Raw genomic sequence first — 54975 nt, forward strand, 5'->3', positions numbered from 1 at the left:
TTGCGCCAGGTGGTGCGGGCCTCGGTGCGCTCGCCCGGCTCGGCGCCGATCCGGGCGGTCGCTTCGGCCTCGATCAGCTCCTGCAGCATCCGCTGCGCGAGGACCCTGATCAACTCGATTCCGTCCGCCGAACGCAGTGACTCCATGAGGCGGAGTAGGTCAGACTGGGACAAGGCCATCGCGCACCTCTCACTCAACGAGCCTTCCTACTCGGAGAGTTACGCGATGGATCCTTCATGACCAGGGGTTACGCCAAGATCCCTGCTACACCACTCCACGGGACGCCATCGGTTCCCACCCGGGGCCTTCGTCGTTCCCGCGGCCCGGTCAGCCGAGTTCGGTGCGGTTGATCCAGGGCACGTCGCGTTCGTCGAGGAACCACTCGGCGGGGGTGAGCGGGCGGCTCCGGTTGAAGCTGCCGGTCGCCGGATCGTGCTTGATGAGGGCGGGATCGGCGCGCTGGTCGAGGAGTTGGGCGGTCACGGCGGCGGCCAGGTCGGGCGGCGACGAAGACGGTGGCGGGCCGGCCGCCGGACGTGCTCGCCGGGCACCACGTCGTTGACCAGCGCGCCGGAGAGCGGCCCGCCGGGGATCCGGCGGACGTGCAGCTCCAGGGTGTGGTCGGGGCGCGGCGCGCAGGCGATCGAGTACGGCCGCCAGACCTGGGCGTGCCGGTCGGAGCAGGCGGTCAGGTACTGGCCGGCGGTGAACGGGTACGGCCGGTCGGGCCGCAGGGTGAGCACCGCGAGGTCGGGGGCGGCCCGGCGGCGCTCCAGCACCTCGGCGTTCCACCAGCGCGGGGTGTCGGCGGGGACGGCCGCGGCGGCGTCGATCATCGCCTGGGAGATGACGGTGTACGCCTCCACCCAGGCCTTCTCGATCTCGGGTGACCAGTGGTGGCCGGAGAAGTGCTTGAGTGCGGCGATCAGGCTGGCGCCCACGGCGGGGTAGTGCTCGGGGTGAACAGGTGGGCGTAGAAGAACCTGGTCAGTTGATCGGCGGGGCGCTCGACGACGGCGAAGCTGTCGCGGACGACCGCGGGGTCGAAGGCCACCAGGGCAGCTCAGCCCGCGGCGGCTTCGGTCAGCGACCCGCTCATGACCTCGGTGATGACGCCGTAGAGGGCGGTCCAGGCGGCTTCGACCTCCGGGGTCCAGCTGTCGCCCGCGTAGTGCGCCAGGGTGGCGAGCAGGCTGCCGCCGACGGCCGGGAAGTGGTCGGGCAGTGCGCCGTACCCGGCGTGCCGGCGGCCCAGGCCCTGCAGCACGGCGACCACGGCGTCGGTGTCGTCGAGCGTGGTGACCAGGGTGCGGAGGGCGGCCCACAGCCGGTCCTGCTGCTCGTCGAGGTGGTCGGCGAAGAGCGGCCGGACAGCCGGATGGTGTTCGAACAGATGCCGGTAGAAGTAGGCGGTGACCTCGGTGCCGTGGGGCTCAACGGCGGCGAAGCCGGCCTTGACGAGAGCGGAATCAATCGTCACGCCCGCCGACTCTACTGATAAACGCACTAATTCGAACATGGCAGTCTGATGAACGGTCAAGAACCGTCAGGAGCTGCCCGGTTGATGCGTGTTTGAGTGAGTTGGCGGTGCATCGGGAGGGTATCCGGATACTGCCGGCGGAGTGGCCACCAATCGGGTGGTTCGGACGGAATGGCCAGGTGTCGCGGTATGACCGAAACCCGATCGTGATTCCCTTTTGTCGGATCGTCATGAATGCCAGGAATGACATCCCGACCGCGACGTGGCGGACGACACCGAGAGGAGAGCCGGATGTGCCGACAGTTCCCCCGCGGCAGCGCCGTACTGATCGCCACCGGCCTGCTGGTGGGCCTGAACACCCCGCTCGCGGGCGGGCAGCAGACCCCGGACGGCTGGTCCGCCGAGCGGCGCGCCGTGCTGCCCTCCGGGCTGGGCATCCAGCTGGACTTCGCCGCCGCACCCGGGGTCACCGCCACGACCGCGCCCGGGAAGCTCGCCGAACGCGCGGGCGGGGGCAGCGCCTACACGGACGGCATCCGCCCCGGCGACCCGGCGGAGACCTTCCTGGTCGCCGAGCGCCGCCCCGGCACCGACGGCTCCTGGCACACCCTCGGCACCCTCCAGCTCACCTTCACCCGCCCGGTGCGCAACCCCCGACTGCACGTCAGCGGCCTGGCGGGGCTGGCCACCGGCAAGGACGGCAGCACCGGCACCGCGACCCGACTGACCGTCACCGGCGGCAGCCCGTCCGCCCCCACCCTGGTCGGCCGCACCGGCTGGAACGGCTGGACGGTCGGCGCCGGCGAGCTCGCCCCCGTCGGCGACGGCACCCAGGACGGCTCCGCCGACGGCACCGGCACGCTGGAACTGGCCGGTACCTTCACCACCGTCTCCTTCCGGGTCGAGCAGCGCTCCACCGCCCGGAGCGGCTCGACCACCGCCCCCGCCGCACTGCGCCAGGCGTACACCGTCACCCTCGACGAGGGCCTGGGCACCGCACCGCAGGGCTACGGCAACGCCTCCCACCTGGTCTCCGACCTGTTCCTCGGCCAGGACGCCGTGCCCGCCGCCACCCGCAACCGGCCCGGCCTGACCCAGAGCGTCAGCCGGCCGCTGCTGCCCGGACCGCCCCCCGCCCCGGCGCCGCCCCCGCCGGACGCCGGACCGGTCGGCCCCAGCGTGGAACTCGACGGCGGGCAGAGCCGGCGCAGCCCCTGGTCCAACCCCGCCCCACCGCAGCTCCAGCCCGGCCGCACCGAGTACCAGGGCGCCGACCCCTCGCTGCGCTTCCCGACCGAAGCCGCCGTCGGCCGCTACTACCACCTGGACGTGCCGGTCAGCCCCGGCTCCGGTGCGGCCGTGCTGGCCGGCTGGATCGACTTCGACCACAACGGCCGCTTCGACGCGGCGGAACGGGTGCAGACCGACGTGCCCGCCGGCGCGAGCACCGCCGCGTTGGAGTGGCAGGTGCCGTCCGGCGCGGCCGGCGGCGAGACCTGGGCCCGGCTGCGGCTCGCCCGCGGCGGCGCCCAACTCGTCGGCTCCGGCGGCTTCGCCGACTCCGGACAGGTCGTCGACCAGAAGGTCTCCTTCTCGGTCGGCGCCGCCCAGCCGGAGATCTCGCTGCCGGTCCCCGGCACCGTCACCGCCGACAACCGGCCCGAGTTCCGGGGCGAGGGCGCCGTCCCCGGGGCGAGCGTCGCCGTCCGGGAGGGCGACGCCACCCTGTGCACCGCCCGGGCCGGCAACGACGGCACCTGGGCCTGCCGCCCCGACCACCCGCTCGGCGAGGGCGCGCACACCCTGGTCCCGGTGGAGACCACCCGCAGCGGCATGGTGCTGCGCGGCGATCCGATCCGACTGACCGTCAAGACCGCGCCGCCCACCGCCCCGCAGCTCACCCTGCCCGCGTACACCAACGACCCCGGGCTCCTGGTCACCGGCCTCGGCGAGCCCGGCTCCACCGTCACGGTCACCGTCACCTCGAGCACCCCCGGACGCGCTCCCGGCGAACTCTGCTCCACCGCGGTGGCCGCCGACGGCAGCTGGTCCTGCCTCCCCGTCGAGAACCTCCCCGACGGCCGCTACCAGCTCACCCCGATCGCGGTCGACGGCGCCGGCAACCGGGTGGACGGCAAGCCCGCCGGCCTCACCATCGACACCACCGCGCCCGACAAACCCACCCTCACCGCCCCCGCATCGGGCGAACTCCTGCACTCCGCGCGTCCCCGGCTCGCCGGCCGCGCCGAACCCGGCTCCACCGTCACCGTCACCGTCACCGCCGCCGCCAAGAACGACGCCGCCCGGTTCACGCTGTGCAGCGCGCTCACCGCCGCCGACGGCACCTGGAGCTGCACCGCCACCCGCGACCTCCCGCCCGGCGACCTCACGCTCCTCCCCACCGCCACCGACCCCGCCGGCAACGGCACCCCGGGCGACCCCGTCCCCGTCCGCGTCGCGGCTGCGCCGGGCACCCCGGCACCGACCGCGTCGCCGTCGCCGTCTGCGTCGGCGTCTGGGTCTGCGTCGGGGTCGAGTTCGGCTGCTGCCTCGCCGAGTGCGGTCGGGACGCCGAGCGGGTCGGCCTCGGCGAGCGCCGGTGGGGCGCTTCCGGGTACGCCGTCGGCTTCAGCTTCGGCCTCGGCCTCGGCTGCCGACGTGGCGTCAAGTAGCCCGTCCGCCACAGCGGTCTCGCCCATGCCCTCGGACTCGGCCCTGCCGTCCGGCTCGCCGTCGGGTGCTCCGGCGCCGTCGCCGTCCGGCTCGACGCTGCCGGTGTTCGACCCGCCGGTGCCGCTGCCACCGGGGCTCTTCCCGATCGTGGTGCCGCCGGTGTTCGGCCCGACTCCGGGTCAGAGCAGTGCTGCCGCAAGCCCGTCGGGCTCCGCCGCACCGTCGGCCCAGACCGCCCCGAGTGCCTCGGCCGCCGCACCGGCGGTACCGATCGCACCTCCGGGCGGGCCGGGTGCCAGCGCTCCGGCAGACGGTTCGCCGACCGGGAGCCCGAGCACGGCCGGTCAGGGCACCGGCGGGTCGGCGGGCGGCGCCGGTGTGGGTAGCTCCGGCGCGGGTGCCTCGCCGTCCGGAGGCCCGAGCACGGCCGGTCCGGGTGTCGGAGTGTCGGCAGGCGGCTCGGCCACGGGTGCTTCGCCATCCGGGAGTTCGAGCGCGGGCGCTGCCGCGTCGGGGGCCCCCGTGCCCGGCTCCTCGGCATCGGAGGCGTCCACGATGGCGGCTGCCTCCGCGCTCGCCGCCGGCAGGGCTCCGTCCGCTGGCGCTCCCTCCGCCGCCGGTCAGGTGCCGGTCGTGGGTGCGGCCTCGGCGTCGCCCGGTGCGCCCCGCTCCGCGCTCCCGTCAACGTCACCGTCAACGTCGCTGTCACCGGTCGCCGCCGGGTCTGTGGCCGCCTCTGCCTCGGCTTCTGTCGTTCCGTCAGGCCCGGGATCGCCGGTCGCCGCCGGGAAGATGCCGTCCGAGCCGAAGACCACCGCGACGGCGATGCCCGCCGATCCGGACCGGCAGTACCGGGATGCGGAGGCGGCGGACGAGGCGCGGTCGCGCACCCCGGCAGCGCCGCCGCCGGACACGGCGGTGGCGGCCCACCGGGAGGCGGCCACCGGCTGGCGGGGGGTGGCCTGCGGGGTGCTGCTGATGCTGGCGGCGATGGGGCTGTTGACCCGCCGGGTGTTCGGCCGGGGGAGTGGTACCCGGCGTCGCTGACGGGGCGTCGGATGAGCTCCGCGGCACCCTCGGCCCGCTCGTTCCCGCAGGTGGGAGTGGGCGGGCCGCGCCGTCGAGGTGGTAGTCGACGCATCGACACATCGCTGACCAAATGTCGCATTTGATGACTTATCAACCTAACCTGAGCGTGGCACTGCCCGTCAGATCCGGGCCGCCCGTTGCGCGCCACTCTGACCCTTAGGACCCGTGCATGGACGTCACCCGCGACTCGTCGTCGCGACCCAACTCCTGGCCTCCCGCCGCACCCGAGCTCCCCGCCGGTGCGACCCAACTGACCAAGGCGGTGGCGAAGGCGGTCACCAAGCCGCTGATCAGGACCGCCGCCCAGGCCGAGGACGAACTGGAAGCCGCCACGCAGCAGCTCCCCGTCACCTCGGCCGACAACGCCGTCCCCGACCTGGCACGCGCCGACCTGGCCCTCCCCGAGGCGGCCGTCCCCGCGAAGGCCTTCGCCGAGAAGCCGATCCCCGAGCCGGGGGTGAGCGGCGGCCTGCGCGCGGTCGGCCGGCGGGCGGAGCGCGGCGCCGGGGAGTCGGCGCATCCGACGGCGGGCGAGGCCGCCGCGCACCGGCGCCCGCCGCGGGCCGACCAGTCGCTGCGCGAGCGGCGCGCGTTCGCCCTACCCGGGTGGCTGCCGCTGCTGGTGCTGCTGCTCGGCGCGACCGGCGTGGTGCTGGTGCTGACCCGCGCGGGCGTCATCCCGAACCTGGCCGCCCTGCCGGACGTGCGCAGCGACACCGTCCGGGCGAGCGGGCAGATGGAGGTCACCGACCGGGTGATCACGGCGGTCAGCGCGATCGGCGCGGTGATGCTGGTGGCGCTGGCGGGCCTGCTGACCAACCCCGGCGGCGAGACCCGGGTGCTGACCCGCTGGGGCCGCTACCGGGGCACCGTCCGGCGGACCGGCCTGCTGTGGGTGAACCCGCTGCTGCGCCGTCGCCGGGTGGACGTGCGGCTGCGGCACTGGCGCAGCGAGCCGGTGCACGTCACCGACCGGGCCGGCACCCCGCTGGTGGTGCGGCTGCTGATCGTGTGGCGGGTGAAGGACACCGCGCGGGCCACCCTGGGGATCGCCGAGCACGAAACGTATCTGCGCGAGCAGGTGCAGGCCGTTCTCACCCGGACCGCCTCCGTTCTGCCCTGCGACTCCGACTCCGCGCCCGGCCCGGCCCTGCGCGACGGCCAGTGGTTCGCCGAGGAGCTGACCCGGGCGCTGGCCGCGGAGACCGCGCCGACCGGTATCGAGGTGTACTCGGTGCAGCCGCTGGCGCTGGACTACGCGCCGGAGGTCTCCGAGTCGATGCGCCGCCGCCGGCTCGCCGACCTGGACGCCGGTCTGCGGACCGTGCTGGTGGACGACGCGGTGGAGGCCGCCGCGCTCGCGGTGCGCCGCCTGGAGCGGGCCACCGCCCACGAGTTGGACGACAGCGCGCGCAGCGCCCTGATGGAGCAGCTGCTGGTCGCGTTCGTCGCCCCGGCCGGGGTCACCGCCTCGGTGCCCGCCCCGGCCGCCCGGCCGCACCGCAAGGAAGGGAAACCCGCGTGACGACCGCGCTCGCCTCGATATCCACCGACCCCGCCGACCTGCCGGACTGGTCCGACGCCCCGCTGCCGGCCTTCGCCGAGTCCGACGGCGCGTCAGCCTGCCGGTGCGCGTACTGCGCCCGTCCGGTGCGCCGGACCGCCGGGTCCGGCGCGACCGAACGGGCGGGCCGAATAGACCGCCTCGTCCGGTCGACCTGCCTGGCCACGACGGTGCTGGCGGGTGCGGGCATCGCCGGGCTCGGCCTCGGGGCGGGCACCGCGCACGCGATGCCCGCGCCGAGCGGCCCCGGCTGGGACGGCTCGGTGTACTGGTTCAAGAACGCCGCCGGGGAATGGCGCTACACCAAGTGGTACGACGTCTACCTCTCCCGCACCGGCCAGTCCGCCGCCCAGTCGAAGTCCGCGCCGCAGCCCGCCGCGCCGTCCTCCTCGTCCGGCGGGATCCGCCAGGGCTGGGACGGTTCGGTGTACTGGTTCAAGAACGCGGCCGGCGAGTGGCGCTACACCAGCCACTACGACGTCTACCTCCAGCGCACCGGCGACACGGGCGGCCGGACCCGGGCCCCCGCGGCGTCCAGCGGGTACGAGGCCGCGGTCTCCTACGCGCTGGCGCAGGTCGGCAAGCCGTACGTGTGGGGCGGCAACGGCCCGGACGGCTTCGACTGCTCGGGCCTGGTCCAGCAGGCGTACCGCCGGGCCGGGATCTCCACCCCGCGGGTCGCCGACGACCAGTACCGGGCCACCACCCCGATCAGCTCGGGGCAGCTCCAGCGCGGTGACCTGGTCTTCTGGTCGAACAACGGCCGGGCTTCCGGCATCCACCACGTCGCGATCTACCTCGGCGACGGGACGTACGTGGAGGCCCCGCGCCCCGGCAAGAACGTCCGGATCTCCCGCCTGAACAGCGGCTACTACCCGGACTTCTTCGGCCGCCCCTGACGGGCGGAGCCGACGGCGCCCTCCCGCTCGTGCGGGAGGGCGCCGTTTTGCGTTCCCGACGGAGCGTCAGGCGGACGCCTCGCTGAGCAGCTTCAGCTCCGACTCGGTCAGCACCAGACCGGCCGCGGCCAGCAGCGGCGGCAGCTGCTCGACGGTGCGGGCGCTGGCCAGCGGCGCGGCGACGGTCGGCTGCGCGGCCAGCCAGGCCAGCGCCACGGTGGCCACCTCGACGCCGTGCGCCAGCGCCACGGTGTCCAGCGCGGCGAGCACCCGCAGGCCGCGCGGATCGTCCAGGTGGCGGCCCGCGCCCTGCGCCCGGACGCTGTCCACCACCGCGCCCGGCCGGTACTTGCCGGTCAGGAAGCCGGAGGCGAGCGCGAAGTACGGGACGGCGGACAGCCCGTGCTCGGCCGCCACGTCCGCGAGCGCGCCCTCGTAGGTGTCGCGGGAGACCAGGTTGTAGTGCGGCTGCACCGCCACGTACCGGGCCAGGCCCTCGCGGGCGGCGAAGGCGAGCGAGGCGGCGAGCCGCTCCGGGCCGATGTTGGAGGCGGCGACCTCCCGCACCTTGCCCTCGCGGACCAGCTCGTCCAGCGCCGTGACGATCTCCTCGACGGGCGTGTCGAGGTCGTCCCGGTGGGTGTAGAAGAGGTCGATCCGCTCCACGCCGAGGCGGCGCAGCGACTGCTCGGCGCCGCGCTTGAGGGTCGCGGCCTTCAGGTCGTCCAGGCCGGCCAGCATGCCGACCTTGGTGGCGATCACCACCTGCTCGCGGTTGCCGCGGCTGCGCAGCCACTCGCCGATCACCGTCTCCGACTCGCCGCCGGAGTTGCCCGGCGCCCACGCGGAGTAGACGTCGGCGGTGTCGATGAAGTTGCCGCCGGCCGCGGTGTACGCGTCCAGCACGGCGAAGGACCGGTCCCGGTCGGCCGTCCAGCCGAACACGTTGCCGCCGAGGGCGAGCGGGGAGACCGCGAGGTCGGAGGGGCCGAGGGTCACCCGTGGGGCGTCACTGGTCGTCATGAGACGCCACAACCCGTTCGGGTCCGGCTTGATTCCGCCCGGGCGTGGCGTTCATCCCGCCGTCACCCGAGGTGAGGGCTCGGTGCAGACCCGGACGCGGACCGGGTCCGGGGTGTCGGCGGGCACCCCGGGTTGGCTAGAGTCCCGTCCATGGCTGACAACGACTACGACCCCGCCGGCTCGACCCAGATGTTCCGGGCGTTCGTCGACGAGGCCCCGGCCGCGCAGGCCCCGGGCACCGTCACCACCTACGGCAACTCGTCCCCGAACCGCACCCCGGTGATCGTCATCGGCGCCCTGGTCGCCCTGGCGGTCGTGGCCGCCGTGATCTGGCTGGCCGTCAAGTAACACCCGGCCCGCGCGGGACCGCCGGCCCACCCGGGCGGTCCCGCACCGTGGCGTGCCTACACTGGCCGGGACCGACCGCTCCCCGCGAGGAGGCCCCGTGACCGCGCCCTCCACCGAGACCGCCCGCAGTCTCGGCCTGGCCGCCGCCGCCAACGCCCGCGACCTCGGCGGCTACCGCACCGCCGACGGCCGCACCGTCCGCCCCGGCGCGCTGCTGCGCACCGAGGCGCTCAGCCGGCTCGGCGACCGCGACCGGGAGCTGCTCGGCGGCCTCGGCCTGCGGCACGTGGTCGACCTGCGCAGCCTCGACGAGGTCCGCCACCACGGCCCCGACCTGATACCCGGCCTCCCGGTCGCCGTGCTGCCCGTCGACGCCAACGCCGCCCTCACCGTCCCGGCCCTGGACGGGTTCGGGCCGACGCTGCATCACCTGCCGGTGTTCGCGGCGGACTTCGATCTGTACGTCACCCTGCGACGTGCCCTGGCGGGCGGCGACGAGCGGGCCAAGCAGGAGGCGCTCGGGGGTGGCCGGGCCACCGCGATGATGACCGCGATGTACCGCTGGTTCGTCACCGACGCCGGCGCCCGCAGCCGGTTCGCCGCGGTCCTGCGGCTGATCGCCGACGCGGACGGCGGCCCCGTCCTGTTCCACTGCACCGCCGGCAAGGACCGCACCGGCTGGACCGCCGCGCTCCTGCTCACCGCCCTCGGCGTCCCCCGCGAGGCCGTCCTGGCGGACTACCTCCTCACCAACGACCGCGCCGCGCACCTGATCGCCCGCACGGAGGCGGTCCTGCGACCGCTGGCCCGCGCGGAGGCCGCCTACCTCGACGCCGCCTTCGAGGAGCTCACGGCCGGTTGGCCCACCTTCGAGCACTTCTGGCACGACGGCCTGGGGCTCGACGAAGGCACCCTGTCCAAGCTCAGGGCCACTTGCACCATCTAGGGGCCCGGGGAACGGCGGGGGTTCGCGGCGGTCGGGTTCCGGGGCGCGGCGAGGCCCGGGCGCATGGAGGCCTCCCGGACGGACAGCCGTTCTAGCCCTCCGCGGTCAGGCCCTCCCTCAGTTGGGCCAGGGTCTTGGTCAGGAGCCGGGAGACGTGCATCTGGGAGATGCCGATCTCCTCGCCGATCTGGGACTGGGTCAGGTTGCCGAAGAAGCGGAGCATGATGATCCGGCGCTCGCGGGGCGGGAGCTTGGCGAGCAGGGGCTTGAGGGACTCGCGGTACTCGACGCCTTCGAGGGCGAGGTCCTCGTAGCCGAGGCGTTCGGCGAGCGGGCCGTCGCCGCCGTCGTCCTCGCTGGGGGTGGAGTCGAGGGAGCTCGCGGTGTAGGCGTTGCCGACCGCGAGGCCCTCGACCACGTCGTCCTCGGAGACGCCGAGGTAGACGGCGAGTTCGGGGACGGTGGGGGAGCGGTCGAGCCGCTGGGAGAGCTCGTCGCCGGCCTTGGTGAGGGCGAGGCGGAGTTCCTGCAGGCGGCGCGGGACCCGGACCGACCAGCTGGTGTCGCGGAAGAAGCGCTTGATCTCGCCGACCACGGTGGGCATGGCGAAGGTCGGGAACTCGACGCCGCGCTCGGGGTCGAAGCGGTCGATCGCCTTGATCAGGCCGATCGTGCCGACCTGGACGATGTCCTCCATCGGCTCGTTGCGGCTGCGGAAGCGCGCGGAGGCGTACCGGACCAGCGGCAGGTTGAGCTCGATCAGGGTGTCGCGGACGTAGGCGTGCTCCGCGCTGCCGGCGTCGAGCGCGGCGAGTCTGCGGAACAGGGCGCGGGAGAGCGTCCGTGTGTCCAGGGCCCGGTCCGGGACCTCGACGGGTCCGGCCTGGGCCGGGATTTGTACGACGACGGCCTCGACGACCGCACTGCCCGGTTCTGCGGACACGCGCCCACCCCCTCGTGACTGTCCGTCCAACGGTCACCACCGCACGGTGGTTCCCGACTGGCGCTGTCTGAAAGGTCAATACCGGCACACCGGCCCCGGCAAACCCGAACGTCGCGAGTCGTCACGAGGCGGTAACGCGCCGCGACGCGGGCCGGGGTCACTCCTCCCAGGAGTTGCCGGTGCGCAGCCGGGTGAGGATGCGGGAGAGCAGCCGGGAGACGTGCATCTGGGACATGCCGAGCTCGGTGGAGATCTGCGACTGCGTCAGGTTGGCGAAGAACCGGAGCATGATGATCCGCCGCTCCCGCTCGGGGAGCTGGACCAGCAGGTGGCGGACCATGTCGCGGTGCTCGACGTCGGTGAGGGCGGAGTCCTCGTAGCCGAGCCGGTCGAGCAGGGCGAGGCCGCCCTCGTGCTCCTGGGCGGCCTCCAGGGAGGCGGCGTTGTAGGCGCGGCCGGCGTCCAGGCAGGCCCGGACGTCCTCCTCGGGGATGCGCAGGTTGGCGGCGATCTCGGGGACCTTGGGGACCCGGCCGTGAGTGACCGTCAGCTCCTCCATGGCGCCGCTGACCTGGACCCAGAGCTCCTGCAGGCGGCGCGGGACGTGCATGGTGCGGACGTTGTCGCGGAAGTAGCGCTTGATCTCGCCGAGGATGGTGGGCAGCGCGTAGGTGGGGAACTGGACGCCGCGGGTGGGGTCGAAGCGGTCGATGGCGTTGATCAGGCCGATGGTGCCGACCTGGACGATGTCCTCCATCGGTTCGCTGCGGCTGCGGAAGCGGGTCGCGGCGTAGCGCACCAGCGGGATGTTGATCTCGATCAGCGCGGAGCGGACCCGGGCCCGTTCCGGGGCGTCGGGCGGGAGTTCGGCGAGCCGCTCGAAGAGCACCCGGGTCAGGGTGCGGACGTCCATCGCGCCCCGCCCGCCGGAGCGGCGCGCGGCCAGCTCGGCGGGGTCCGGCACGTCCTCGAGCCGGTCCTCCGGCGCACTGTCCTGCGTCCGCACGGACACGTCACCCCTCCCTCGTCGAATCACCTCGCCAAAATTTCCGGCAAAACCGGTCATAGCATCACAAGTCGCTCCACTACCGGGCAAGCACCGGGCGGAGGCGTGTTGACGGGGCGTCCAGCATTCGGCGCAGTGCGTGACGACCCCCGGCCTCGCGCGGAGGCCGGGGGTCGTCGGGGTCGTGCGTGTGCGATGTGTGCTCAGACCTCGATGTCCGCGATCACCCAGGTGGCGAACTCGCGCCACTGCCCGGCGGCGGCCTGGTGCGCCGGGTGGCCCAGGTACGCGGCCAGCGCGTCGCGGTCCTCGACCAGGCTGTTGATCGCGAAGTCGTAGGCGATGTCACGGTCGGTGGTGTTCCAGCCGCACTCCCACTCGCGCAGCTCGGGGATCAGCGCGCCGAGCCCGGCGAACGCCTCCGCGCCGGCGACCGCCCGCGGGTCGTCCTGGGCGACGCCGGAGTTGAGCTTGAACAGGACCAGGTGCCGGATCACGATGCCGCTCCTCGCGGGTGAGGGAGGCACGTCCCGTCGGGAGGGCGCCCCCGAAGGACGAACCCCGCCACGGTACTAGCGGACCAGTCCGGTCATGAAAGCGCCGACCGCCTTCGCCGCGTCCGAGATCCCGATGAAGCCCTGCTGCACCAGCTCGGCCGCGCGGACCGGCGAGGTGATGATCGTGTAGATGACGAAGATGACCAGGACCCACATGGCCACCTTCTTCGCCTGAGCCATCGAACGGGCCGCCTCCCTGATGTGGGCCGCCGCCTTCTCCCCGAGCGGCCCTGCCACCCGGCAGCTTATCCACCGGACGGCGCAAGGGGTGAGGGCCTTGTTCACCCGGCGGGACGAAGGTCCCCCGCCCACAGGGCTTTCTCCGGATGTGGCCACCCCCCTGGCGCGGCAGGATGGTTGATGTACCGAGGATCTGGCAGGAATCTCCGGTACGGCGATCCGGAGGTCCCCGCTGTGGGACCGGGCGCCGCGGCTTCCCCCCGAACGCGGCACCGGTTGTGGGACCTCCGATCGGGGCAGCAGCTCGTCCCCCGGAGCTGCTGCCCCCACCACGGACCGCGAGGTTCGAGACGGCCCCGCACTCCCCGGCGACGGTGGTAACCGCCCGGGAGTGCGGGGCCGTTCGCCGTTCCCCGGCCGCCCGACCGCTCAGTGCGGCAGCGCCGGCGGCTCCCCGGCGGGCCGGACCAGGTCCAGCAGCCGCTCCGCCTCGGCCGCCGCGAGCGGGACCCGCTCCGCCCCGGCCCGCGCCGCCAGCAGCACCGCCGTCGCCGCGTCCGGCCGCCCGAACGCCAGCCCGCGCAGCGCCGCCACCCGCACCTCCGGACTCTCGTCCTCCACCGACCGCCAGCGCAGCAGCTCCACCACCGCGTCCCGCTCCGGCGCCCCGACCAGCCCGCGCAGCGCCACCCGGCGCGGCAGCGGGTCCGGATCGGCGGTGGCCCGCTCGCGCAGCAGCGCCCAGGCACCGGGACCGGCACCCCGCCGGCGCGACAGCGCGTGCAGCGCGATCGCCCGGATCGGCGCCGAACGGTCGCCCACCGCGCGCTCCCGCAGCAGCTCCCACACCGCCGGATCCTCCGACCGGTGCGCCAGCAGCGCCCGCAGCACCGCCAACCGCACGTCCGCCTCGCGCAGCCCCGCCGCCCGCTCCAGCAGCAGCGCGGCGGCCCGCGGCTCCCCGTCGAAGCACCGCACCACCGCGCTGAGCGCGAGGTCGCGGGTGTACGCGTCGGGGTCGGCGACGGCCCGGTCCAGGAACAGCGAACGGGCCGCCGCGCCCGGGTCCTGACGGTTCGACAGGGCGGTGAGCACCGCGCCGCGCACCACCGGGTCGGGGGAGTGCTCGGCCTGCTCGCGGACGAACGCGTCCAGCTCCGGATCGGCGCCGAAGTGCGCCGCCAGCTCGCGGGTGGCCAGCGCCCGGCCGGGCCCGTCCCCGGCGGCCCGCTCGAACAGGAACAGCGCCACCCGCGGATCGCCCGCCCAGCCCTGGCTGAGCAGCGCCAGCGCGAACGCCCGCACGTCCGGCACCCGGTCCGCCGCGGCGAAGCCCTGCAGGTGCTCGGCGACCTGCGGGTCGCCCGCCCAGCGCCGGGCCAGCACCGACAGCGTCCGGCGGCGCACGATCGGGTCGGGGTCCGCGGCGACCTGGCGGCACAGGTACGCCGCCACCTGCGCGTCGCCCGCCCAGCCGTGGGCCAGCCCGCCGAGCGCCGCCGCCCGCACCTGCGGGTCCTTGTCCGACTCGGCCAGCTCGCGCAGGAACGGCGCGTTGCGCGGGTCCTCGGCGGGCTGCAGGCAGATCGCCCCCAGCGCCATCACCCGCACCGTGTGGTCCGGGTCGGCGCGCACCCGCTCGCGCAGGAACTCCGCCAACTCGGTGCCGATCCGGCCGTTCACGGTGAGCGCCAACACCGCCAACCCGCGGATCTCCGCCTGCGGCTCGGCCGCCGCGATCTCCCGCAACAGCTCCTGGGCCGGCGCCTCGTCCGTCCAGCCCTTGCCGAGCGCCAGCATCTCGCTCAGCCGGTTCCGGCCGCGCACCGCGGCGACCCGCTCGTGCAGGAACGCCGCGCTCTCCGCGTCGCCCGCCCAGCCCTCGGCGAGCGCGTCGATCGCGGCCTCCCGGGTCAGCTGGTCCGGGTCCTGCTCGATCCGCAGCCGGACGAACGCCGCGGTGTCCGGGTCGCCCGCCCAGCCCTCCGCCAGCGCGCCGAACGCGGCCGCCCGCAGCGCCACCGACCAGCCGTGCTCGGCCCAGGCACGCAGCACCAGCGGGCCGCGCGGATCGTTCAGCTGCAGCGCGCAGGCCAGCCGCGCAGCGAGCGAGCCGACCTCCGCCAGGGTCGGCGACTCCAACTGCGCGTGGTGCCCGTACACCAGGTACCAGCGCAGGAACCGCTCCCGGCCCACCCAGTGCGGGCCGAGTCCCGCCAGCACCGGCCGCAGCCCGTCCAGCGCCTCCACCGTGTCGCCCAGCAGGTAGGTCGAGCCCTCCGCCGCGTACGACTCGAACAGTGCCACCAGGGCGTCCACCACCGCGATGCTCTGCGCCGCCACCAGGCCGAGCTTGCGCACCTCGCCGAGGCAGCGCACCGCCAGCACCAGCCAGTCCGGCGCCTCGCCGAGCGCGCTGGGCAGCGCCGGGGCGGCGGCCAGCAGCCGGGAGACCGCCTCGCCGACGAAGCGCTCGTCCAGCTCCCCGGCCAGCAGGAGCAGCACCTCGCGCCAGGCCGGGTCCCGCCAGCGCCGGGCGAACACCCCGTCCAGCAGCTGGGCCTCCGTCAGCGAGCGCTCCCGGTTGAACCGGTAGGCGATGTCCGCGGCCGCCAGGTACTCCAGGAACGCCCGGTGCACGAAGCCGTACACCTCGCCGCCGAACCGGCTGAGGATGAAGTTGCGCTCCCGGAACTGCTGCAGCATCGCCCGGGCCACCGGCGCGGCCCGGTCCGCGGGCAGCTCGTAGCGCTCGCGCAGGTACTGCTCGAAGGAGGCCAGCAGCTCCGCGCCCGGGATGTGGTTGGCCGCGATGCCGTCACCGCCCTCCTGCATCCGCCGGGCCACCAGCCGCAGCAGCTCCAGCCGGTCCTCCGAGGCGAGGTACGGCATCCCGCCGTCCACCCGGCGGTCCTGCAGGTACTTCGACGGGTCCCAGTGCTCCACCAGCACCGCCACCGCGTGCTCGTACACGGTGCGCCGGTCCCGCGGCAGCTCCCGGCGGCGGCCGATGATCGCCAGGATGGTCAGGATCAGCGGGTTGCCCGCCAGCTCCCGCACCGGCGCCGACGCCTGGATCGCCGCCATCGCCCGGCGGCGCAGCCGGGCCGCCTCCGCGGGGTCGTTCGGGCAGGCGTTGCCGTACCAGCGGGCCGCGAACTCCTCGATCTGGCCGAGGTCCAGGTCCTCCAGCATGTAGTGGCCGAAGCCCGCCCCGTCCAGCGGCTCCCGCCGGTAGCCGATCACCCGCGAGGTCACCACCACCCGCAGCTGCGGGTAGCGGGCCGCGAACGCGGCGATCCGGCGGCTCGCGGTCTCCCGTACCTGCGGGTCGAACAGCTCGTCCAGGCCGTCGAAGAGCACCAGGGTGCGGGCCGCGTCCTCCTCCAGCTGACGGTGCAGCAGCTCCGCGGGCAGGCCCAGGCCCTCGGTGTCGTACAGGTGGACCAGGAAGTCCTCGAAGGTGCGACCGCGCCACTCCGCGTCCGCGTACCGGCGCAGCTCCACGATCAGCGGCAGCCGCCCGGCCAGCGCCGCGACCTCCTCCGGGACGGGCGCCCCCGGGCGGATCAGCGGCTCGGTGAGCGCCAGGCACAGGAACCGCGCCAGCGTCGACTTCCCCGAACCCGGGTCGCCCAGCAGCACCGCCCGGTGCCCGTCCGGGCCGGCCAGCAGCGGCAGCACCGGCACCGCGGGCCGCCGCCGGTACGCCTCCTGCACCCGGCGCACCGTCTCCCGCTCCACGCCGGGCGGCAGCTCCTGGCGGTCCAGCTCGCCCTCCGCGGCGAGCCGCCGCAGCAGCTCCCGGGGCAGCTCCACCGGCGGCGGGTCGGCCCGCACCAGCTGCGGCACGAACACCTCGCGCAGGTGCACCGCCGGGTGCTCGTCCTGCTCCGACAGCGGGGTCAGCACCTCCAGGTCGAGCCGCTGGTAGCGCTCGCGCAGGCGCAGCGCGTAGCCGCGGCGGGCCTGCTCCGGGTCGCCGGGCGGCGCCGCGGGCGGGCCGACGGTGATCTGCACGCGCTCCGCGTGCGCGATCTGCGTGACGTCGCCGCCGACCTGCGCGTGGTCCGCCGACTGCGTGGTCCGGCCGGCCTCCTCGGCGCCGAACAGCCGCCGCCACAGGCCCCCGCTCACGGCTGCTCGCCGAAGCGCACCGAGCCGTCCACGCCGTCCACCAGGTCGACGTCCCCGCCCGCGCGCACCCCGCGCACCGACTGCCCGTCACCACCGCCCTCGGCGGGCGGTACCGCCGCCTCCGGGACCGGGCCGCCCGCCGAGGGGCGGACGATCACCACGTCGCCCTTCACGTCCCGCACCAGGCGCACCGAGCCGCCCGCCGCCGTCCCGTCCGCGGACTGGCCGCCGCCGCGACCGCGCACGCCGCCGGTGACCGTCAGCGCCAGTCCCGCGACCCCCGCGAACAGCCCGAGCACGCCCGCCCACTGGTTGGCCCGCTCCAGCCCCTCGCTCCACAGGAACACCGCCAGCCCCGCCATCGAGACCACGGCCCCGCCCCACACCGCCACCCGCCAGCGCACACTCCCCATGCCCGCATCATCCCTCAACTGCCGCCCCGGCAATCCAGTTTGACGCCCCGTAGACCCCCACCCGCCGACCCCGTCGCCCGGAAACGCCGAAGGGCCCCGACTGATGCTCAGTCAGGGCCCTTCGATCGAGAGCGGTAGCGGTGGGATTCGAACCCACGGTGGAGTTGCCCCCACACACGCTTTCGAGGCGTGCTCCTTTGGCCGCTCGGACACGCTACCGAGGGGAACTCTACCGGATGGGCCTGGGCGGGACGAAATCCGTATCGGGGGGAGTTCGGGGCGCGGGGGTCAGCGCTGGGTGTCGAAGAAGGCGCGCAGCTGGGCGGTGCAGTCGTCGGCGAGTACGCCGGGGACCACCTCGGGGCGGTGGTTGAGGCGGTTGTCGCGGATGACGTCGAACAGCGACCCGGCCGCGCCGGCCTTCGGGTCGAGGGCGCCGTAGACGACGCGGTCCAGCCGGGAGAGGACGATCGCGCCGGCGCACATCGTGCACGGCTCCAGGGTGACCACCAGCGTGCAGCCGCTGAGGCGCCACTCCCCGACGGCGCGGGCGGCCTCGCGGATCGCCACCACCTCGGCGTGCCCGGTGGGGTCGCCCACCGCCTCGCGGACGTTGCGGCCCCGGCCGAGCAGCTCGCCGTCGGGACCCAGGACGAGCGCCCCGACCGGGACGTCACCGGTGGCGGTGGCCAGCGCGGCCTCCTCGATGGCGAGGCGCATCTGGCGGGTCCACCGGTCGCGGACCGGATCGGGGCGCTCGGGGGCGGGCAGCGGGGCGATCCGCGGCCGTTCGTCGACGATGAGGGGCGAGCTGGGGACGGGCTGCATGGACCCAGTGTCGGACACCGGGCCCGCCGCTACCGAACGGCCTCCAGGACTTCGCTGCAGCCCAGCGCCTCGGCGATCTCGCCCAGCGCGTCGCCCGGCGCCGCGCCCTCGCCGGCCAGGTCCAGCAGGTCCGCGGCGGCCATGCCGAACTCGGTCAGCAGCTCGGAGTCCCCGATCGGCCCGACCGGGGCGCCGCCCCGACCGCCCGCGGGCTCGTCGTCGTCCTCGTCCTCGGCCTCGGCGGCCGCCTCGTCGTCCTCGTCGAGCTCGGCGACCAGCCCGTCCAGGTCGTCGAAGTCGGCCTCCCCGTCCTGTTCGATCAGCTCGTCGGTGAGCACCGAGCCGTACGAACTGCGCGCCGCCGCCGCCGCGTCGGAGACGAAGATCCGCGGGTCGTCCTCACCGTCGATGCGCAGGACGGCGAACCAGGCGTCCTCCTGCTCGATGAAGACCAGCACGGTGTCGTCGTCGTCCGCCGCCTCGCGGGCCAGGTCGGTCAGGTCGGCCAGGGTCTCTACGTCGTCGAGTTCGGTCTCGCTCACGTTCCACCCGGCACCGGTGCGAGCAAGCACTGCAGCGAAGTACGCCACCAGGGACACTCCCAAGATTGGTCTCGGCTGTCGGCGATCTCGGGCGGGTGCGGTCCGGCCGCCCCCGCGCCAGCAGGCGGTCCGCTGTTCGGACCGCCCCCACGGCATCGTGACAGAAAGCCCGCCGCTGCGGGGGGTGTTCGGCAGCGCGTCTTCGCAGGTCGTGTCGGAATGGCCGGGTTGCGGCCGCCGCGCGCGTCGATCACGGCGCTCAAACCCGTTCGGGTGGGGGCGTTCGGGGGCTCACGGGGCGCAACTGCGGTGGGGGCGCGGGGCGTCCGGAGGCCGCGGCGCGCGGTCGGGGACGGCCCGCGGCGCGCGGTCGGGGACGGCGGCCGGGAGCGGGAGGATCAGATCCGGAAGGTGCGCATCCGCAGGGCCTCGCGCAGCCGGCGCTCCTTGGTCCGTCGTGGCTGCACCCGGGCGCGCAGCTCTCTGGCCTCGGCGAGCTCCCGCAGGAAGACGGCCCGGCGCTTGCGCCGTTCCGCGGCAGTCTCGGCGGCTGTCTGGGGCGTCGGACGGGCCTCGTCTGTCGAGCCGGACCCGCCCGCGCCGGCGGTGGTCGCCCGCGTCGGGTTGCTCTTCATAGGTTCCGACTTTCCCAGATGCGTCCGTCCAATACCACAGGAAAGCGCGCTCTTCGGTCATTCCTCCCGCCCGCCGAGCTGGCCGCGGCGGGTCGCGGCGCGACCGTGCGGAGTCGTACGCACGTGCCGACGGCCGTTATCGTCGTTCCCATGCGTCTCCACGTCGTCGACCACCCGCTGGTCGCCCACAAGCTGTCCACCCTGCGCGACGAGCGCACGGACTCGCCGACCTTCCGTCGGCTCACCGACGAGCTGGTCACCCTGCTCGCGTACGAGGCGACCAGGGACGTCCGCACCGAGACCGTCGAGATCACCACCCCGGTCGCCGTCACCATGGGCACCCGGCTCTCCTACCCGCGCCCGCTGGTCGTCCCGATCCTGCGGGCCGGCCTCGGCATGCTCGACGGCATGACCCGGCTGCTGCCCACCGCCGAGGTCGGCTTCCTCGGCATGGTCCGCAACGAGGAGACCCTCGAGGCCTCCACGTACGCGACCCGGATGCCGGACGACCTGTCCGGCCGGCAGGTCTACGTGCTCGACCCGATGCTCGCCACCGGCGGCACCCTGGTCGCCGCGATCCGGATGCTGCTGGAGCGCGGTGCCACCGACGTCACGGCGGTCGTGCTGCTGGCCGCGCCGGAGGGCGTCGCGCTGATGGAGCGCGAGCTCGCCGGCCAGCCGGTGACCGTGGTGACGGCGGCCCTCGACCAGCGCCTCAACGAGCACGGCTACATCGTCCCGGGCCTCGGCGACGCGGGCGACCGGCTGTACGGCACGGCCGGCTGACCGCGGGTGAACGAAGAACCGCCCGCGGAGAGGATTCCTCTCCGCGGGCGGTTCCTGCTGTCCGCGCCGGGACACCAGGGTCGGACGGGCCGGACGGCTCAGCAGTGGCCGGGCTCCGGGGTGGGCGACGGCTTGGTGAGTTCGGCGAGGGCGGCGGCGGCCTGGGTGGGGTCGGCGAGCGCGCTGAAGGTGTCGCCGATCACCAGGTCGACGCTGGCGTCGGCGCGGGTGTCCTCGGTGGAGGTGGCCGTGGCGACCTGGGAGACCAGCAGGGTGGCGGCGCCGAGTCCGCCGGGACCGCTGATCACCTGGGCGGTACCGGGGACCTTCTTGTCCAGCGCGGTGGGCGCGTTGCCGACCTTGCCGACGGTGAAGCCGCGCTTCTTGAGCTCGTCGGCGGTGTGGGCGGCCAGGCCCGCCTTGCCGGTGGCGTTGTAGACGTTCACGGTGACCGCCTGCGGCTGCGGGACGGCCGTGTTGCTGGCGGCCGGCGCCGGGGCGCCGGGCGAGGCCGGGGCGCTCGCGGCGGGCGAACCTGAGCCCGCCGGCGTCGGCGCGGCGAGCGGCTTGCCGGAGTTGCTGGGAGTGGCGCAGGCCTGCGCGGAGGCGTGCCTGCCGTGACCGGTGAAGACGTCGTACAGCTGGACGCCGCCGACCGAGACCAGGGCGAGGGTCAGGACGCCGCCGAGGCCGAGGGCGACCTTCCGGCCGCGGCGCGGCGGGCGCCCCAGCCGGGGATAGGCGTTTCCGGTGACCCGGTACTGCTTCCCCTTCAATCCCCGGGGAGTCAACATGCTCATGGTCTGTCTCCCCCTAGGTGCCAGGGTGGGGTGCCGGTGACCGCGGTGCGGCGCGAGCTGCGTGAACCGTCGTAGTCAGCAGATTAATCCGACAACGGCCCCGAAGGTACTGGATGATCATCATCCGGAGTACGACGGCACTCGAAAGGACGTACCGACACGGTCCGCCGGTTGCCGCCGGGCGGGTGACGGACCCTCAGTCCATCTCCAGCACGCGGGCGTGCAGCACCTGCCGTTGCTGGAGCGCGGCCCGCACCGCGCGGTGCAGTCCGTCCTCCAGGTACAGGTCGCCGTGCCACTTCACCACGTGGGCGAAGAGGTCGCCGTAGAACGTGGAGTCCTCGGCGAGGAGGGTCTCCAGGTCCAACTGGCCCTTGGTGGTCACCAACTGGTCGAGCCGCACCGGACGCGGCGCGACGTCCGCCCACTGGCGGGTGCTGGTCCGTCCGTGGTCGGGGTACGGCCGCCCGTTGCCGATGCGCTTGAAGATCACACGGAAAGCCTACCGTTTGGGGCGCGGCGGGCGCAGCAAGCCGGACAAGCGGTGCGTTGACCGGGCAAGCCGGGAGCTGGGCGTTTTGATGGGAAGAGCAGCCTTTTCCACCGATCCGTCCGGGGAGATCCGAGGACATGACCGCCGACACCAACTCCGCCGGGGCCGAATCCGCGACCGCCGCCGCCCCCGCCGGGGCCGCCGCCGAACTGCCCGCGCCGGTCGCCGAGATCGCCGCGGGCTACGCCTTCGACGGACCGGCACTGCGGCTCGGCGCGGTGCTGCAGGGCGCGACCGCCTACCGCGACGCCCAGGTGCGCATCCCGCTCGGGGTGCTCAACCGGCACGGGCTGGTCGCCGGGGCGACCGGCACCGGCAAGACCAAGACGCTGCAGCTGATCGCCGAACAACTCTCCGCGGCGGGCGTCCCGGTCTTCCTCGCCGACGTCAAGGGCGACGTCTCCGGGATCTCCGCCCCCGGTGAGGGCGGTGCGAAGCTCACCGCGCGGGCCGCCGAGGTCGGGCAGGAGTGGACCGCCGCGGGCTGCCCGGCCGAGTTCTACGCACTCGGCGGCCTCGGCACCGGCACCCCGATCCGAGCCACCGTCACCAGCTTCGGACCGCTGCTGCTGGCCAAGGTGCTGGAGCTGAACGAGACCCAGGAGGCCTCGCTCTCGCTGGTCTTCTCCTACGCCGACCGCAACGGCCTGGAGCTCTACGACCTCAAGGACCTCGGCGCGGTGATCGGCTTCCTCACCTCGCCCGAGGGCAAGGACGAGCTGAAGGGCATCGGCGGACTCTCCGCCGCCACCGCCGGGGTGATCCTGCGTTCCCTGACGGTGCTGGAGAACCAGGGCGCGGGCGCGTTCTTCGGCGAGCCGGAGTTCGACACCGCCGACCTGCTGCGCACCGCCGACGACGGGCGCGGGGTGGTGTCGGTGCTGGAGCTGCCCGCCGTGCAGGACCGGCCGCGGCTGTTCTCCACCTTCCTGATGTGGCTGCTGGCCGACCTCTACCAGCAGCTGCCGGAGGTCGGGGACCTCGACCGGCCGAAGCTGGTGTTCTTCTTCGACGAGGCGCACCTGCTGTTCAAGGGCGCCTCGAAGGCCTTCCTGGAGGCGATCACCCAGACCGTGCGGCTGATCCGCTCCAAGGGCGTCGGCATCTTCTTCGTCACCCAGACCCCGAAGGACGTCCCCGCCGACGTGCTGGCCCAGCTCGGCAACCGGGTGCAGCACGCGCTGCGGGCGTTCACCCCGGACGACGCGAAGGCGCTGAAGGCGACGGTGTCGACCTTCCCGAAGTCCTCGTACGACCTGGCCGAGGTGCTCACCGGGCTGGGGACCGGCGAGGCGGTGGTGACGGTGCTCTCCGAGAAGGGGGCGCCGACCCCGGTCGCGGCCACCCGGCTGCGGGCGCCGCAGTCGCTGATGGGTCCGGTGCCGGAGGGGGAGCTGGCGGCGGCGGTGGCCCGGTCGCCGCTGAACGGGAAGTACCGGGACGCGGTCGACCGGGAGTCGGCGTACGAGAAGCTCGCCGCGCGGGAGGCGCCCGCGGCGGAGCAGCCGGCCGGGCGGGAGCCGGAGCCGGTGCGGCGGGAGGAGGCGGAGCGGGACGAGGACGGGCTGCTGGGGTCGCTGCTGAACAGCTCCGCGCTGAAGTCCTTCGCCCGCTCGGCGGGGACGCAGCTGGGACGGGAGATCAGCCGGAGCCTGTTCGGGACGGCGAAGCGGCGGCGGTAGCCGGCGGTCAGCCCAGCGCCTTGCCGATGCGGTCCAGCGAGCTGAGGCGCATCAGGCCGTAGTTGTAGAACTCGACCTCGGGGACGCCGAGTTCGCGCAGGGTGGCGATCTTGGCGGCGAGGTTGGCGGGGCCGTCGCAGTCGGAGGCCATCGGGCGGAGGATGACGGCCATCGACTCGGGGCGGACGCCGTGCAGGGCGAACGCGGCGACCTTCTCGCGGACCGCTTCGGGGGTCTTCGCGTAGCCGAGGGTCTCGATCTGGTGGGCGGCGCCGGCCAGGGCGGGGAGGTCGATGCCGGAGAGCCAGCCGGTGCCGGGGCCGCCGCCGTCCATGAAGGTCAGGCGCATGCCGTGGGCGGCGGCGGTGGCGGCGAGTTCGGCGGTGAGGGTGGTGACGGTGCGGGCGGAGACGTCGACGTAGGCGGCGAGGGCGCCGTTGGCGATCCGGTCGAGCGGGGTGGCGGCGAGCGCGGCGTCCTCGTCGGCGAGACGCGCGCGCAGTTCGGTGCGGACGGCGTGGCGGACGTCCTCGGCGGGGACGCCGGCGGCGGTGGCGGCGGCCGTGCAGTGCGGGCAGAAGCAGAGCGAGAGGAGGGCCTCGGTGACCGGGCCGAGCTCCTCGAAGTAGCGCTCGTGGTGGTAGCCGTGGCGCAGGCCGTGGAAGTGCAGGGACTCGGCCCGGATCGCGTCGACGCCGTAGCGGGCGAGTTCCTCGACCAGGCCGTGGCAGTACTCCCGGACCTCGGGGTTGGCGGGGCACAGCTCGGTGAGGTGGCGGTCGCCGAAGGCGTTGGCCGGGGCGCAGTCGGGGTGGGCGAAGCCGAGCCGGTCGTTGTGGCAGAAGACCGTCCAGGCGTGCAGCTTGAGGCCGCGTCGGCGGGTCTCCTCGGCGGCCTCGGCGAACGGGTCGTGGCGGCCGATCGCGCTGGAGGGCAGCGGGGCGAGCCGGCGGCCGGCCCAGCGGGCCGGGTCGGGCCGGAAGTAGGCGGCGCCGGGTTCGAGGTAGCGGATCACCCGGTGCGGGTTGTGCGGGAAGACGTCCCTGGCCTCGTGGTAGACCGAGGCCAGCGTGACGCCGCCGACGCCGGCCCGGTCGGTAAGGTTGCCGAAGAAGGTGTCGGCCCCTTCGTCGAGCAGGTCGGTGGCGAAGGCGAGGACGGACGACTCCACGGGGCGACTCCGGAGCAGGAAGTACGGGGAGTGACCACGCTAACCGCGGCCTCCTGTATTGGTCTATACCTGGTTGGGTGAGGGGAGCGGGCGCGATGGCGGTCTACCGGGGGTTCGACCAGCGGGAACTGGACCGCGAGTACTCGCCGAGCAGCCGGGTGGACGACTTCGGCGCCGAGCTGGCCGCGTACGCGCGGGGCAGCGAGCGGGCGTACGCGGAGCTGGCCGGGCGCCGCGAGCTGCGGTACGGGACGGCCGAGCCGGAGCTGATCGACTTCTTCCCGGCCGGGCCGGGCGCGCCGCTGCACGTGTTCGTGCACGGCGGCTACTGGCAGGAGCTGGGCAAGGAGGACTCGGTCTTCCCGGCGCCGGACTTCGTCCGACGGGGCATCGCGTACGCGGCGGTCGGGTACGGGCTGGCGCCGCGCTGGTCGCTGGAGGAGATCGTCGGGCAGGTGGTCGCGGCGGTGCGCTGGCTGGTGGAGCACGCCGGGGAGCTCGGGGTGGACGCCTCGCGGATCGTGCTGAGCGGCAGCTCGGCGGGCGCGCACCTGGCGGCGTGGGCGCTGCTGGACGAGCGGCTGCGCGGCCGGATCGCCGGGGCGGCGCTGCTCAGCGGCGTGTACGACCTGGAGCCGATCGCGCTGACCTACGTCAACGACCCGCTCGGGCTGGACGCGGAACGGGCGCGGGCGCTCAGCCCGCTGCACGCCGAACTGGCCGGGCTGCCCCCGCTGGTGGTCGCGCTCGGGGAGTTCGAGACCGGCGAGTTCGGCCGGCAGCAGGGCGAGTTCGCGGCGGCGGCGCGGGCCGCCGGAGTGCCGGTGCGCCAGTTGCTGGTCGGCGGGCGCAACCACTTCGACGTGGTCTTCGACCTGGGCCGCACCGACACCGCGCTCGGCGCGGCGGTGGCGTCCCTGGACGGGAGCTGACGCTCCGTAGACTGCCGCGGGTACCCCCGTTTCACCTTTGACGAGGACGGTGTCCGATGACCGCGCGCATCCCGCTGCCATACGACTTCCTGCCGCCGGTGCCGGCGTTCGAGCTGACCAGCACCGACCTGGTGGACGGCGCGACCATGCCGGACGCACACGTGCACAGCGGCGGGAACCTCTCGCCGCAGCTCGCCTGGTCCGGCTTCCCCGCGGGGACCCGGAGCTTCGCGGTGACCTGCTACGACCCGGACGCGCCGACCGCGGCCGGCTGGTGGCACTGGCTGGCCGTCGACCTGCCCGCCGACACCGTGGAACTGCCGCGCGGCGCGGGCTCCGCCGACGACGCGCTGCCCGGCGGCGCGTTCCACGTCCGCAACGACTTCCCCGGCCACCGCTACGACGGCGCGGCCCCGCCGCCCGGGCCGGCCCACCGCTACGTCTTCGTGGTGCACGCGCTGGACGTGCCGAGCCTGGGCGTGGTGCGCGACACCCCCGCCGCGCAGGTCGGCTTCCACCTCACCGCGCACGCGCTCGGGCGGGCGCTGCTGACCGTGGAGTACCGGTCCGCCCCGTGACGGAGTGTCAGGGCCGCCGGGGGCGTCAGCCCTTGGCGGCCTTCGCGGCGGCCTTGGCCTCCTGCTTGGTGGCGCGCACCTTCAGCAGCGACTCCGGGCCGGTGATGTCGGCGACCGAGCGGTAGCAGCCCTCCTCGCCGTACGCGCCGGCCGCCTCCCGCCAGCCCTCCGGCCGCACCCCGTACTGCTTGCCGAGCAGGGCCAGGAAGATCTGCGCCTTCTGCACGCCGTAGCCGGGCAGTGCCTTGAGCCGGCTCAGCAGCTCCTTCCCGGTGGCGGCGTCGCGCCAGACCGCCTCGGCGTCGCCGTCGTAGCGCTCGACCAGGTAGGCGCAGAGCTGCTGGACCCGCTTGGCCATCGAGCCGGGGTAGCGGTGCACGGCGGGCTTCTCGGCGAACAGCGCGGCGAAGGCCTCCGGGTCCTGCGCGGCGATGGCGTGCGCGTCGAGGTCGTCGGCGCCCATCCGCTGGGCGATCACCAGCGGTCCGGCGAACGCCTTCTCCATGGGCACCTGCTGGTCCAGCAGCATCCCGGTGAGCGCGGCCAGCGGGCTGCGGCCGAGCAGTTCGTCGGCGTCGTCCTGCTGGGCGAGGTGGACGGTGACAGCCATGGCGGCCTCCGGAACGGGGTCGGGGCTTCCATCCTGTCAGCCGCGCGGCGGCCGTGCGGACGCAACACGCGCGCGCCGGGGGCGGGGCGGCGGGGGGGTGGACGGGCCACACTGGGGGGATGACCGAACACCGGCGGTTGATCGTGCTGCGGCACGCCAAGTCCGATTGGCCGGACGTCCCCGACGAACTGCGCCCGCTCGCCGAACGCGGCCGGGCCGACGCGGCGGCGGCCGGACGCTGGCTGCACGCGCACGGCTTGGCGCCGGACCGGGTGCTGTGCTCGACGGCGGTCCGCACCCGGCAGACCTGGGAGCTGGCCGAACCCGAGCTCGACGGCGCCCCCGACCTGGTCCTGGAGCCCCGGGCGTACCGCGCCGACGCCGATGAACTCGTGCAGCTGCTAAGGGAGTTGCCGTCGCCGGTGCGGACCGTGCTGCTGGTCGGGCACCGTCCGGAGGTGCAGGAGCTGGTGCTGCTGCTGGCCCGGGACGAGGGGAGCGAGCCGCTGGAGCGGGTCCGGGAGAAGTTCTCCACCGCCGCCGTCGCGGTCCTGGAGGTGCCCGGCGAGTGGCGACAACTCGCACCCGGAAGTGCCGAGTTGACCGCCTACGCGGTACCGCGCGGGTGACCTGCCGGGAGCGGACGGGCACGTGATAGGGATGGGGCATGCGCTTCGACTCCGTCCCCATGCCGCCGACCGTGGACGCCCGCCCGCGTGACGAGCGCGGCTACCCGGTGCCCGCGATCACCCCGTGGGAGGACGGCCGGCCGCAGTTCGCGCTCACCGACTACGAGCGCAGCGCGACCTGCGCCCGGGAGCGGCTCTGCTCGGTCTGCAACACCCTGATGCCGCGCGGCCCGGTGTGGCGGGTGGTCGGCGCCACCGAGAGCGCGGCGATCGCCGAGGCGCTGGCCTCCGGCCGCCCGTACCGCAACATGGCGCCGACCCTCGAGGGCCCCGGCCACCGGGCGTGCATGCTGTACGCCTCGATGGTCTGCCCGTACCTGGCCCGGCCGAACGCCCGCCGCCGGGTGACGGCCGATCAGAGCGAAGCCCCGGACGACCTCACCGGACACGTGGTCCGGGGGGTCGCCCGGGGCGAGCTGGGCGCCGTGGTCGGCTTCGCCGACTACGAGTTCGGGATCACGCCCGACCGGGTGCTGTTCCGATTCGTCGACCTGGTGGAGTACCTGCCGCACGACACGGCGGACAGTCAGCTGCCGGAGCTGCAGGCCGAGTTGGCGCGGCTGTCGGAGCGGTGACGGTTCAGCGGTAGGCGGGCAGGCCGGCGGTGTCCGAGACCTTGACGATCTTGCCGCCCGCGAGCGGGACGGTGTAGACGCCGTCCTGGCCGCGGAAGGCGACGGTCTTGCCGTCCTTGGAGACGGCCGGCTCGGTGTAGTCGGTGGCCGCGTCCGGGGTGAGGTCGCGCTCGACCTTCTTCTGCTCGCGCAGCGAGGACTCGAAGATGTGGTCGTGGCCGCCGACGGATCGGACGAAGACCACGTCCTGCTCGTCGGGGCCGAGGGCCGGCTGGGAGCCCTTGGTCACCGCGCCGCCCTGCTGGCGCAGGTAGTCGTCGCGGATGTACACCTGGCCGTCGGCCTGGTTGGCGTACACCGCGGTGCCGGCGTGGCCGCCCACGTTCGGCCACAGGTTGCCGGTCTGCGGGAGCGGCTTGGTGTTCTCGTCGTCGAAGTACGGGTTCAGCGAGAGGACCGCCGGGACGCCGCCGGCCTGCGCCGGGGCGCTGAGCAGGGTCAGGGTGCCGTGGTCGTCCGCGGTGAAGAGCAGGTTGTTGCGGGCCTTGATGTAGCCGTTCTCGCCGGCACCGTTGACCTGCCAGGTCGGGTGCGACCAGGTGACGCCGGACGGGGCCTTGGCGACCATCACCCGGTTGCTGCCGTCGGGGGCGGACATCTCCAGGTTGCCCTCGCCGTCGACGAAGGCGGCGTGCTTGCCGTCCGGGGACCAGGCCAGGTCACGCACCACGGTGCCGAAGTCCACGACGGTGCCGTTCATCACGACGTAGCGGGTCCCGTTGCTGATCGTCAGGCCGTTGCCCGCGGTGCCGTTCAGCGCCGCCTTGGTAGGGGTCGCGCTCGGCATGGCCGGGGCGGAGGTGGCCGGGGCGGCGGAGGACGGGGCCGCGGTGGAGGCGGTGGCGCTCGGGGCGGTCGAGGCGCTCGCGGAGGCGGAGGCCGAGGCGGCGGGGGAGCCGCTCTTCGAGGCCGTGGCGCTGGGCTTGGCCGGGGCGCCGGTCTGGGTCTCGGGGTCGCAGGCGGTCAGCGCGAGGGCGGAGCCGGCGGTGACGGCGGCGACGAAGGCAACGGCGGCGGAACGGCGGAGGCGGGCGCGCGCGGACATGGATGGTTCCCCCCAGGGACGTGGTCGGTGGTGCTTCTCGGTGTTCTTCGCCCTGCGGCTTCCCGGCCGTTCTTCCGGCCGTCCGTTCGGGCGATGTCTAAAGATTGACAGTCCAAGGTCCGTGCTCTGTGCGCTGACTGTCACCGCTGGGCAACAGCGGTTCGTACAGGTGCTGGCGTGCCGCCGGGCGGGTGTCGGCAGCAGCCGATAGCGTGTCAGAAACCGGCTGTATCAACCGTTTTCGGTTTCCTGTCGAACGGCGGAGGGAGTCACAGATGGCTGCGCGACCCGAGGGCACCCCGTGTTGGGCGGACGCGATGTTCGCCGACCTGGAGGGCGCCAAGAGCTTCTACGGTGAGGTGCTCGGTTGGACCTTCGGCGAGGCCTCGTCGGAGTTCGGGGACTACACGCAGGCCTACAAGGACGGCAAGGCGGTGGCCGCCGTCGTCCCGCCGATGCCCGGGCAGGAGGGCCACTCCGCGTGGGTGCTCTACCTGGCCTCGCCGGACGCCGCGGCCACCGCGGAGAAGGTCCGCGCGGCCGGCGGCAAGGTGCTGATGGAGCCGATGCAGGTCGGTAGCTTCGGCACCATGGCGATCGCCGGCGACCCGGCCGGCGTGGTCTTCGGCATCTGGCAGGGCGGCGACCACGAGGGCTTCGAGCTGCGCGACGTGCCCGGCAGCTACGGCTGGGCCGAGGTCTTCACCCGGGACACCGCCGCGGCCAACGCCTTCTTCCCGAAGGTGTTCCCGTACGTCGTCCAGCGGATGCAGGACGACAACGTCGACTACAGCGTCTACAGCCTCGGCGGCGAGCCGGTGCTCGGCTCGATGGGCATGGGGCCGGAGGTGCCCGCCCAGGTGCCGTCCTTCGTCAGCGTCTACTTCATCGTCGAGGACACCGACGCCGCCCTCGCCCGGGTCGCCAAGGCCGGCGGGGAGCTGGTGTTCGGCCCGATGACCACGCCGTTCGGGCGGTTCGCCTCCTTCGTCGACCCGCAGGGCGCCGCGTTCTCGGTGATCGACCCGGCCGCCGCGGAGGGCGAGCCGCCCAGCCTGGTCCAGGCGGGCTGATCCGGTGGCCGCCACCGACGCCGCCGCGCCGACCGGCGAACGGGCCGACCTGCTCGCCGCGCTGGACAAGCACCGCGGCTTCCTGCGGTACACCGTGCGGGACCTGACGGACGACCAGGCCCGGGAGCGCACCACCGCCAGCGAACTGTGCCTCGGCGGGCTGATCAAGCACGTCGCCGGCGTCGAGCAGCGCTGGCTGAGGTTCGCGGTCGGTGGGGCCGAGGCGATGCGCGCCGACGGCAGCCCGCAGGACTCCGCCTGGGGCGACCAGTTCCGGATGCTGGAGGACGAGACGCTGCCCGGCCTGCTCGAGCGCTACCGGCAGGTCTCCGACCACACCGACCAGCTGGTCGCCACCACGCTCGACCTCGACCAGCTGCAGGAGCTGCCCCGCTCGCCCTGGTTCGAACCCGGCGCCACCTGGAGCGTGCGCCGCGTCCTGCTGCACGTCATCGCCGAGACCGCCCAGCACGCGGGCCACGCCGACATCATCCGCGAGTCGCTGGACGGCCAGAAGACCATGGGCTGACGGTCCGTCACCACGGGCCCGTTCCGCCGAACCCGGCGGAACGGGCCCCGCGCGTTCAGGCGGGGGTGCCGAACCAGCGGGTGAGGTGGGCGGCGAGCTCGGCCTGCTCGTGGCCGGCCCAGGCGATGTGGCCGTCCGGGCGGAGCAGGACCGCGGGGGCCGGCAACTCCGGGCCGGTGCCGGTGAGGTGGTCGACCCGGTCGGCCCAGCCGGCCGCCGAGAGCTTGCCGGTGCCGTCGAGGAGCAGCCCCCGGGCGGTGTGCATCCGCTCGTACAGCCGGCCGCGCTCCAGCGGGATGTCGGGCATCCGGCTGCCGAGCAGCTCGTGGCCCGGACCGAAGTCGTAGCGGACGTCCAGGCCGGTGATCATCGCGGTGAGGTGGCGGTTGACGTCCGGGTAGTCCAGCAGCCGGGTGAACAGGGCGCGCAGCGCGGTCGGTCCGGGGTCGGTGCCGGTCAGGGTGATCTGGGCGCGGGTGTTCTCCAGCACCCGGGCGCCCACCGGGTGGCGCTCGGCGTGGTAGCTGTCCAGCAGCTCGTCCGGGGCCCAGCCGTCGACGGCGGCGGCGAGCTTCCAGCCCAGGTTGAAGGCGTCCTGCAGGCCGAGGCCCAGGCCCTGGCCGCCGATCGGCGGGTGGATGTGCGCCGCGTCGCCGGCCAGCAGCACCCGGCCCACCCGGTAGCGCTCGGCCTGCCGGGTGGCGTCGCCGAACCGGGACAGCGAGCGCGGCGCGTGCGCCCCGAAGTCGGTGCCGGCCACCGCCCGCAGCTGCTCCCGGAACTCCTCCAGCGTCGGCTCGACCCTGCCCTCCGTGACCCCCGCCGCCGGGACCACCACCCGGAACAGCCCGTCCCCGAGCGGGCCGATCCCGAACCGCAGCTGGGTCTTGCGCACCTCGGTCATCACGGCGTCGATCTCCGCCTGATCCGCCGTCAGCGCCAGTTCCCCGATCAGCGTCTCCACCGTGGCCGGCTCGCCCGGGAAGTCCACGCCCAGCAGCTTGCGCACCGTGCTCCGGCCGCCGTCGCACCCCGCGAGGTAGCGGCCGCGCAGGCGTCCGCCGTCCGCCAGCTCGACGCTCACCCCGTCCGCGTCCTGCACCAGCCCGACCAGTTCGGTGCCGCGCCGGATCTCCGTCCCGAGCTCCAGCGCCCGCTCGTGCAGCAGCCGCTCGGTCACCGGCTGCGGGGTCGCCAGCCCGTACGGGTGCGCGGTGTCCAGTCCCTCGGGCCACGTGGTCCGGATCCCGCCGAACATCCCGCCCGCCTGGAAGGTCTCACTGACCGCCAGGAACCGCTCCAGCAGCCCGCGTTGGTCCAGCACCTCCACGCTGCGCGCGTGCATCCCGAGCCCCCGGGTCTGCCCGGTCGGCTCCGCCAGCCGCTCCAGCACCACCACCCGCACCCCGTGCAGCCGCAACTCGCACGCCAACATCAGCCCGGTCGGGCCGCCACCGGCCACGACGACGTCGAACTCCTCGGTCACTGGGGAACTCCCTCGTGCGCATCGGACGGAGTGGGCGAGACCTCGTCGAGGACGCTGCGGTAGTAGTCGAGCTTGGCGCGCAGGTGGTCGCGTTGGCGTTGCAGCAGGGCGATCTGGGTGGCGACGGCGGTGTCGTGCTGTTCGAGCAGGGCGATGCGGCGGGCGAGGCTCTCGGGGCCCTCGGTGCGGGCGAGTTCGGCGTAGCGGCGCATCTCGGCGATGGGCATGCCGGTGTCGCGCAGGCAGCGCAGGATGGTGAGCCAGGCGAGGTCGTCGGGGGCGAAGCGGCGGTGGCCGCTGGTGGCGCGGGTGATGGCGGTGAGCAGGCCGATGCGCTCGTAGTAGCGCAGGGTGTCGAGGCTGAAGCCGGATCGTTCGGCGGCCTCGGCGGGGGTGAGCAGCGTCTGGGGGGTCACTCGTCCGATTGTGCCGGGGAGTGGGGGCCGCGGTCGGAGAGCCGGTCGAGGGAGTCGACGTACTTGAGCATCAGCCGGGCGAACTCGACGCGGTCGTGGTCGGACCAGTCGGCCGTGATGTGGTCGTACGCCTCGCGCTGGTGGCGGCGCAGTCGGGCCATCAGGTCGCGGCCGGCGTCGGTGAGGTGCAGGACGGTGCGGCGGCCGTCCTCCTGGGACGCGGCGCGCAGCAGGTAGCCGGCCTTGATGTTGTCGGTGACCATCCGGCTGGCGACGGAGGGGTCGATGCCGAGCAGCTCGGCGATGGCGCCGACGGTGACCTCGCGGGCGGCGTCGCGGGAGCACTGGTGGACCAGGTTGAGCACCAGGGTGCGGCTGAGGTCCTTGGCGGAGATCGGGTTCGCGACCTCCAGCAGGGCGGTGCGGCGCAGCTTGGAGAAGGCCGGGCCGACCGCGTTGAGCAGCTCCTCCGTGTCCGGGTCGGCGCTGTGCCCCTGGTTGTTCGTCATGCGCCCATCCTAGGAGGTCCATGCGGGGCGGCAAATATATGTTGACGAGAATATGTGTGCATGTGAGCATGCATATGTACACGTGAAGACGACTTCCAGGGGGACCCCCATGACCGTTCTCATCACCGGCGCCCGCGGCCAGGTCGGCCGCGGCGTCCTCACCCGCCTGCACGCCGCCGGCCTGCCGGTGCGCGCCGCCAGCGCCCGCCCGGCCGAACTCGCCGCGCCGGACGGCGTCGAGCGCGTCGAGCTGGCCCTCGGCCGGCCGGAGACCTTCGCGCCCGCGCTGGACGGGGTGCGGCAGGTCTTCCTGTACCCCGAGCCCGCCGGGATCGCGGCGTTCACCGCCGCCGCCACGGCCGCCGGGGTGGAGCACGTGGTGCTGCTCTCCTCGTCCGCGGTGCTCGGCCCCGCCGCCGAGACCGACCCGATCGGCGCGCACAACCTGGCGGTGGAGCGCGCCCTGACCGCGTCCGGGCTGCCCGCCACCCTGCTGCGGCCGGACGCCTTCGCCTCCAACGCGTACGGCTGGGCGCACGCCATCGCCGCCGGCCTGCCCGTGCAGCTCGCCTACCCCGACGCGCAGACCGCGCCGATCCACCCGGACGACCTCGCCGACCTGGCCGCCGCCGCGCTGACCGGCGCCGCCTTCGCGGGCGGCGCGGTCTCCCTCACCGGCGCGCACTCGCTGACCTTCCGCGCGCAGCTCGCCCAGCTCGGCGAGGCGCTCGGCCGGCCGATCCCGGTCGAGACCGTCAGCCGCGCCGAGGCGGAGCGCCAGCTCGGCCGCCACCTGCCGCCCGCCTACGCCGGCGCGCTGCTCGACCTGTGGGCCGCCGCGACCGCCGGGCCGGCCGCGATCCACGACACCACCGAGACGCTGCTCGGCGTCCCGGCCCGCACCTTCCGCGCCTGGGCCGCCGAGAACGCCCGGGCCTTCACGCCGCAGGACTGAGCGAGACGCCCGGGTGGCCCGCCCTACTCCCGGGTGCAGCGGGTGAACCGGTCACCCCAGGCGGCCAGCAGGGTACGGAGTTCGGGGGGCGAGCGGACCTCGAAGTCGGCCTCCAGGGAGCCGAGGGCCAGGGCGGGCCACTCCAGGGAGTCGGCGTTCACCCGGATCAGGCAGTTCCCGTCGGGGAGTTCGGTCACCTCGGCCCACCGGCCGATCCGCTGACGGACCGTCGAGGCGGGGGAGTGCACCACCGCCTCGACCCGGTGCGGGCCCGCCTGGCCGGTCAGGCCGGCCCGGACGAAGGCGGCGGCGTCCTCGGCGGGCAGCTCGCGCGGGCGGAACCGCGCGCCGGTGCCGTGCGGAGCGGTCAGCCGGTCGAGCCGAAAGGTGCGCCAGTCGTGCCGGGTCACGTCGTAGCCGACCAGGTACCAGCGGCGGTCCACCCGGACCAGGCGCAGCGGCTCCACCAGCCGCTCGCTCACGCGCCCGTCGGCGGCGGTGTAGCCGAAGCGCAGCTGCTCGGTGTCCCGGCAGGCCAGCGCGACGGCGGTGAGCGCGTCCGGATCGACCTGGGTCCCGCCGCGCTCGCCCCACGACGTCGGCACGGTCACCGCCCGCAGCGCCTCGACCCGGTGGCGCAGCCGGGCCGGCATCACCCGCACCACCTTGGCCAGCGCCCGCACCGACGCCTCCGCGATGCCCTCCACCGCACCGTCCGCCGCCGCCTGCAGGCCGATCGCCAGCGCGACCGCCTCCTCGTCGTCGATCACCAGCGGCGGCAGCGCCGCGCCGGCGGCCAGCTGGTAGCCGCCGTCCACGCCGCGCTGCGCCTCGACGGGGTAGCCGAGTTCGCGCAGCCGGTCGACGTCCCGGCGCAGGGTGCGGGCCGAGACGCCGAGCCGCCCGGCGAGCTCCTCGCCGGGCCAGAACCGGTGGGTCTGGAGCAGGGTGAGCAGCCGCAGGGTCCGGGAGCTGGTGTTCGCCATGCCCCGATCCTCTCGCGAATTGCGGACAGGAACTGGCCGCAATGCCCTCTAGCGTGGAACACGAAACGAGGCCCAGCCCCGAGGAGAGGCGACCACCATGTCGAGCACCCTGACCGAGACCCAGACCCCCGAGACCGCCGCCGCCCGCGCCACCGGCGAGCGCGCCGACCTGCTGGAGGCGCTCGGCAAGCAGCGCTACTTCCTGCGCTTCACCGCCCGCGACCTCACCGACGAGCAGGCCGCGCTGCGCTCCACCGTCAGCGAGCTGTGCGTGGGCGGGCTGATCAAGCACGTGGCGTCGGTCGAGCGGACCTGGGCGGCGTTCCTGGTGCACGGCCCGTCCGCGATGCCGGACTTCACCGCCATGACCGAGGCCGACTACGCCGCGCGGGCCGACGAGTTCCGCCTGCTGCCCGGCGAGACGCTCGCCGAGGTGCTCGCCGACTACGCGGACGCCGCCCGGGCCACCGACGAGCTGGTGGTCTCGCTGCCCGACCTGGACGCCGAGCACCCGCTGCCCGCCGCGCCCTGGTTCGAGCCGGGCGGCCGCTGGTCGGCCCGCCGGGTGCTGCTGCACATCGTCGCCGAGACCGCCCAGCACGCCGGGCACGCCGACATCGTCCGCGAGGGCCTGGACGGCGCGAAGAGCATGGGCTGACCCGGCCGGCCCCTTCCCGCTTCCCACGGACCCTCGGGGCCCGCACCCGCTGACGCACGGTCAGGGGTGAGGGCCCCGTCGTCGTGGGCGGTGCGCCCGCCGCCGCGACATTTCCGCGCGGAAATCTCCGGACCGATGTCACACCCGGCCGCGGCTGGGACTCTCGGGGTGCAGACGCGAGAGGAGATGCCGTGAGGTCCGACAGTCCGCAGCCCGCCGGGGCCGACGCCGCGACGCAGGTGTTCACCGAGCATCGGGAACTGCTGTTCTCGATGGTCTACAACCTGCTCGGAACGGTCGCCGACACCGAGGACGTGCTGCAGGAGACCTGGCTGTCCTGGTCGACCCGGTACCGGGACCCGGATGCCCCGCCGATCGTCCATCCGCGCGCCTACCTGGTGCGCACCGCGGTCAACACGGCGCTCGCCCGGCGGACCGAGATCAGCCGCCGGCGGGAGAGCTACTTCGGGCCGTGGCTGCCCGAACCGCTGGTGGCCGGGGCCGGGTACGCCGACGGCCCGGAGGGCGAGCACGGCGAGGCGGTGTCGATGGCGCTGCTGGTGGTGCTGGAGACCCTCACCCCGCTGGAGCGGGCGGTCTTCGTGCTGCACGAGGTGTTCGGCTACAGCCACCCCGAGACCGCCGAGATCCTCGGCCGCAGCCCCGTCGCCGTCCGGCAGCTCGCCCACCGGGCCCGCGCCCACGTCCAGGCCCGCCGCCCGCGCTACCGGGCCGACCCCCGCCTGCGCCAGCAGGTCACCGAGCGGTTCGCGGCCGCCGTCGGCGGCGGCGACCTGGAGGAACTGCTGCGACTGCTGGCCCCCGAGGTGACGCTGTGGGCCGACGGCGGCGGCAAGGCGACCGCCGCCGGGCCGCGCCCGGTCCGCGGTCGCGGGCAGGTCGCCCGGCTGCTGGTCGGCGGTGCGGCGCGCGCCCCGCACGGCATCCGGGTGCGCTGGGCGACGGTCAACGGCGATCCGTCGGCGCTGCTGTTCGTCGGCGACGCGCCGTTCGCCGTCCTGGTCCTCGACCTGGCCGCGGACGGCGACCAGGTCACCGACATCTACTTCGTGACCAACCCCGACAAGCTCGGCCGGGTCGCCCCGGCCCGCACCTGACGCCACGTCACCTGATGAGACGACAGAGGAAAGAGGCACGACGATGAAACTGACCATACTCGCGGCCACCGGTGGCATCGGCCGGCAGCTGCTGGAGCAGGCGGTGGCCGAGGGCCACGAGGTGACCGCGGTGGTGCGCAACCCCGCCAAGCTGGCCGACCACCCGACCGTACGGGTGGTCCGCGCCGACCTCGCCGGCGCCGGGGCCGCGGAGCTGCGCCCCGCCGTCGAGGGTGCGGACGCGGTGCTCTCCGGGCTCGGCGCGGTCGGCAAGGCCGGGCTCGGGGTGGCCGAGCACGGGACCCGGGCCGCCGTCGAGGCGATGCGGCAGGCCGGGGTGCGGCGGATCGTGGTGGTCAGCGCCGCCCCGATCGGCACCGTCGCCAGCCCGGCCCGTCCGCACCCGCCGCGGCACGACCCCGGCGACGGCTTCGTGATGCGGCACGTGCTCAGCCCGGTGGTGAAGGCCGTGCTGCGCGGCCACTACGCCGACCTGGCCCGGATGGAGGACGTCCTGCACGCCAGCGGCCTGGACTGGACGGTGATCCGACCCCCGCAGCTCACCGACAAGCCGCTCGGCCGGGACTACCGCATCGCCTACGGCCGGAACATCCGCGGCGGCCGGACCGCCTCCCGGGCGGACGTGGCGCACTGCATGCTGCGCAGCCTGCGCGAGCCCGAGATGGTCGGCCGGACGGTCGGCATCGCGGACTAGCGCGCCTCCCCGATCCCGGCTTCAGCAGGCTCGGTGGGCTCAGCGGCTCGGCAGGGCGAGGCCGGTGAGGCGTTCCGAGGCGGCCCACAGGGCGCGGGCGGCGTCGTCGTCGGCGCCCGGGCCGGTGAACGGCTCGGGGCGGATCCGCGGGTGGGCCTTGGGACCGGTCGGGCCGTAGACGGTGGCGGGGGAGGCGTCCGGGGCGGTGGCGGCGTAGAGGATCGGGGCGGCGGCGTGCTCGGGCTCGCGGCCGATCAGCGCGGCGACGGTCCTGGTGAGCGCCCGCACCACGGGGGAGGGGTAGGTGTCGTGCAGCGGGGTGCGGGCCATGCCCGGGTGGGCGGCGAAGCTGCGGACCGGGGAGCCGGACGCGTGCAGGCGGCGCTGGAGTTCCCGGGCGAACAGCACGTTGGCCAGCTTCGAGCGGATGTAGGCGCGGCCGGGGGAGTAACCCGCGGTCGCGCCGAGCCGCTCCAACTCCAGGGTGCCGCGCGGGTACAGGGCCGAGACCACGGACACCACCCGCGGGTCGCGGCCGCGCTCCAGCAGCTCCGACAGCCGTCCGGTGAGCGCGAAGTGGCCCAGGTGGTTGGTGGCGAACTGCACCTCCACCCCCTCGGCGCTCAGCCGCGCCGGCTGGTTGCTCGCCGCGGCGTTCGCCACCAGCAGGTCCAGCGACGGGAGTCGGTCGTGCAGCGCGTCGGCGAAGCGGTGCACCGAGGCCAGGTCGAAGAGGTCCAGCTCCAGCACCAGGGCCTGCCCGGCGCCGCGCGGCAGCCGGGCCCGGACCCGCTCCGCCTTCGCGGTGTCGCGGGCCGCCAGCACCACCAGGGCACCGCGGGCGGCCAGCTCGCGGGTGACGGCGAGACCGAGGCCGCTCGCGGCGCCGGTCACCACGGCGGTCCGGCCGGCCAGGTCGGGGATGTCGGCAACGGTCCAGTTCAGGGCGGGAGTTCGAGAGGAACGAGGGCTCATGCCGAGGACGCTAGACTCTGACACCGGTGTCAAGGTCAAGCCGGTGAGCGGAGGCGGACAGCGGTGCGGATCGGCGAACTCAGCCGGGTGACCGGGGCCAGCGCCCGTTCGCTGCGCCACTACGAGCAGCAGGGCATCCTCGACTCCGTCCGGCTGCCCAACGGCTACCGCGACTACGGCCCCGACGCCGCCGAACAGGTCGAGCGGATCCGGGCCCTGCTCGCCCTCGGCCTCCCCACCGAGGCGATCCGCGACCTCCTCCCCTGCGAGGGCCCGGCCGGCCCCGAGGCCGACCGCTGCCCCGCCCTCGCCGACCGGATCCGCGACCTGCGCGACCGGATGGACCGTCAGGCCGCCGAACTCGCCCGCACCAGCGCCGCCCTCACCCGCTACCTGGACGCCAACCTGTGACCGGGCCCGAGGCGCAGGAGCCGGAAGCCCGGCACCAGCGCTAGCGTGAGGGGGTGTCAGCTCCCCGCCTGCGCCGCGTCGCCGTCCTGGTCCTCGAAGGCGCCAAGCCGCTGGACGTCGGCATCCCCGCGCAGGTCTTCACCACCCGGGCGAGCATGCCGTACGAGGTGCGGGTGTGCGGGGCCGCGCCCGGGCTGGTGACCGGCGGGGACGGGCTGTCGTACCACGTGGCGCACGGCCTGGAGGCGCTGGAGTGGGCCGAGTCGGTCTTCGTCCCCGGCTACCGCCACCCCGACCGGGAGGACCCGCCGCCCGCCGTTGTCGACGCGCTGGTCGCCGCGCACCGGCGCGGGGCGCGACTCGCGGCGATCTCCACGGGGGCGTTCGCGCTCGCCGCCACCGGGCTGCTGGACGGGCGGCGGGCCACCACGCACTGGCACTACACCCGGGCGCTGGCCGTCAAGTACCCGCTGGTGCAGGTGGACGAGAACGTGCTGTTCGTCGACGAGGGCAGCGTCCTCACCTCGGCCGGCGCCGCCTCCGGCATCGACCTGTGCCTGCACGTGCTGCGCCGCGACCTCGGCGTCGCCGCCTCCAACCACGCCGCCCGCCGCCTGGTCGCCGCGCCCTACCGCAGCGGCGGCCAGGCCCAGTACGTGCCGCGCAGCGTCCCCGAGGCGGTCGGCGAACGGTTCGCCGCCACCCGGGAGTGGGCGCTGCACCGGCTCGGCGAGCCGCTGACGGTGCACTCCATGGCCCGGCACGCCGCGGTCTCCGCGCGCACCTTCTCCCGGCGGTTCGTCGAGGACACCGGCTACACCCCGATGCAGTGGGTGCTGCGGGCCCGCGTCGACCGGGCCAGGGAGCTGCTGGAGCGCTCGGAACTGGGCGTCGAGCAGATCGCCGTCGAGACCGGCCTGGGCACCGGCGCCAACCTGCGGCTGCACTTCCAGCACATCCTCGGCACCAGCCCCAGCGAGTACCGGCGCACCTTCACCCGGGGCGAGTGACGCCCGTTCCGGCCGTGGCGCGATCCTTGCGAACCATGGCACGCGCGCCAATGCCAGGCGGCCGGGCCGAGTAGCAGAGTGGAGGTGTCCACCCACCGAAAGGACACCGCCCACCATGACCCGCATCGCCGTCAACGGATTCGGCCGCATCGGACGCAACGTGCTCCGCGCCCTGCTGGAGCGCGACAGCAAGCTGGAGGTCGTCGCCGTCAACGACCTCACCGAGCCCACCGCGCTGGCCCGGCTGCTCGCCTACGACACCACCTCGGGCCGGCTCGGCCGCCCGGTGACCGTCGAGGGCGACACCCTGGTGGTCGACGGCCGCCGGATCAAGGTCCTCGCCGAGCGCGACCCCGCCCAGCTGCCCTGGGCCGAACTCGGCGTCGACATCGTGCTGGAGTCCACCGGCCGCTTCACCTCGGCCGAGGCCGCCCGCGCGCACCTGGCCGCGGGTGCGAAGAAGGTGCTGGTCAGCGCCCCGTCCGACGGCGCCGACGTGACGCTGGCGTACGGTGTCAACACCGGCGCGTACGACCCGGAGCTGCACACCGTGGTCTCCAACGCCTCCTGCACCACCAACGCGCTGGCCCCGCTGGCCGCCGTACTGGACGACCTGGCGGGCATCGAGCACGGCTTCATGACCACCGTGCACGCCTACACCCAGGAGCAGAACCTCCAGGACGGCCCGCACCGCGACCCGCGCCGGGCCCGGGCGGCGGCCGTCAACATCGTCCCGACCACCACCGGCGCCGCCAAGGCGATCGGCCTGGTGCTGCCCCAGCTGGACGGCAAGCTCTCCGGCGACTCGATCCGGGTGCCCGTCCCGGTCGGCTCGATCGTCGAGCTCAACACCACCGTGGCCCGCGAGGTGACCCGCGACGAGGTGATCGCCGCCTACCGGGAGGCCGCCGCCGGGCCGCTGGCCGGCATCCTCGAGTACTCCGAGGACCCGCTGGTCTCCTCGGACATCACCGGCAACCCCGCGTCCTCGATCTTCGACTCGGCGCTCACCCGGGTCGACGGCCGCCACGTCAAGGTGGTCGCCTGGTACGACAACGAGTGGGGCTTCTCGCACCGCGTCGTGGACACCCTGGAGCTGCTGGCCGGCTGACCGACCCCGGCCCGACCCGAGGCCCGGAGCGCAACAGCGCTCCGGGCCTCGGTCATTGACGCACCATCAGCACCTCGTACGTCACATGCGCCCCATCCGTCACGTTCCGGGGGGAGGCCGCCTGTCCTGACACCCCGCACGCCTAGCCTGGTCCGCGGACAGCCCGCGCACCCTCCGATCCCGCGACCGGGAGGCTTCAGCATGAGTCGAACAGGCACCTGTCCCAGGGTCGTGGTGGTCGGAGCCGGCCTGGCCGGCACCGCCACCGCGATCAGAATGCTCCGCTTCGCCCGCCGCCCGGTGGAGATCGTCCTGCTGGAGCGGCGCACCGACTACCGCTCCGCCGGGGTCGCCTACCACCGCGACGGCAACCCCTGGGACCACGTCTTCAACATCCAGGCCGGCCGGATGTCGGTCTTCCGCGAGGACGTCCTCGACTTCGTCCACTGGGCGAACCGGGAAGCCGACCGCGGCGGTTGGCCGTCCCAGTGGATCGACCACGAGTTCACCGAGCAGGGCCCGGCGCCCCGGCGGATCTTCCAGGACTACCTGGAGCAGCGCCTCGCCGAGGCCGCCCGCGACGCCTACCCCGGCGTCCTGCTCACCGAGACCGACGGCGAGGCCCTCGACCTCGCCCCCACCGCCACCGGCTACGACCTGACGATCGGTCAGGACGGCGCCCGGTCCTTACTGCCCGCCGCGCACGTCGTCCTCGCCACCGGCCTGGAACTCAAGGACCTGCCCTTCGCCACCGAGGTCCTCGAACACCCGCGCTTCGTCCGCCACCCCTACTCCGCCGACGGCATCCGCCAGTTGGAGGCGCTGCCCCCCGAGGCGAACGTGGTGATCGTCGGTTCGGTGCTCAGCGCCTACGACTCGGCCGGCCTGCTGCTGCGCCGCGGCCACACCGGCGACATCCGGCTGATCTCCCGCACCGGCACCATGTTCCGCGCCTACCCCGGTGCCCACGAGCACGGTGTCCTGCAACTCCCGTGCCCGGCCGCCCTGCTGGAGCCGTACCGGAACCGCGAGGAGTTCCTGGAACGGGTCCGCGCCGAATGGGAGGCCGCCTGCGCCATCGTCTCCCGCGAGTTCCCCGACGTCGCCCCCCAGGTGGTCGCCGAGCGGGTCTCCAAGGCCTGGGAGCCGCACCTGCCGGCCGCCCTCGAACGCATACCCTCACCCGAACTGCGGGCCCTGCTCGACGAGTTCGGCACCGCGATCGCCGCCATCCGGGTCGGCGCGGTGCAGTACACCATCGAGATCATCGAACGCTCCATGCAGCCCGGCCCGGTCGGCCTGCTGGTCGGCGCCGTCCAGGCGATCACCCCGGTGGCCGCCGACCGGCTGGAGGTGACCGTCGCCACCGCCGACGAGAAGCACACCGTCCAAGCCGACCTGGTGGTCTCCAACTTCGGCCGGGAGACCGACTACCGGCGGGTCGAGCGTCCGCTCTGGCGCAACCTGCTGCGACGCGGCCTCGCCGTCCCGCACGACCGCACCGGACGGGGCCTGGAGGTCGACCACCGCGGCGTCCTGCTCGACCCGGCCGGTCGCCCCGCCGGTCCGCTCACCGCCGTCGGCCCGCTGCGTGAGGGCGACGAGATCGTCCGCAACGGCCGCACCGGTGCCTTCGCCTTCAACCTCGCCGCGATCAAGAACCACTCCATCGCGGTCGCCGCCCACGTCATCGAGCAACTGGAACTGTCGCCCGCTACTTACGAGTTGGCCGAATCCGACACCCCCGACGGCACGTTCGAGGAAGCGGCCGGGCCCTCCTTCGAGCACGCTGTGAAGCTGGAGGTGAGGAGGCTGGCCGCCCGCGACCGCGTGGAACGGGAAGGACTCGACGCCCGCGTGGACGCCCTGATCGGCCCCCTCGCCACCCCGGACGACACCGGGCACCGCCACCGCCGACTGCGGGCCGCGGTCAACCGGTCCGCCGTCCGGCGACTCACCGACGTCTCCGTGACGCCGCGTCAACTGCGGCGGCAACTGGGGATCGCGAGCACCGCGGACGCCGACGAGGACATGGAGGAGTAGTTGAACGGGCGACGGATCCAGGGCTCCCTGCTCACCGGTGCGAACCGGGCCATCCTGCGCGGCACCTGCAACCGCACCAGAGATCCGCAGGCGGGTTCCATCCTGATCGCCCCCAACCTGGAGGCCGGTCTGTACGACGCGATCATCGCGGCCAGCGCCGTCATCTGCGGCGAAGGCGGACAGACCGGCCACATGCAGTCGCTGTGCCGCGGCCGCGGCATCCCGGTGCTCCGGGTCGACGAGGCCGACCTCGCCGCGCTGGTCGGCGAGGTCACCCTCGACCTGGAGAACGCCGCGATCCTGCTCGACCCCGACCCGGCCGCCGAGGCCGCCCCCGTGCCGGAGGCCGCCGCGCCGACCGCCGAGGACCTCGGTGCCGCCTGCGCGGTGATCGCCGACTTCCAGGACATCCGCACCGTCAACTCCTCCGGCCCGAACGCCAAGCGCGTCGACTCCTTCTTCATCCGCGAGGAGTTCCTCTGCCTCGCCGCCGGGCTCAGCCCGCTCGACGCCCTCGACGGCGGGCCCGAGGACACCGCCCGCTACGGCCGGGCGATCGCCGAACGCCTGGTCGCCTTCGTCGAGGAACTCCTCCCCGACCAGCGGCTCATCCTGCGCCTGCTCGACCTGCGGTCCGACCACGCCGCCAGTGTCACCGAACAGGCCCCCGTCGCCGTCGAGCCCAACCCCGAACTCGGCCTGCACGGCGCCCGCTGGCTGCTCGGCTCCACGCCCTACCGGGACGCCCTGCACAGCCTGCTCGACACCCTGCGCACCCGGCTCGGCGACCAGGCGCGGCGGATCCACCTCTCGGTCCCGTTCATCAACGACGCCGACGAGTACACCCAGCTCCGGGCCCACCTCGAACTCCCGGCCGGGACGGCGCTCTCCGTCTTCATCGAGACGCCCGCCGCCGTCCACGCCACCCCGCAGCTGTGCGCCGCCGGCGCCAGCGAGCTCTTCATCGGGGTCAAGGACCTGGTGCAGTTCTACCTGGCCGCCGACCGCGGCAACCACCTGGTCGCCGAGTCCTACCAGACCCGCCACCCGTCCGTCCTCGACGGTGTCCGCCGGGTCGTCGAAGCCGCCCACACCGCCGGCACCGCCGTCCGGGTCTTCTCGCTCGGCGCCGACCTCACCCACTACCTGGCCCAACTCCCCACCCCCGACGGCTACATGATGTGCACCGCCGAACTCGTCGAGGTCCTGCAGCCGCAACCCGCCGATCTCGTGGGCCGCCGCTGACAACCTTTCACCCCCGCCGCGGCGTGTGGCGGGTGTGAGACGACGAACCGAGGACGACGCGTACGCGGCCTTCGTGGAGGCCGCGTGGCACCGGCACCTGCGCACCGCGACGCTGATCACCGGCGACCGGCACCGCGCCGAGGAACTGCTGCAGGACTGCCTGGTGAAGCTGTACCTGCGCTGGCGGCGGGTCGGCACCGACGACCCGCACGCCTACCTGCGGCGGATGCTGGTCAACGGGAACATCAGCTGGTGGCGGCGTCGGCGGCGGGAACTCCTCACCGCCGACCTGCCGGACGGCGAGGCCCGCTCCGGCCTGCCCTACGACGAGGCCGACGAACTGCAGCGCGCGCTGCGGGCCCTGCCCGCCCGGCAGCGCGCCGTCGTCGTGCTCCGGCACATCGAGGACCTCAGCGAGGCGGACACCGCCGCCGTGCTCGGCTGCTCCGTCGGCACCGTCAAGAGCCAGAACTCCCGGGCGATGGCCCGGCTGCGCGGCGCGCTGCTCGCGAACCAGGAGGCTGTCACCGCATGACCACCGACGACGAACGACTCCCCCGGGCCCTACGGGACCTGGCGGACCGTCACCCCGGCGGCGGGCCCGCCCCGGTGGCCGAACTGCTCAGCCGCGGCCGCCGCGCCCGCCGCCTGCGCACCCTCACCGCCACCGCGACGGCGAGCTGCGCGGTCGCGGTGCTCGCCGCCACCACGCTGGTGCTCGCCCCGTCCGGTCCCGCCGCCGCGCCCGTGGCCCCGTCGACCGGCTCCGCGAGCGCCTCGGCGAGCAGTGGCTCGCCCACGCCGTCACCGTCCCCCACGCCGACGGCGCTGACCGCCGCACAGCTGCTGGAGATGCTGCGGGCCAAGCTCCCCCCGAGCCTGCGGCTCAGCGAGCCCTGGACCCACGGGCCGGGCCCGAACGGGCTCGGCGCGTCCACCGGCCCCACCGCGATCAGCGTGGCGGCCGCGTTCACCGTCACCGACGGCGCCCACACCGGGACCGCCGAGATCGAGATCTCCCACGTCGCCCCCGGCAACCGGCCCGACACCTGCGACATCGCCTTCTGCACCGTCACCCCGCAGCCCGGCGGCGGCTCGCTGACCGTCTACCTGCCCGACTACCCCGGCGTCCCGCAGGTCTGGCGCGCCACCCTGCGCCGCCCCGACGGCACCCTGATCACCGCCAGCGCGGGCAACGTCCCCGGCGCAGTCTCCGCCAGCATGGAGCTCTACCCCAACCCCCCGCTCCTCGACGGTCCCCAGCTCACCGCCCTCGCCCTCGACCCCGCCTGGCTCGCCGCCGCCACCGGGCTACCCGCCCTCTAGGGCACCACGGCGCGAGGCGGTGCGTGGTCACGGCTTGTTCTTGAATGGTCGCTCATGTATGTTTCCCGCATGCCCAGGCCTCGCGAGTTCGAACCCGACACCGTGCTGAACCAGGCCATGCTGCGGTTCTGGGAGCGCGGCTACCGGGCCACCTCGATCGAGGACCTGGTGAAGGCCACCGGGGTGAAGCCCGGGAGCATCTACAGCGCGTTCCCCGGGGGCAAGCGCGCGCTGTTCCTGAAGTCGCTGGAGCGCTACTCCACGCTGGTCGTGCCGCAGAAGCTCGGCGAACTGGAGGCGCCGGGCGCCTCGCTGGCGGAGCTCCGCGGCTACTTCGACGGGCTGGTGCGCGACCTGCTCAGCCCCGAGGGCCGGCAGGGCTGCCTCCTGGTCAACACGGCGATCGAGAATGCCGCCGAGGACGACGAGGCGGCCGCCGTGGTCCGCGGCCACCTGGCCCGGCTGGAGCGCTGCATGACCGCGGCCCTGGCCAACGCGCGCGACCTGGGCCAGGTGCGGGACTCCGTGGACCCGGGCGGCAGCGCCAAACTGCTGGTCGCGACCTGCCAGGGCCTGATGGTGGTCGGCAAGGCGAACCCCGACGAGACGGTGCTGCGCGCCATCGTCGGCAACGCCTTCGCCGCCCTCGCCTGACCCGTAGCCGCACTGTCCCTCCTCTGAGCCACCCGCGCGGTGGCTCTCTTTCGCGCCCAATATTTGAACCAGTATTCAAGAATGGAGCCCGATCATGAAGGCCATCGTCATCTCCGCGTACGGCGGTCCCGAGGTGCTCACCGTCGCCGAGCTGCCCGATCCGGTGCCGGCCGACGGCGAAGTCCTGGTCCGGGTCAAGGCGTTCGGCCTCAACCACGCCGAGGCGTACATGCGCGCCGGAGCCTGGGGCGAGGTCGCCGCGGTCACCGGGATCGAGTGCGCCGGGGTGGTCGAGTCCGACCCGTCCGGCCGACTCGCCGCCGGGACCGTCGTGGTGGCGATCCTCGGCGGCATGGGGCGTACCCGCAACGGCAGTTACGCGGAACTGGTGACCGTCCCCGCGGCCAACGTCGTCGCGGTGCGCTCCTCGCTCGGGTGGGCGGAGCTGGCCGCCGTCCCCGAGGTGTACGCGACGGCGTGGAGCGGTCTGTTCGGCAACCTGGACCTGCGCGCGGGCGAGACGCTGCTGGTCCGCGGCGCCACCTCCGCGCTCGGCCAGGCCGCCGTCAACCTCGCCGTCGACCACGGCGCCCGGGTCCTCGCCTGCACCCGCAACCCCGCCCACGCGGCCCTGCTCGAGGGCCTCGGAGCCGACGAGGTCCTGATCGACGACGGCCGGCTCGCCGCCCAGGTCGCGGAGCGGGACCTCGCCGTCGACGCCGTCCTGGACATCGTCGGCAACAGCGTCCTGCGCGACTCGCTGGCCGCCGTCCGGCCCCGTGGCCGGGTCTGCCAGATCGGGTTCCTCGGAGGCTTCGAGCCCGTACCGGACTTCGACCCGATCGCCGACCTCCCCACCGGAGTCCAACTCAGCTTCTTCGCCAGCGCGTTCGTCCTCGGCAGCCCGGCCTTCCCGCTCGCCGACATCCCGCTGGACCGGATCTACGCCAAGGTCGAGGCCGGCACCCTTCGGGCCCGCCCGGTCCGGGTCTTCCCGTTCTCCGACATCGTCGAGGCCCACCGCGTCCTGGAGTCCGGCCGGGCGCTCGGCAAGATGGCCGTCACCGTCGGCTGACCTCTCGTCAGAGTGCGGAAGGGCGAAGGCCCGGACCGTCGGGCGGTCCGGGCCTTCGTCGTCGGGCGGGGATCAGGGGATCAGCAGCGGAAGGTGCCGCTGTAGAGGGCGTGGCCGTAGGACGAGCTGCCCGAGCCGAAGCCGTAGATGCCGTCGTCCGACCAGACCGCCTCGCGGAAGCCGTTGACGCAGGTGGAGGTCGGCGCGAGGGCGAAGCCCTCCAGGTTGTCGACCGGCATGACGGCCGGGTTGCCGTAGGTCACGTCCGGGACGAGCGCGCCACTGGTGTTGACCTTCATGAAGGTGTGGGTCTCGCCGCAGGTGTTGTCACAGGTCGCGACGATGCGCTGGGTCCCGGCGTCGAACATCACGTCCATCACGCCGGCCTTGCCGGTCGCGACGGTGCCGAAGGTGGTGAAGCTGCCGTCGGAGTTCAGGCCGTAGACGTGCAGCGAGCCGTCCCACTCCAGGCCGGCGAAGAACAGGCCCGCGCCGTGCAGCGGGTAGTTCGCCGGGTCGTACGCGGCGCCGGTCAGCGGGTCGACCCAGCCGTTCGCGGTCAGCCAGCTGTCCGGCACGTAGCCGACGCCCTCGAAGCCCAGGTTGGCGTCGTCCTTGCTGCCGGTGTTCAGCTGCGGGAACTGCGCGGTCATGTCCCACTGGTGAAGCGGCGTCAGGGTGCTGCCGGTCGCGGCCGGGTCGAACTCCAGGACGGTGTCCTTCGGGACCGTGTTGTTGGTGTTGTCGCGCTCGGAGGTCACGTAGACGTGGCCGTTGGCGCCGACCGTCAGACCCTCGGAGTCCGGCTGGCCGGAGCCGCCCGAGAAGCGGATCTGCTTGCCGGTCGCGCTCCAGGTCGCGTCCGGGACCCACTTGCCGTTGCTCTTGACCAGCTTGAACAGCCAGTTCTTGTTCTTGGCGGCCCACAGCACCGACGGGTTCGCCGGGTCGAAGGCCAGACCGCTCACGTCCCGGCCCTCGGGACCGGTGGACGTGGTGAACGCGCAGACGTTGTCCGCGATGGTGACGTCCAGCCCACCCGGCCAGGCCAGGGTGCCCGACGGGGTGGAACCCGTACCGCCGGGGGCCTCGGGGGTGCAGCCGCTGGTGAGCGCGCCGCCGCCACCCAGCAGCTGGCCCGTCTGGCCGCCGCCTCCGCCGCTGCCCGAGCAGGAGTTCGCGGCGCCGAACGTCGCGGTCGCGGCGGTCTGGAAGCCGGGGGTGCACCGCTCGTCCGACGGCGTGGCGCCGTTGGCCGCCCAGGTCACCGAGTCGATGGTGTTGCCGCTGCCGTCGATCAGGAACAGCGAGTCGTTGCCGCCCAGGCCGATGGTGGAGCTGAACGTGACGTAGCCGCCCGCGGGGATGCTGGTCGCGCTCGGCGAGGAGGACGAGATCGACGCCGCGGAGTGCGTGGTGTCGTTGTCGACGTACTTCCACGAACCGATGCTGACCGCGCTGGTCCCGCTGTTGTACAGCTCCACGGTGTCCGCGCCGTCCGAGCTGACCTCGTTGATCCGGACCTTGCTCGCCGCCGGCACCGACGGGCAGCCGGAGGCGTTCGCGGAGCCGAACGTGGTCGCCGTGGTCACGGTCACCCACGTCCCGATGCCGTCGCCGCCGCACCGGGCCATCGCCGGCTTCGCCTTGCCGCTCGCCCACTCCACGCGGTCGACCACCGTGCCGTCGGCCGTGTAGATCACCAGCTTGTCGACGTCACCGAGGCCCTTGGGCGAGTTGAAGGTGACGAAACCGCCGGCCGCGATCGTGCTGGACGACGGGCTGAACGACTGCGGCGAGAAGCTGTCGTCGGACATCTTCCAGCCGCTGATGCTCACCGCCGTGGAGCCGGCGTTGAACAGCTCCACCGTGTCGTTGTTCGAGGAGGTGACCTCGTTGATCCGAACGTTCTGGTAACCGGTCGGATCCGCGGCCGCCGCGGGCTGCGCGACCAGCAGCCCGGTGACAGCCAGTCCGGAAAACGTCAGAGCCGTGGCGCACGCAGAGGCGACGCCGACACGCGAGTGTGAGTTAGGCACGGGGCGGAACTCTCGTGATCCGACGTGGAAACGGCGTGTACTCCGGCTGAATGCCGTCCGCTGACCTCCGGAACGCCAGGCGCACCGCCTCCCGCCCCGGCCCACGACGACACATCCGTCACCTGCGTTGACTCCTGTCCGCGGTGAGGTCACACCGTGACGGCCGAACCTCACGCCTACGGGGTGACCGCTTCGAGAGACCGGAGGTCATCATGACGACCACACGTGAGGTGGAGTCCGAGACCCGCCCCGCCGCCGACACCGCCGTCCGCGAACTGGCCGGGGACTTCGTCACGTTCCTGGAGTCCGGGACGCCGCCGGCCGGGCTGTTCGCTCGCGACGTCTTCTGCGACTTCACGATGCCGCAGTGGCGGCTGCAGGCGAGGGGCGTCGACGACGTGGTCGCGCTGCGCCTGGCCGGGCACCCGGGGCCGGGGCGGGTGCCCCGGACGCGGTTCGACGCGACCGCCACGGGCTTCGTGCTGGAGGTCGAGGAGCGCTGGGAGCAGGACGGGGAGTCCTGGTACTGCCGGGAGCTGTTCCGCGCCGACGTCGCCGACGGGTCGATCCGCGAGCTGTCGGTCTACTGCACCGGCGACTGGGACCGCGCCCGCGTCACCGCCCACGCGCAGGCCGTCCGCCTCCTGCGCGCCTGACCGCCACCGGCGGCCCCCGACCGTACGATCGCCCGCATGGAGGCCGAGTCGGCGCCGGCCGCCGCCACCCGGCGCAGGCTGCTGGCGGCCTACGAGCGGGCGCGGGAGACGGGCGACGCCGAGCTGATGGCCGTGGCCGCGCTCGATCTGCCGTCCGCCCTGCGGTTCGGCGTCCACCCGGGACAGATCCCGGCGCTGATCCACCAGGCGTACGCGGCCGCCGTCACCCCGGTGAGCCGCTGCCGCCTGGCCGCCGCCCTGGCCCGGGCCTGGGTGTACGGCGGCGACGCCGCACGGGCGACGGCCTTCGCCCGGGAGGCGGTGGCCCTCGCGGACGAGCTGGGCGATCCCGACGTCCTCGCCGAGGCGCTGGACGCCGCACTGGTCGCGCACTGGGGACCCGACGACTTCGCCGAGCGCCGGGCCCTCGCCGAGCGCCTGGCCGACACGACGGCCCATCTCACCGACCCCGAACGCCGGTTGACCGGCCACCTGTGGCGGCTGACCACGGCCTGGGAGAGCCTGGACGTGGTCGCCGTGCAGCGCCAACTGCGCGCGCTCGACACGCTCGCCGAGGAGTCCGGCCGGGCACGCCACGCCTTCTTCGCCGCATCGCGCCGCGCCGCGTTCGCCCTGGTCAGCGGCGATGTCGCGGTGGCCGACCGACTCCTCGCCGCGGCCCGCGACTTCGGCGCCCGGGCCGCCGAACCCGACCTGGAGGCGGTGGTCCACGCCCTCACCGCCGCCCGGGCCCGCCGGCTCGGCGACATCGCGACGCTCCGTCAGGAGGCCGCTGCCTTCGAGGAGTTCGGCGACGTCGAGGCCGTGCCGTCGGTGTCCGCCGAGGCCGCCGTGCTCCGGCTGGCCGCCGGCGAGGCCGAGCGGGCGCTGCGCCTGCTCGACCGCCTCGCGGGCGCGGGATTCGCCACCGTGGCCCGCGACGTCGACTTCCTGCTCGTCGTCGCCTGCCTCACCGAGGTCGCGGCGGCCCTGCACCGCCGCGACCTCGCCGCCGAGGGCGCCCGGCTCCTGGCGCCCTTCGCCGGCCGAGCCGTGCTCAACGCCGGCGCGGTCACCTTCCACGGCGTGGTCGACGACTACCTGCACCGCGCGCAGGCGGCCCTCGGCCTGCCCGGCGCCGCCGACTCGCGCCGCGCCGCGGCCACCGCCTACCAGCGCATCGGTGCCACCTGGTGGCTGGACCGCCTCGCCGCGCCCGCCCCGCCCCCGGCGGCGCGCTCCCGCACCGTCCACCTGCACCCGTTCCACCGGGCCGACGGGCCCGGCTGGCTGGTCGGCGACGACGGCGCGGCGTTCGCGCTGCCCGACCTCAAGGGCCTGCACTACCTGCACGCGCTGCTCGGCAGCCCCGGGACCGACCTCGGCGCGCTCGACCTGTCCGCCGCGGCAGCCGGCCACTCCGGGGTCGCCGTCACCGAGTCCGACACCGCGGAGATCGCCGACCGGCAGGCCCTCGCCGCCTACCGCCGCCGCCTGCACGAGATCGACGCCGAACTCGACGCCGCCGCCTCCTGGTCCGACCAGGCCGGCCTCGACCGTCTCCGACCGGAACGCGAGGCACTCCTCGCCGAGATCCGCACCGCCACCGGCCTCGGCGGCCGACCGCGCCGCTTCGGCTCCACCGACGAACGCGCCAGAGTCGCCGTCCGCAAAGCCCTCGTCGCCGCCCTCGACCGCATCGCGAGCCACGACCCCACCCTGGCCAGACTCCTCCGCGACACCGTCCACACGGGCAGCACCTGCCGCTACGACCCGGACCCCGCCCGCCCGGTGACCTGGCTGCTCACCGCGCCGAAGGCCGACGGGTAGCCGGCCGCACCTCGCGCGCGCGGCTGACCCGCCGTCAGGGGGCTGCGCACGGACGTGTACAGAGGTAGTTTGGCCGCCCATGACGGCCTTTCGAATCGGTGTGATGTACGACCGCTCCTGGGACCCGGCCGGGTTGCCCGCCTTCGCGCGGGAAGTCGAGGCGCTCGGGGCGGACGACCTCTGGGTCGTCGAGGACCTGGGCTGGAACGGCGGGATCTCGGCGGCGGCGGTGGCCCTCGCGGCGACCGGGCGGCTGCGGGTCGGCATCGGCATCGCGCCCGCCCCGCTGCGCAGCCCCGCGCTGCTGGCGATGGAGGTGGCCACCCTCGCCCGGGTCTTCCCGGGCCGGCTGGTGGCCGGGATCGGCCATGGCGTCCGCGAGTGGATGCGGCAGGTCGGCGTCGCCCCGCGCTCGCCGCTGTCCCTGCTGGAGGAGACCCTGACGGCGGTGCGCGGGCTGCTGCGCGGCGAGCGCGTCACCGTGGACGGGCGTGAACTGCACATCGACGGCGTCGAGTTGGTCCACCCGCCGGAGAAGGACGCGGTGCCCCCGGTGATCGCCGGCGTGGTCTCGCCCAAGTCCCTGGAACTGGCCGGCCGCGCCGCCCAGGGCACCCTGGTGGCCGAGGGCCACGGCCCGGACGACCTCCGCACGGTCCGCGCCGCCGCGGAGCGCGGCGGCGCGGACGCCGAGCACACCATCACCGCCTTCACCTTCCTGGGCGTCGGCGAGGCGGCGGCTCCGGCCCTGCGCGACGCCGTCGCCGGCCACGCGCAGTGGCTGGGCCGCGACGAGTCGGCGACCTTCGCGGCCGGCGGTACGGCGGCCGAGGCCGCGGCGGCGCTCCGCGCCCTCGGCGCCGCGGGCGCCCAGACCGTGGTGGTCCGGGTCTGCGGACCGGAACCGCTCGCCCAACTGCGCGAGGTCCTGGCGGCCCTCGGCCGCTGAGCCGGCCGGCCCGCCCCGGGTGACGCGCCGTCGGCTACGACGCTTCGGTCGGCGCGTCGCCCGCGCGCAGGGTGAGCAGGGTGATCTCGCTCGGTGCGAACACCCGGAACGGCGGGCCCCAGAAGCCGGTGCCGCGACTGGTGTAGAGCTGGGTGCGCTCCCCGTGCCGGCTCAGGCCGTGCACCACCGGCTGGTCCAGGCGGACCAGGAAGTTGAACGGCCAGATCTGGCCGCCGTGGGTGTGCCCGGAGACCTGGAGGTCGACGCCGGCCGCGGCGGCCTGCGGGACGAACTTCGGCTGGTGGGCGACGAGCAGCACCGGACGGTCGGGGTCCGCGCCCTCCAGCGCGCCGAGCAGGTTCGCGCGGTGACCGGCCAGGCCGGAGGACGCCGCAGTGACGTCGTCCACCCCGGCGAGCACCAGGGCGTCCCCGCCGCGCTCCACCACGACGTGCCGGTTGTGCAGCGGCTCCCAGCCCAGCTCCGCCATCCGGTCCAGCCAGCCCTGGGCCTCCCCGCCGTACTCGTGGTTCCCCGTCACGTAGACCCGGGCCAGCCGCGCGCGGACCGCCCCGAGCGGCGCGGACTGCTCCCGACGCTGGGCGGGGGTGCCGTCCGCGATGTCCCCGGCGTGCACCACGACGTCCGCGTCGAGCGCGTTGACCGCCTCGGTGACCCGGGCGGACCAGGCCGCCCGGTCGATCGGCCCGTAGTGGGTGTCGGCCAGCACCACGACCCGCGTGCCGTCGAGGCCTGCCCCGAGGCGCGGGACATGCACGTCCAGCCGCCGCACCCGGGGCACCCGCATCGCCTCGTAGTGTCCCCAGCCCAGCAATCCGGCCGACACCGCGGCGACGGCCAGGGCCACGAGCCGGGCCCGCCCGGCGCCGCCCACGTCGAGCCCGACCAGCACGAGGTCGACCAGGCCGCCCAGTACCGACCAGGTGAACAGCACCCACATCACGCCGAGCGAGGTGTCCGCGAGCCGCGCCGCCCGGTCGACCCGCCGCGGCCCGTGCCCCGCGACCATCAGCAGGGGGAAGCAGACCAGCCACGCGGCGAGGACCACCGTGCCGGCGACGGAGACCGGCCACGGCCAGCCGGCCGAGCCGAACAGCATCCACCAGGGCGGGAGGCACAGCAGCAGGAGGACGGCCACCAGCACGGCCACCCGCCGCCACCGCCCGCTTCCTCCCCTGCCCGAAATCCGCGCCCGCGGCCCGGGCACCGCCGCCCGGGACCCGTCCGGGTCCGTCCGGGCCAAGGATTCGCTGTCTGTCACGTCGCCGCCCCTCACGTCAGGTGCCGCCATCATCCGCCAAACGGCGGACCGCGAACGGCGGAGGGGGGACGGCCGAGGGGGACGGGGCCCGTGCTGCCGGCGGGGGAGACCATCCGATCGGCGCAACGGCGGTTCGGAGCGGGTCGGGATCAGCGCGGTTCGAGGTGGGCGGGGTCGCCGCCGAGCCGGGTGTAGAGCTGCTGCCAGGCACGGTCCGCCGCCGTGGGCGGCTTCCCGTCGCAGTAGGGCGTGCGGCCGTTGGCGGTGTAGTAGCGCATCATCTCCAGCACCGCGGTGGTGTCGGCGCTCCGGCCGGCGGTGTACCGCTCGGCGGGTTCGCGGGTCTGGTGCGCGAGGCAGCTGGGTGACGGCGTGGCGGGCTGGGTGTCGAGGCTGCCGCGGCTCGGGCCGGCGCAGCCGGCCAGGAACAGGACGGGCAGCGCGGCGAGGACGAGGCACCGGGTGGGCGTCGTGCGCATGGGGTTCTCCCGACAGGTCGTCAGAGGGCGGACGGCAGGCTGCGCAGGACCATGCCCGCGCCGACGGCGAGCACCAGCAACGCGGTCAGCACGGCGCCGTACGCGCCGAGGTTCCGAAGGCGGGCGAGCGCCGGGCGGGCGGTGAGCGGTCCCAGCCGGTGGCCGAGGCCGACCAGCAGCAGGCCCGCTCCGGTGAGGGTCGCGGCCATGCCGACCCCGTAGCCGATCACCAGGGCCACGCCGAACAGGGTGCGGCCGAGGGCCACCGCACCGAGCAGCACCACCAGGGCGGAGGGGCTCGGCACCAGCCCGCCGGCGACCCCCAGGCCGATCAGCCTGCGACGGTCCGTTCCCGGGTCCCGCCCGTGGTGGTGGCCGAACAGTCCGTGGTGGTGCCCGTGGTCGTGCGCGTGGTCGTGGTCGTGCCCGTGCCCGTGCCCGTGCCCGTGCCCGTGCTCGTGGTGGTCGTGCCCATGCCCGTGCCCGTGCCCGTGGTGGTGGGTGGCGGGCGGGTCGGTGCGGCCGGTGGCCGTGCCGGCCAGGACGGGTTGCGGTTCGGGCTGTCGCTGCTCCGCGATCTCCGGTAGCTGCGCCGTGGCGGGGCCCCGGCGGCGTGACCGCACCGCGTCCCTCAGCAGCAGCGCGCCGACGAGGAGCACCAGGGCGCCGCTGAGGGCGCCGAGGCGGGCCAGCAGGCGGTC

At 74.4% G+C, this 54975-nt stretch carries 58 protein-coding genes and 1 tRNA gene (1 of these 59 only partly in view); 29 read left to right on the plus strand and 30 right to left on the minus strand.

The window, feature by feature from the left end; translation table 11 throughout:
• The 5 genes from ACWD4U_RS06250 to ACWD4U_RS06270 all read right to left on the minus strand — a co-directional run.
• A partial coding sequence (locus tag ACWD4U_RS06250; RefSeq protein ID WP_449787129.1) for a transposase occupies positions 1-179 on the minus strand: 179 nt, incomplete at its 3' end.
• Positions 180-327: 148 nt separating this feature from the next.
• A complete protein-coding gene (locus ACWD4U_RS06255) occupies positions 328-483 on the minus strand; it encodes a hypothetical protein (RefSeq protein ID WP_363459748.1) in 156 nt (51 codons plus the stop codon).
• Positions 480-941 carry an FAD-binding oxidoreductase gene (locus ACWD4U_RS06260; RefSeq protein WP_363459747.1) on the minus strand — a complete coding sequence of 154 codons (462 nt, stop codon included), beginning with the start codon at positions 939-941 and terminating at the stop codon, positions 480-482. Before ACWD4U_RS06260 ends, ACWD4U_RS06255 begins: the two co-directional genes overlap by 4 nt.
• Positions 926-1054 carry a hypothetical protein gene (locus ACWD4U_RS06265; RefSeq protein WP_363459746.1) on the minus strand — a complete coding sequence of 43 codons (129 nt, stop codon included), beginning with the start codon at positions 1052-1054 and terminating at the stop codon, positions 926-928. Before ACWD4U_RS06265 ends, ACWD4U_RS06260 begins: the two co-directional genes overlap by 16 nt.
• 9 nt (positions 1055-1063) lie before the next feature.
• Positions 1064-1480: a globin family protein gene (locus ACWD4U_RS06270; protein WP_363459745.1), complete on the minus strand. Its 417-nt coding sequence runs from the start codon at positions 1478-1480 to the stop codon at positions 1064-1066.
• 291 nt (positions 1481-1771) lie between these two features.
• Here ACWD4U_RS06270 and ACWD4U_RS06275 point away from each other — a divergent pair, with 291 nt between their 5' ends.
• From ACWD4U_RS06275 to ACWD4U_RS06285, 3 genes are all read left to right on the plus strand, one after another.
• Complete coding sequence (locus ACWD4U_RS06275; RefSeq protein ID WP_363459744.1) at positions 1772-5200, plus strand: Ig-like domain-containing protein; 3429 nt, start codon at positions 1772-1774, stop codon at positions 5198-5200.
• A gap of 211 nt (positions 5201-5411) precedes the next feature.
• Entirely contained in the window at positions 5412-6767 is a 1356-nt protein-coding gene (locus tag ACWD4U_RS06280) for an SPFH domain-containing protein (RefSeq protein ID WP_363459743.1), read from the plus strand.
• Positions 6764-7705 carry a C40 family peptidase gene (locus tag ACWD4U_RS06285; protein ID WP_363459742.1) on the plus strand — a complete coding sequence of 314 codons (942 nt, stop codon included), beginning with the start codon at positions 6764-6766 and terminating at the stop codon, positions 7703-7705. The genes ACWD4U_RS06280 and ACWD4U_RS06285 overlap by 4 nt, the downstream gene beginning before the upstream one ends.
• Positions 7706-7771: 66 nt before the next feature.
• Here the strand turns inward: ACWD4U_RS06285 and ACWD4U_RS06290 are convergent, their stop codons facing one another.
• The gene (locus ACWD4U_RS06290; RefSeq protein WP_363459741.1) at positions 7772-8728 is read right to left on the minus strand and encodes an aldo/keto reductase; all 957 of its coding nucleotides are present in this window, start codon (positions 8726-8728) and stop codon (positions 7772-7774) included.
• A 150-nt stretch (positions 8729-8878) separates the two neighbouring features.
• Between ACWD4U_RS06290 and ACWD4U_RS06295 the strand changes: the two genes are divergently transcribed.
• Together ACWD4U_RS06295 and ACWD4U_RS06300 are read left to right on the plus strand one after the other, a co-directional pair.
• Complete coding sequence (locus ACWD4U_RS06295) at positions 8879-9076, plus strand: hypothetical protein (RefSeq protein WP_363459740.1); 198 nt, start codon at positions 8879-8881, stop codon at positions 9074-9076.
• Between the two features lie 97 nt (positions 9077-9173).
• On the plus strand, positions 9174-10022 hold the full coding sequence (locus ACWD4U_RS06300; protein WP_363459739.1) for a tyrosine-protein phosphatase: 849 nt from the start codon (positions 9174-9176) through the stop codon (positions 10020-10022).
• 91 nt (positions 10023-10113) lie between these two features.
• Here ACWD4U_RS06300 and ACWD4U_RS06305 read toward each other — a convergent pair whose 3' ends face one another.
• From ACWD4U_RS06305 to ACWD4U_RS06350, 10 genes are all read right to left on the minus strand, one after another.
• Complete coding sequence (locus ACWD4U_RS06305) at positions 10114-10965, minus strand: RNA polymerase sigma factor SigF (RefSeq protein ID WP_449787120.1); 852 nt, start codon at positions 10963-10965, stop codon at positions 10114-10116.
• Between the two features lie 157 nt (positions 10966-11122).
• Complete coding sequence (locus tag ACWD4U_RS06310; RefSeq protein ID WP_449787121.1) at positions 11123-11977, minus strand: RNA polymerase sigma factor SigF; 855 nt, start codon at positions 11975-11977, stop codon at positions 11123-11125.
• A gap of 197 nt (positions 11978-12174) precedes the next feature.
• Positions 12175-12468: a Dabb family protein gene (locus ACWD4U_RS06315; RefSeq protein ID WP_363459738.1), complete on the minus strand. Its 294-nt coding sequence runs from the start codon at positions 12466-12468 to the stop codon at positions 12175-12177.
• A gap of 75 nt (positions 12469-12543) precedes the next feature.
• Positions 12544-12708 (minus strand): hypothetical protein, encoded by a 165-nt coding sequence (locus ACWD4U_RS06320; protein WP_363459737.1) that lies wholly within the window; start codon positions 12706-12708, stop codon positions 12544-12546.
• Between the two features lie 429 nt (positions 12709-13137).
• Positions 13138-16845, minus strand: a complete 3708-nt coding sequence (locus ACWD4U_RS06325) for a HEAT repeat domain-containing protein (RefSeq protein ID WP_363459736.1) — start codon at positions 16843-16845, stop codon at positions 13138-13140.
• A complete protein-coding gene (locus ACWD4U_RS06330) occupies positions 16842-17258 on the minus strand; it encodes a hypothetical protein (protein WP_363459735.1) in 417 nt (138 codons plus the stop codon). The genes ACWD4U_RS06325 and ACWD4U_RS06330 overlap by 4 nt, the downstream gene beginning before the upstream one ends.
• 132 nt (positions 17259-17390) lie before the next feature.
• Positions 17391-17477: transfer RNA gene (locus ACWD4U_RS06335), tRNA-Ser, on the minus strand.
• Between the two features lie 69 nt (positions 17478-17546).
• A complete protein-coding gene (locus ACWD4U_RS06340) occupies positions 17547-18086 on the minus strand; it encodes a nucleoside deaminase (RefSeq protein ID WP_449787122.1) in 540 nt (179 codons plus the stop codon).
• Between the two features lie 29 nt (positions 18087-18115).
• Positions 18116-18676 carry a tRNA adenosine deaminase-associated protein gene (locus ACWD4U_RS06345; protein WP_363459734.1) on the minus strand — a complete coding sequence of 187 codons (561 nt, stop codon included), beginning with the start codon at positions 18674-18676 and terminating at the stop codon, positions 18116-18118.
• A 350-nt stretch (positions 18677-19026) separates the two neighbouring features.
• Positions 19027-19263: a hypothetical protein gene (locus ACWD4U_RS06350; RefSeq protein ID WP_363459733.1), complete on the minus strand. Its 237-nt coding sequence runs from the start codon at positions 19261-19263 to the stop codon at positions 19027-19029.
• A gap of 150 nt (positions 19264-19413) precedes the next feature.
• Here ACWD4U_RS06350 and upp point away from each other — a divergent pair, with 150 nt between their 5' ends.
• The gene (upp, locus tag ACWD4U_RS06355; protein ID WP_363459732.1) at positions 19414-20049 is read left to right on the plus strand and encodes a uracil phosphoribosyltransferase; all 636 of its coding nucleotides are present in this window, start codon (positions 19414-19416) and stop codon (positions 20047-20049) included.
• 98 nt (positions 20050-20147) lie between these two features.
• Here the strand turns inward: upp and ACWD4U_RS06360 are convergent, their stop codons facing one another.
• Complete coding sequence (locus ACWD4U_RS06360) at positions 20148-20849, minus strand: LytR C-terminal domain-containing protein (protein ID WP_363459731.1); 702 nt, start codon at positions 20847-20849, stop codon at positions 20148-20150.
• A gap of 196 nt (positions 20850-21045) precedes the next feature.
• Positions 21046-21342 (minus strand): type II toxin-antitoxin system VapB family antitoxin, encoded by a 297-nt coding sequence (locus ACWD4U_RS06365; protein WP_030273186.1) that lies wholly within the window; start codon positions 21340-21342, stop codon positions 21046-21048.
• Positions 21343-21479: 137 nt separating this feature from the next.
• On the opposite strand from ACWD4U_RS06365, the gene ACWD4U_RS06370 reads away from it, so the two are divergent.
• Positions 21480-23084 carry a helicase HerA-like domain-containing protein gene (locus tag ACWD4U_RS06370; RefSeq protein WP_363459730.1) on the plus strand — a complete coding sequence of 535 codons (1605 nt, stop codon included), beginning with the start codon at positions 21480-21482 and terminating at the stop codon, positions 23082-23084.
• Between the two features lie 7 nt (positions 23085-23091).
• On the opposite strand, the gene ACWD4U_RS06375 is transcribed toward ACWD4U_RS06370, so the two are convergent.
• On the minus strand, positions 23092-24255 hold the full coding sequence (locus ACWD4U_RS06375; RefSeq protein ID WP_363459729.1) for a hypothetical protein: 1164 nt from the start codon (positions 24253-24255) through the stop codon (positions 23092-23094).
• A gap of 95 nt (positions 24256-24350) precedes the next feature.
• Between ACWD4U_RS06375 and ACWD4U_RS06380 the strand changes: the two genes are divergently transcribed.
• Both ACWD4U_RS06380 and ACWD4U_RS06385 read left to right on the plus strand, forming a co-directional pair.
• The gene (locus tag ACWD4U_RS06380; RefSeq protein ID WP_363459728.1) at positions 24351-25187 is read left to right on the plus strand and encodes an alpha/beta hydrolase; all 837 of its coding nucleotides are present in this window, start codon (positions 24351-24353) and stop codon (positions 25185-25187) included.
• 56 nt (positions 25188-25243) lie between these two features.
• Complete coding sequence (locus tag ACWD4U_RS06385; protein WP_363459727.1) at positions 25244-25765, plus strand: YbhB/YbcL family Raf kinase inhibitor-like protein; 522 nt, start codon at positions 25244-25246, stop codon at positions 25763-25765.
• 25 nt (positions 25766-25790) lie between these two features.
• On the opposite strand, the gene ACWD4U_RS06390 is transcribed toward ACWD4U_RS06385, so the two are convergent.
• Complete coding sequence (locus ACWD4U_RS06390) at positions 25791-26375, minus strand: HhH-GPD-type base excision DNA repair protein (RefSeq protein WP_363459726.1); 585 nt, start codon at positions 26373-26375, stop codon at positions 25791-25793.
• A 119-nt stretch (positions 26376-26494) separates the two neighbouring features.
• Between ACWD4U_RS06390 and ACWD4U_RS06395 the strand changes: the two genes are divergently transcribed.
• Both ACWD4U_RS06395 and ACWD4U_RS06400 read left to right on the plus strand, forming a co-directional pair.
• The gene (locus tag ACWD4U_RS06395) at positions 26495-27004 is read left to right on the plus strand and encodes a SixA phosphatase family protein (RefSeq protein ID WP_363459725.1); all 510 of its coding nucleotides are present in this window, start codon (positions 26495-26497) and stop codon (positions 27002-27004) included.
• A gap of 38 nt (positions 27005-27042) precedes the next feature.
• Complete coding sequence (locus ACWD4U_RS06400; protein ID WP_363459724.1) at positions 27043-27639, plus strand: hypothetical protein; 597 nt, start codon at positions 27043-27045, stop codon at positions 27637-27639.
• 4 nt (positions 27640-27643) lie between these two features.
• Here ACWD4U_RS06400 and ACWD4U_RS06405 read toward each other — a convergent pair whose 3' ends face one another.
• Positions 27644-28744 carry a TolB family protein gene (locus ACWD4U_RS06405; RefSeq protein WP_363459723.1) on the minus strand — a complete coding sequence of 367 codons (1101 nt, stop codon included), beginning with the start codon at positions 28742-28744 and terminating at the stop codon, positions 27644-27646.
• Between the two features lie 275 nt (positions 28745-29019).
• Here ACWD4U_RS06405 and ACWD4U_RS06410 point away from each other — a divergent pair, with 275 nt between their 5' ends.
• A complete protein-coding gene (locus tag ACWD4U_RS06410; protein ID WP_363459722.1) occupies positions 29020-29817 on the plus strand; it encodes a VOC family protein in 798 nt (265 codons plus the stop codon).
• A gap of 4 nt (positions 29818-29821) precedes the next feature.
• Complete coding sequence (locus ACWD4U_RS06415; protein ID WP_363459721.1) at positions 29822-30346, plus strand: DinB family protein; 525 nt, start codon at positions 29822-29824, stop codon at positions 30344-30346.
• Positions 30347-30401: 55 nt separating this feature from the next.
• Here the strand turns inward: ACWD4U_RS06415 and ACWD4U_RS06420 are convergent, their stop codons facing one another.
• Genes ACWD4U_RS06420 through ACWD4U_RS06430 form a run of 3 tightly spaced genes read right to left on the minus strand, consistent with a single transcriptional unit; the run spans position 30402 to position 32757 of the window.
• Positions 30402-31832 (minus strand): FAD-dependent monooxygenase, encoded by a 1431-nt coding sequence (locus tag ACWD4U_RS06420; protein WP_363459720.1) that lies wholly within the window; start codon positions 31830-31832, stop codon positions 30402-30404.
• Positions 31829-32248 carry a MerR family transcriptional regulator gene (locus tag ACWD4U_RS06425; RefSeq protein ID WP_363459719.1) on the minus strand — a complete coding sequence of 140 codons (420 nt, stop codon included), beginning with the start codon at positions 32246-32248 and terminating at the stop codon, positions 31829-31831. The genes ACWD4U_RS06420 and ACWD4U_RS06425 overlap by 4 nt, the downstream gene beginning before the upstream one ends.
• On the minus strand, positions 32245-32757 hold the full coding sequence (locus ACWD4U_RS06430; RefSeq protein WP_363459718.1) for a MarR family winged helix-turn-helix transcriptional regulator: 513 nt from the start codon (positions 32755-32757) through the stop codon (positions 32245-32247). Before ACWD4U_RS06430 ends, ACWD4U_RS06425 begins: the two co-directional genes overlap by 4 nt.
• Positions 32758-32866: 109 nt before the next feature.
• Between ACWD4U_RS06430 and ACWD4U_RS06435 the strand changes: the two genes are divergently transcribed.
• The gene (locus ACWD4U_RS06435; protein WP_363459717.1) at positions 32867-33712 is read left to right on the plus strand and encodes an NAD(P)H-binding protein; all 846 of its coding nucleotides are present in this window, start codon (positions 32867-32869) and stop codon (positions 33710-33712) included.
• A 23-nt stretch (positions 33713-33735) separates the two neighbouring features.
• Here ACWD4U_RS06435 and ACWD4U_RS06440 read toward each other — a convergent pair whose 3' ends face one another.
• Entirely contained in the window at positions 33736-34698 is a 963-nt protein-coding gene (locus ACWD4U_RS06440; RefSeq protein ID WP_363459716.1) for a helix-turn-helix transcriptional regulator, read from the minus strand.
• A 97-nt stretch (positions 34699-34795) separates the two neighbouring features.
• Between ACWD4U_RS06440 and ACWD4U_RS06445 the strand changes: the two genes are divergently transcribed.
• The 3 genes from ACWD4U_RS06445 to ACWD4U_RS06455 all read left to right on the plus strand — a co-directional run bounded on the left by ACWD4U_RS06445 (position 34796) and on the right by ACWD4U_RS06455 (position 37189).
• Positions 34796-35356: a DinB family protein gene (locus tag ACWD4U_RS06445; protein WP_363459715.1), complete on the plus strand. Its 561-nt coding sequence runs from the start codon at positions 34796-34798 to the stop codon at positions 35354-35356.
• A gap of 191 nt (positions 35357-35547) precedes the next feature.
• Complete coding sequence (locus tag ACWD4U_RS06450) at positions 35548-36474, plus strand: sigma-70 family RNA polymerase sigma factor (protein ID WP_363459714.1); 927 nt, start codon at positions 35548-35550, stop codon at positions 36472-36474.
• Positions 36475-36517: 43 nt separating this feature from the next.
• A complete protein-coding gene (locus tag ACWD4U_RS06455) occupies positions 36518-37189 on the plus strand; it encodes an NAD(P)-dependent oxidoreductase (protein ID WP_363459713.1) in 672 nt (223 codons plus the stop codon).
• 39 nt (positions 37190-37228) lie between these two features.
• Here ACWD4U_RS06455 and ACWD4U_RS06460 read toward each other — a convergent pair whose 3' ends face one another.
• Positions 37229-38164 carry an SDR family NAD(P)-dependent oxidoreductase gene (locus ACWD4U_RS06460; protein ID WP_363459712.1) on the minus strand — a complete coding sequence of 312 codons (936 nt, stop codon included), beginning with the start codon at positions 38162-38164 and terminating at the stop codon, positions 37229-37231.
• Between the two features lie 63 nt (positions 38165-38227).
• On the opposite strand from ACWD4U_RS06460, the gene ACWD4U_RS06465 reads away from it, so the two are divergent.
• From ACWD4U_RS06465 to ACWD4U_RS06505, 9 genes are all read left to right on the plus strand, one after another.
• Complete coding sequence (locus tag ACWD4U_RS06465; protein WP_363459711.1) at positions 38228-38575, plus strand: MerR family transcriptional regulator; 348 nt, start codon at positions 38228-38230, stop codon at positions 38573-38575.
• Positions 38576-38628: 53 nt separating this feature from the next.
• A complete protein-coding gene (locus ACWD4U_RS06470; protein WP_363459710.1) occupies positions 38629-39585 on the plus strand; it encodes a GlxA family transcriptional regulator in 957 nt (318 codons plus the stop codon).
• Positions 39586-39700: 115 nt separating this feature from the next.
• Complete coding sequence (gene gap, locus ACWD4U_RS06475) at positions 39701-40696, plus strand: type I glyceraldehyde-3-phosphate dehydrogenase (RefSeq protein WP_363459709.1); 996 nt, start codon at positions 39701-39703, stop codon at positions 40694-40696.
• 201 nt (positions 40697-40897) lie between these two features.
• Entirely contained in the window at positions 40898-42739 is a 1842-nt protein-coding gene (locus ACWD4U_RS06480) for an FAD/NAD(P)-binding protein (RefSeq protein ID WP_363459708.1), read from the plus strand.
• Positions 42740-43984, plus strand: coding sequence for a putative PEP-binding protein (locus ACWD4U_RS06485; RefSeq protein WP_363459707.1), 1245 nt, complete (start codon positions 42740-42742; stop codon positions 43982-43984). It begins immediately after the preceding gene.
• 34 nt (positions 43985-44018) lie between these two features.
• A complete protein-coding gene (locus ACWD4U_RS06490; RefSeq protein ID WP_363459706.1) occupies positions 44019-44519 on the plus strand; it encodes a SigE family RNA polymerase sigma factor in 501 nt (166 codons plus the stop codon).
• Positions 44516-45310 carry a hypothetical protein gene (locus ACWD4U_RS06495; RefSeq protein ID WP_363459705.1) on the plus strand — a complete coding sequence of 265 codons (795 nt, stop codon included), beginning with the start codon at positions 44516-44518 and terminating at the stop codon, positions 45308-45310. Before ACWD4U_RS06490 ends, ACWD4U_RS06495 begins: the two co-directional genes overlap by 4 nt.
• A 69-nt stretch (positions 45311-45379) precedes the next feature.
• Positions 45380-45964: a TetR/AcrR family transcriptional regulator gene (locus ACWD4U_RS06500; protein ID WP_363459704.1), complete on the plus strand. Its 585-nt coding sequence runs from the start codon at positions 45380-45382 to the stop codon at positions 45962-45964.
• A gap of 94 nt (positions 45965-46058) precedes the next feature.
• Positions 46059-47039 carry a zinc-binding dehydrogenase gene (locus tag ACWD4U_RS06505; RefSeq protein WP_363459703.1) on the plus strand — a complete coding sequence of 327 codons (981 nt, stop codon included), beginning with the start codon at positions 46059-46061 and terminating at the stop codon, positions 47037-47039.
• 80 nt (positions 47040-47119) lie between these two features.
• Here ACWD4U_RS06505 and ACWD4U_RS06510 read toward each other — a convergent pair whose 3' ends face one another.
• The gene (locus ACWD4U_RS06510) at positions 47120-49078 is read right to left on the minus strand and encodes a lamin tail domain-containing protein (RefSeq protein ID WP_363459702.1); all 1959 of its coding nucleotides are present in this window, start codon (positions 49076-49078) and stop codon (positions 47120-47122) included.
• A gap of 212 nt (positions 49079-49290) precedes the next feature.
• Between ACWD4U_RS06510 and ACWD4U_RS06515 the strand changes: the two genes are divergently transcribed.
• The 3 genes from ACWD4U_RS06515 to ACWD4U_RS06525 all read left to right on the plus strand — a co-directional run bounded on the left by ACWD4U_RS06515 (position 49291) and on the right by ACWD4U_RS06525 (position 52513).
• The gene (locus tag ACWD4U_RS06515; RefSeq protein WP_363459701.1) at positions 49291-49734 is read left to right on the plus strand and encodes a hypothetical protein; all 444 of its coding nucleotides are present in this window, start codon (positions 49291-49293) and stop codon (positions 49732-49734) included.
• 36 nt (positions 49735-49770) lie between these two features.
• On the plus strand, positions 49771-51564 hold the full coding sequence (locus ACWD4U_RS06520; RefSeq protein ID WP_363459700.1) for a hypothetical protein: 1794 nt from the start codon (positions 49771-49773) through the stop codon (positions 51562-51564).
• Between the two features lie 79 nt (positions 51565-51643).
• On the plus strand, positions 51644-52513 hold the full coding sequence (locus tag ACWD4U_RS06525) for an LLM class flavin-dependent oxidoreductase (RefSeq protein WP_449787123.1): 870 nt from the start codon (positions 51644-51646) through the stop codon (positions 52511-52513).
• 34 nt (positions 52514-52547) lie between these two features.
• Here ACWD4U_RS06525 and ACWD4U_RS06530 read toward each other — a convergent pair whose 3' ends face one another.
• The 3 genes from ACWD4U_RS06530 to ACWD4U_RS06540 form a co-directional block, all read right to left on the minus strand.
• The gene (locus tag ACWD4U_RS06530) at positions 52548-53825 is read right to left on the minus strand and encodes a metallophosphoesterase (RefSeq protein ID WP_449787130.1); all 1278 of its coding nucleotides are present in this window, start codon (positions 53823-53825) and stop codon (positions 52548-52550) included.
• 119 nt (positions 53826-53944) lie between these two features.
• Entirely contained in the window at positions 53945-54274 is a 330-nt protein-coding gene (locus tag ACWD4U_RS06535) for a hypothetical protein (RefSeq protein WP_363461073.1), read from the minus strand.
• A gap of 20 nt (positions 54275-54294) precedes the next feature.
• On the minus strand, positions 54295-54975 hold the 3' end of the coding sequence (locus ACWD4U_RS06540) for a high frequency lysogenization protein HflD (protein ID WP_363461071.1). The gene runs 975 nt beyond the window's last position; 681 of the gene's 1656 nt are visible here — the last part of the coding sequence; its start codon lies off the right edge, out of view; its stop codon occupies positions 54295-54297.

The organism is Kitasatospora sp. NPDC002522, assembly GCF_053595195.1.

What these genes read in the sequence shown, in the direction of transcription:
- ACWD4U_RS06275 (WP_363459744.1), top strand. Translation starts at nt 1,772, where the DNA reads ATGTGCCGACAGTTCCCCCGCGGCAGCGCCGTACTGATCGCCACCGGC.
- ACWD4U_RS06280 (WP_363459743.1), top strand. Translation starts at nt 5,412, where the DNA reads ATGGACGTCACCCGCGACTCGTCGTCGCGACCCAACTCCTGGCCTCCC.
- ACWD4U_RS06290 (WP_363459741.1), bottom strand. Translation starts at nt 8,728, where the DNA reads ATGACGACCAGTGACGCCCCACGGGTGACCCTCGGCCCCTCCGACCTC.
- ACWD4U_RS06295 (WP_363459740.1), top strand. Translation starts at nt 8,879, where the DNA reads ATGGCTGACAACGACTACGACCCCGCCGGCTCGACCCAGATGTTCCGG.
- ACWD4U_RS06320 (WP_363459737.1), bottom strand. Translation starts at nt 12,708, where the DNA reads ATGGCTCAGGCGAAGAAGGTGGCCATGTGGGTCCTGGTCATCTTCGTC.
- ACWD4U_RS06330 (WP_363459735.1), bottom strand. Translation starts at nt 17,258, where the DNA reads ATGGGGAGTGTGCGCTGGCGGGTGGCGGTGTGGGGCGGGGCCGTGGTC.
- ACWD4U_RS06340 (WP_449787122.1), bottom strand. Translation starts at nt 18,086, where the DNA reads ATGCAGCCCGTCCCCAGCTCGCCCCTCATCGTCGACGAACGGCCGCGG.
- ACWD4U_RS06350 (WP_363459733.1), bottom strand. Translation starts at nt 19,263, where the DNA reads ATGAAGAGCAACCCGACGCGGGCGACCACCGCCGGCGCGGGCGGGTCC.
- upp (WP_363459732.1), top strand. Translation starts at nt 19,414, where the DNA reads ATGCGTCTCCACGTCGTCGACCACCCGCTGGTCGCCCACAAGCTGTCC.
- ACWD4U_RS06360 (WP_363459731.1), bottom strand. Translation starts at nt 20,849, where the DNA reads ATGAGCATGTTGACTCCCCGGGGATTGAAGGGGAAGCAGTACCGGGTC.
- ACWD4U_RS06370 (WP_363459730.1), top strand. Translation starts at nt 21,480, where the DNA reads ATGACCGCCGACACCAACTCCGCCGGGGCCGAATCCGCGACCGCCGCC.
- ACWD4U_RS06380 (WP_363459728.1), top strand. Translation starts at nt 24,351, where the DNA reads ATGGCGGTCTACCGGGGGTTCGACCAGCGGGAACTGGACCGCGAGTAC.
- ACWD4U_RS06385 (WP_363459727.1), top strand. Translation starts at nt 25,244, where the DNA reads ATGACCGCGCGCATCCCGCTGCCATACGACTTCCTGCCGCCGGTGCCG.
- ACWD4U_RS06390 (WP_363459726.1), bottom strand. Translation starts at nt 26,375, where the DNA reads ATGGCTGTCACCGTCCACCTCGCCCAGCAGGACGACGCCGACGAACTG.
- ACWD4U_RS06395 (WP_363459725.1), top strand. Translation starts at nt 26,495, where the DNA reads ATGACCGAACACCGGCGGTTGATCGTGCTGCGGCACGCCAAGTCCGAT.
- ACWD4U_RS06400 (WP_363459724.1), top strand. Translation starts at nt 27,043, where the DNA reads ATGCGCTTCGACTCCGTCCCCATGCCGCCGACCGTGGACGCCCGCCCG.
- ACWD4U_RS06405 (WP_363459723.1), bottom strand. Translation starts at nt 28,744, where the DNA reads ATGTCCGCGCGCGCCCGCCTCCGCCGTTCCGCCGCCGTTGCCTTCGTC.
- ACWD4U_RS06410 (WP_363459722.1), top strand. Translation starts at nt 29,020, where the DNA reads ATGGCTGCGCGACCCGAGGGCACCCCGTGTTGGGCGGACGCGATGTTC.
- ACWD4U_RS06430 (WP_363459718.1), bottom strand. Translation starts at nt 32,757, where the DNA reads ATGACGAACAACCAGGGGCACAGCGCCGACCCGGACACGGAGGAGCTG.
- ACWD4U_RS06435 (WP_363459717.1), top strand. Translation starts at nt 32,867, where the DNA reads ATGACCGTTCTCATCACCGGCGCCCGCGGCCAGGTCGGCCGCGGCGTC.
- ACWD4U_RS06440 (WP_363459716.1), bottom strand. Translation starts at nt 34,698, where the DNA reads ATGGCGAACACCAGCTCCCGGACCCTGCGGCTGCTCACCCTGCTCCAG.
- ACWD4U_RS06445 (WP_363459715.1), top strand. Translation starts at nt 34,796, where the DNA reads ATGTCGAGCACCCTGACCGAGACCCAGACCCCCGAGACCGCCGCCGCC.
- ACWD4U_RS06455 (WP_363459713.1), top strand. Translation starts at nt 36,518, where the DNA reads ATGAAACTGACCATACTCGCGGCCACCGGTGGCATCGGCCGGCAGCTG.
- ACWD4U_RS06460 (WP_363459712.1), bottom strand. Translation starts at nt 38,164, where the DNA reads ATGAGCCCTCGTTCCTCTCGAACTCCCGCCCTGAACTGGACCGTTGCC.
- gap (WP_363459709.1), top strand. Translation starts at nt 39,701, where the DNA reads ATGACCCGCATCGCCGTCAACGGATTCGGCCGCATCGGACGCAACGTG.
- ACWD4U_RS06480 (WP_363459708.1), top strand. Translation starts at nt 40,898, where the DNA reads ATGAGTCGAACAGGCACCTGTCCCAGGGTCGTGGTGGTCGGAGCCGGC.
- ACWD4U_RS06495 (WP_363459705.1), top strand. Translation starts at nt 44,516, where the DNA reads ATGACCACCGACGACGAACGACTCCCCCGGGCCCTACGGGACCTGGCG.
- ACWD4U_RS06500 (WP_363459704.1), top strand. Translation starts at nt 45,380, where the DNA reads ATGCCCAGGCCTCGCGAGTTCGAACCCGACACCGTGCTGAACCAGGCC.
- ACWD4U_RS06505 (WP_363459703.1), top strand. Translation starts at nt 46,059, where the DNA reads ATGAAGGCCATCGTCATCTCCGCGTACGGCGGTCCCGAGGTGCTCACC.
- ACWD4U_RS06515 (WP_363459701.1), top strand. Translation starts at nt 49,291, where the DNA reads ATGACGACCACACGTGAGGTGGAGTCCGAGACCCGCCCCGCCGCCGAC.
- ACWD4U_RS06520 (WP_363459700.1), top strand. Translation starts at nt 49,771, where the DNA reads ATGGAGGCCGAGTCGGCGCCGGCCGCCGCCACCCGGCGCAGGCTGCTG.
- ACWD4U_RS06525 (WP_449787123.1), top strand. Translation starts at nt 51,644, where the DNA reads ATGACGGCCTTTCGAATCGGTGTGATGTACGACCGCTCCTGGGACCCG.
- ACWD4U_RS06530 (WP_449787130.1), bottom strand. Translation starts at nt 53,825, where the DNA reads ATGGCGGCACCTGACGTGAGGGGCGGCGACGTGACAGACAGCGAATCC.
- ACWD4U_RS06535 (WP_363461073.1), bottom strand. Translation starts at nt 54,274, where the DNA reads ATGCGCACGACGCCCACCCGGTGCCTCGTCCTCGCCGCGCTGCCCGTC.